The sequence below is a fragment of the Streptococcus mitis genome (genome assembly GCF_946188695.1).
Taxonomy (GTDB): Bacteria; Bacillota; Bacilli; order Lactobacillales; family Streptococcaceae; genus Streptococcus; species Streptococcus mitis_DF.
This window is the reverse complement of the sequence record NZ_CAMHWI010000002.1, coordinates 57,672-113,315: the sequence shown is the minus strand read 5'-3', so window position 1 is coordinate 113,315 and position 55,644 is coordinate 57,672. Positions and strand designations below refer to the sequence as shown.

General features: G+C 41.6%; 67 protein-coding genes (2 of these 67 running past the window's edge). 10 read left to right on the top strand and 57 right to left on the bottom strand.

The window, feature by feature from the left end; translation table 11 throughout:
• From N8L33_RS02085 to N8L33_RS02055, 7 genes are all read right to left on the bottom strand, one after another.
• Nucleotides 1-1,232 carry the 5' portion of a DEAD/DEAH box helicase gene (locus N8L33_RS02085; protein ID WP_261058235.1) on the bottom strand. 1,267 nt of this gene lie to the left of the window's left edge, so only the first 1,232 of its 2,499 coding nucleotides appear in the window; its start codon is at nt 1,230-1,232; the stop codon falls past the left edge of the window.
• Entirely contained in the window at nt 1,225-2,001 is a 777-nt protein-coding gene (locus tag N8L33_RS02080; RefSeq protein WP_053794866.1) for a hypothetical protein, read from the bottom strand. The genes N8L33_RS02085 and N8L33_RS02080 overlap by 8 nt, the downstream gene beginning before the upstream one ends.
• A 71-nt stretch (nt 2,002-2,072) precedes the next feature.
• Nucleotides 2,073-4,724: a valine--tRNA ligase gene (locus N8L33_RS02075; protein WP_261058234.1), complete on the bottom strand. Its 2,652-nt coding sequence runs from the start codon at nt 4,722-4,724 to the stop codon at nt 2,073-2,075.
• Nucleotides 4,717-5,295 (bottom strand): AAA family ATPase, encoded by a 579-nt coding sequence (locus N8L33_RS02070; RefSeq protein ID WP_261053418.1) that lies wholly within the window; start codon nt 5,293-5,295, stop codon nt 4,717-4,719. Before N8L33_RS02070 ends, N8L33_RS02075 begins: the two co-directional genes overlap by 8 nt.
• The gene (locus N8L33_RS02065) at nt 5,295-5,855 is read right to left on the bottom strand and encodes a GNAT family N-acetyltransferase (protein WP_261058233.1); all 561 of its coding nucleotides are present in this window, start codon (nt 5,853-5,855) and stop codon (nt 5,295-5,297) included. Before N8L33_RS02065 ends, N8L33_RS02070 begins: the two co-directional genes overlap by 1 nt.
• A complete protein-coding gene (locus N8L33_RS02060; protein WP_261058232.1) occupies nt 5,842-6,420 on the bottom strand; it encodes a flavin reductase family protein in 579 nt (192 codons plus the stop codon). Before N8L33_RS02060 ends, N8L33_RS02065 begins: the two co-directional genes overlap by 14 nt.
• Nucleotides 6,421-6,703: 283 nt before the next feature.
• On the bottom strand, nt 6,704-7,099 hold the full coding sequence (locus N8L33_RS02055) for a helix-hairpin-helix domain-containing protein (protein ID WP_000038631.1): 396 nt from the start codon (nt 7,097-7,099) through the stop codon (nt 6,704-6,706).
• 216 nt (nt 7,100-7,315) lie between these two features.
• Between N8L33_RS02055 and N8L33_RS02050 the strand changes: the two genes are divergently transcribed.
• A complete protein-coding gene (locus tag N8L33_RS02050) occupies nt 7,316-7,621 on the top strand; it encodes a DUF898 family protein (RefSeq protein WP_261058231.1) in 306 nt (101 codons plus the stop codon).
• Between the two features lie 45 nt (nt 7,622-7,666).
• Here N8L33_RS02050 and N8L33_RS02045 read toward each other — a convergent pair whose 3' ends face one another.
• The 22 genes from N8L33_RS02045 to N8L33_RS01940 all read right to left on the bottom strand — a co-directional run bounded on the left by N8L33_RS02045 (nt 7,667) and on the right by N8L33_RS01940 (nt 23,721).
• Nucleotides 7,667-7,921, bottom strand: a complete 255-nt coding sequence (locus N8L33_RS02045; RefSeq protein ID WP_261058230.1) for a DUF1912 family protein — start codon at nt 7,919-7,921, stop codon at nt 7,667-7,669.
• A 9-nt stretch (nt 7,922-7,930) separates the two neighbouring features.
• Entirely contained in the window at nt 7,931-9,265 is a 1,335-nt protein-coding gene (locus N8L33_RS02040; RefSeq protein WP_261058229.1) for a DUF438 domain-containing protein, read from the bottom strand.
• Nucleotides 9,265-9,498 (bottom strand): DUF1858 domain-containing protein, encoded by a 234-nt coding sequence (locus tag N8L33_RS02035; protein ID WP_261058227.1) that lies wholly within the window; start codon nt 9,496-9,498, stop codon nt 9,265-9,267. Before N8L33_RS02035 ends, N8L33_RS02040 begins: the two co-directional genes overlap by 1 nt.
• Nucleotides 9,499-9,614: 116 nt before the next feature.
• Nucleotides 9,615-9,767 carry a hypothetical protein gene (locus N8L33_RS02030; protein WP_261058225.1) on the bottom strand — a complete coding sequence of 51 codons (153 nt, stop codon included), beginning with the start codon at nt 9,765-9,767 and terminating at the stop codon, nt 9,615-9,617.
• Nucleotides 9,764-9,946, bottom strand: a complete 183-nt coding sequence (locus tag N8L33_RS02025; protein WP_261058224.1) for a hypothetical protein — start codon at nt 9,944-9,946, stop codon at nt 9,764-9,766. Before N8L33_RS02025 ends, N8L33_RS02030 begins: the two co-directional genes overlap by 4 nt.
• A gap of 1 nt (nt 9,947) precedes the next feature.
• On the bottom strand, nt 9,948-10,727 hold the full coding sequence (locus tag N8L33_RS02020; RefSeq protein ID WP_261058222.1) for a hypothetical protein: 780 nt from the start codon (nt 10,725-10,727) through the stop codon (nt 9,948-9,950).
• A 150-nt stretch (nt 10,728-10,877) separates the two neighbouring features.
• A complete protein-coding gene (rbfA, locus tag N8L33_RS02015; protein WP_001273601.1) occupies nt 10,878-11,228 on the bottom strand; it encodes a 30S ribosome-binding factor RbfA in 351 nt (116 codons plus the stop codon).
• Between the two features lie 250 nt (nt 11,229-11,478).
• A complete protein-coding gene (gene infB / locus N8L33_RS02010; RefSeq protein WP_261058221.1) occupies nt 11,479-14,280 on the bottom strand; it encodes a translation initiation factor IF-2 in 2,802 nt (933 codons plus the stop codon).
• A gap of 16 nt (nt 14,281-14,296) precedes the next feature.
• Nucleotides 14,297-14,596: a YlxQ-related RNA-binding protein gene (locus N8L33_RS02005; RefSeq protein ID WP_001041390.1), complete on the bottom strand. Its 300-nt coding sequence runs from the start codon at nt 14,594-14,596 to the stop codon at nt 14,297-14,299.
• Nucleotides 14,589-14,882, bottom strand: coding sequence for an RNase P modulator RnpM (gene rnpM, locus N8L33_RS02000; RefSeq protein ID WP_261058220.1), 294 nt, complete (start codon nt 14,880-14,882; stop codon nt 14,589-14,591). The genes N8L33_RS02005 and rnpM overlap by 8 nt, the downstream gene beginning before the upstream one ends.
• Before the next feature lie 21 nt (nt 14,883-14,903).
• Nucleotides 14,904-16,040: a transcription termination factor NusA gene (nusA, locus tag N8L33_RS01995; RefSeq protein WP_261033988.1), complete on the bottom strand. Its 1,137-nt coding sequence runs from the start codon at nt 16,038-16,040 to the stop codon at nt 14,904-14,906.
• 43 nt (nt 16,041-16,083) lie between these two features.
• Nucleotides 16,084-16,563: a ribosome maturation factor RimP gene (gene rimP / locus N8L33_RS01990; RefSeq protein ID WP_000338691.1), complete on the bottom strand. Its 480-nt coding sequence runs from the start codon at nt 16,561-16,563 to the stop codon at nt 16,084-16,086.
• Between the two features lie 125 nt (nt 16,564-16,688).
• Nucleotides 16,689-17,324, bottom strand: a complete 636-nt coding sequence (gene trmB / locus N8L33_RS01985) for a tRNA (guanosine(46)-N7)-methyltransferase TrmB (RefSeq protein ID WP_261058218.1) — start codon at nt 17,322-17,324, stop codon at nt 16,689-16,691.
• Nucleotides 17,321-18,115, bottom strand: a complete 795-nt coding sequence (gene ccrZ / locus N8L33_RS01980) for a cell cycle regulator CcrZ (protein WP_000363005.1) — start codon at nt 18,113-18,115, stop codon at nt 17,321-17,323. Before ccrZ ends, trmB begins: the two co-directional genes overlap by 4 nt.
• 161 nt (nt 18,116-18,276) lie before the next feature.
• The gene (locus tag N8L33_RS01975) at nt 18,277-18,888 is read right to left on the bottom strand and encodes a CPBP family intramembrane glutamic endopeptidase (protein ID WP_261058216.1); all 612 of its coding nucleotides are present in this window, start codon (nt 18,886-18,888) and stop codon (nt 18,277-18,279) included.
• 30 nt (nt 18,889-18,918) lie between these two features.
• Nucleotides 18,919-19,167 carry an immunity protein BlpZ gene (gene blpZ / locus N8L33_RS01970; RefSeq protein ID WP_261058209.1) on the bottom strand — a complete coding sequence of 83 codons (249 nt, stop codon included), beginning with the start codon at nt 19,165-19,167 and terminating at the stop codon, nt 18,919-18,921.
• Nucleotides 19,168-19,207: 40 nt separating this feature from the next.
• Nucleotides 19,208-19,897, bottom strand: coding sequence for a CPBP family intramembrane glutamic endopeptidase (locus N8L33_RS01965; RefSeq protein ID WP_261058208.1), 690 nt, complete (start codon nt 19,895-19,897; stop codon nt 19,208-19,210).
• A gap of 65 nt (nt 19,898-19,962) precedes the next feature.
• Nucleotides 19,963-20,346, bottom strand: coding sequence for an immunity protein (locus N8L33_RS01960; protein ID WP_261058206.1), 384 nt, complete (start codon nt 20,344-20,346; stop codon nt 19,963-19,965).
• 82 nt (nt 20,347-20,428) lie between these two features.
• Entirely contained in the window at nt 20,429-20,833 is a 405-nt protein-coding gene (locus N8L33_RS01955) for an immunity protein (RefSeq protein WP_261058203.1), read from the bottom strand.
• A 362-nt stretch (nt 20,834-21,195) separates the two neighbouring features.
• A complete protein-coding gene (locus N8L33_RS01950) occupies nt 21,196-21,552 on the bottom strand; it encodes a hypothetical protein (RefSeq protein WP_261058201.1) in 357 nt (118 codons plus the stop codon).
• A 68-nt stretch (nt 21,553-21,620) separates the two neighbouring features.
• Nucleotides 21,621-22,970 carry a sensor histidine kinase gene (locus N8L33_RS01945; protein WP_261058200.1) on the bottom strand — a complete coding sequence of 450 codons (1,350 nt, stop codon included), beginning with the start codon at nt 22,968-22,970 and terminating at the stop codon, nt 21,621-21,623.
• Between the two features lie 13 nt (nt 22,971-22,983).
• Complete coding sequence (locus N8L33_RS01940; protein WP_261058199.1) at nt 22,984-23,721, bottom strand: response regulator transcription factor; 738 nt, start codon at nt 23,719-23,721, stop codon at nt 22,984-22,986.
• Between the two features lie 295 nt (nt 23,722-24,016).
• Here N8L33_RS01940 and N8L33_RS01935 point away from each other — a divergent pair, with 295 nt between their 5' ends.
• Nucleotides 24,017-24,346, top strand: a complete 330-nt coding sequence (locus tag N8L33_RS01935) for a helicase BlpT (protein WP_261058198.1) — start codon at nt 24,017-24,019, stop codon at nt 24,344-24,346.
• 60 nt (nt 24,347-24,406) lie between these two features.
• Here N8L33_RS01935 and N8L33_RS01930 read toward each other — a convergent pair whose 3' ends face one another.
• Both N8L33_RS01930 and N8L33_RS01925 read right to left on the bottom strand, forming a co-directional pair.
• Nucleotides 24,407-25,456 carry an ABC transporter permease gene (locus N8L33_RS01930; protein ID WP_261058196.1) on the bottom strand — a complete coding sequence of 350 codons (1,050 nt, stop codon included), beginning with the start codon at nt 25,454-25,456 and terminating at the stop codon, nt 24,407-24,409.
• Entirely contained in the window at nt 25,453-26,184 is a 732-nt protein-coding gene (locus tag N8L33_RS01925) for an ABC transporter ATP-binding protein (RefSeq protein ID WP_125430812.1), read from the bottom strand. Before N8L33_RS01925 ends, N8L33_RS01930 begins: the two co-directional genes overlap by 4 nt.
• Before the next feature lie 67 nt (nt 26,185-26,251).
• Between N8L33_RS01925 and N8L33_RS01920 the strand changes: the two genes are divergently transcribed.
• A complete protein-coding gene (locus N8L33_RS01920) occupies nt 26,252-26,662 on the top strand; it encodes an HIT family protein (protein ID WP_125430815.1) in 411 nt (136 codons plus the stop codon).
• Between the two features lie 9 nt (nt 26,663-26,671).
• Nucleotides 26,672-26,959, top strand: coding sequence for a hypothetical protein (locus N8L33_RS01915; RefSeq protein ID WP_049495002.1), 288 nt, complete (start codon nt 26,672-26,674; stop codon nt 26,957-26,959).
• Between the two features lie 280 nt (nt 26,960-27,239).
• Here the strand turns inward: N8L33_RS01915 and dnaJ are convergent, their stop codons facing one another.
• From dnaJ to N8L33_RS01860, 11 genes are all read right to left on the bottom strand, one after another.
• Entirely contained in the window at nt 27,240-28,376 is a 1,137-nt protein-coding gene (gene dnaJ / locus N8L33_RS01910; protein WP_261058195.1) for a molecular chaperone DnaJ, read from the bottom strand.
• Between the two features lie 601 nt (nt 28,377-28,977).
• Nucleotides 28,978-30,801, bottom strand: a complete 1,824-nt coding sequence (dnaK, locus tag N8L33_RS01905) for a molecular chaperone DnaK (RefSeq protein WP_000034661.1) — start codon at nt 30,799-30,801, stop codon at nt 28,978-28,980.
• A gap of 367 nt (nt 30,802-31,168) precedes the next feature.
• On the bottom strand, nt 31,169-31,693 hold the full coding sequence (gene grpE, locus N8L33_RS01900) for a nucleotide exchange factor GrpE (protein ID WP_000046038.1): 525 nt from the start codon (nt 31,691-31,693) through the stop codon (nt 31,169-31,171).
• Between the two features lie 26 nt (nt 31,694-31,719).
• On the bottom strand, nt 31,720-32,754 hold the full coding sequence (gene hrcA / locus N8L33_RS01895; RefSeq protein ID WP_000255754.1) for a heat-inducible transcriptional repressor HrcA: 1,035 nt from the start codon (nt 32,752-32,754) through the stop codon (nt 31,720-31,722).
• Nucleotides 32,755-32,914: 160 nt separating this feature from the next.
• Nucleotides 32,915-33,427 (bottom strand): DUF2812 domain-containing protein, encoded by a 513-nt coding sequence (locus N8L33_RS01890; protein WP_261048241.1) that lies wholly within the window; start codon nt 33,425-33,427, stop codon nt 32,915-32,917.
• Nucleotides 33,428-33,461: 34 nt separating this feature from the next.
• Nucleotides 33,462-34,037, bottom strand: coding sequence for a DUF2812 domain-containing protein (locus N8L33_RS01885; RefSeq protein WP_203175818.1), 576 nt, complete (start codon nt 34,035-34,037; stop codon nt 33,462-33,464).
• Nucleotides 34,037-34,357, bottom strand: coding sequence for a PadR family transcriptional regulator (locus N8L33_RS01880; protein ID WP_203175810.1), 321 nt, complete (start codon nt 34,355-34,357; stop codon nt 34,037-34,039). Before N8L33_RS01880 ends, N8L33_RS01885 begins: the two co-directional genes overlap by 1 nt.
• Before the next feature lie 124 nt (nt 34,358-34,481).
• On the bottom strand, nt 34,482-35,828 hold the full coding sequence (gene glnA, locus N8L33_RS01875; RefSeq protein WP_020902186.1) for a type I glutamate--ammonia ligase: 1,347 nt from the start codon (nt 35,826-35,828) through the stop codon (nt 34,482-34,484).
• A 36-nt stretch (nt 35,829-35,864) separates the two neighbouring features.
• Nucleotides 35,865-36,221: a transcriptional repressor GlnR gene (glnR, locus tag N8L33_RS01870; protein ID WP_000659548.1), complete on the bottom strand. Its 357-nt coding sequence runs from the start codon at nt 36,219-36,221 to the stop codon at nt 35,865-35,867.
• Between the two features lie 76 nt (nt 36,222-36,297).
• Complete coding sequence (locus tag N8L33_RS01865) at nt 36,298-36,825, bottom strand: FUSC family protein (RefSeq protein ID WP_000119915.1); 528 nt, start codon at nt 36,823-36,825, stop codon at nt 36,298-36,300.
• A 428-nt stretch (nt 36,826-37,253) separates the two neighbouring features.
• Nucleotides 37,254-38,450 (bottom strand): phosphoglycerate kinase, encoded by a 1,197-nt coding sequence (locus tag N8L33_RS01860; protein WP_001096743.1) that lies wholly within the window; start codon nt 38,448-38,450, stop codon nt 37,254-37,256.
• Nucleotides 38,451-38,689: 239 nt separating this feature from the next.
• On the opposite strand from N8L33_RS01860, the gene N8L33_RS01855 reads away from it, so the two are divergent.
• Nucleotides 38,690-40,321, top strand: coding sequence for a Na/Pi cotransporter family protein (locus N8L33_RS01855; protein ID WP_033676213.1), 1,632 nt, complete (start codon nt 38,690-38,692; stop codon nt 40,319-40,321).
• A 96-nt stretch (nt 40,322-40,417) separates the two neighbouring features.
• On the opposite strand, the gene N8L33_RS01850 is transcribed toward N8L33_RS01855, so the two are convergent.
• Complete coding sequence (locus tag N8L33_RS01850) at nt 40,418-40,714, bottom strand: bacteriocin immunity family protein (protein WP_261058193.1); 297 nt, start codon at nt 40,712-40,714, stop codon at nt 40,418-40,420.
• Between the two features lie 21 nt (nt 40,715-40,735).
• Nucleotides 40,736-41,800, bottom strand: coding sequence for a glutamyl aminopeptidase (gene pepA, locus N8L33_RS01845; protein ID WP_261058192.1), 1,065 nt, complete (start codon nt 41,798-41,800; stop codon nt 40,736-40,738).
• 295 nt (nt 41,801-42,095) lie between these two features.
• Here pepA and galE point away from each other — a divergent pair, with 295 nt between their 5' ends.
• The 5 genes from galE (at nt 42,096) to N8L33_RS01820 (ending at nt 46,961) form a co-directional block, all read left to right on the top strand.
• A complete protein-coding gene (gene galE, locus N8L33_RS01840) occupies nt 42,096-43,094 on the top strand; it encodes a UDP-glucose 4-epimerase GalE (RefSeq protein ID WP_261058191.1) in 999 nt (332 codons plus the stop codon).
• A 143-nt stretch (nt 43,095-43,237) separates the two neighbouring features.
• Nucleotides 43,238-44,197 carry an ABC transporter permease gene (locus tag N8L33_RS01835; protein ID WP_261058189.1) on the top strand — a complete coding sequence of 320 codons (960 nt, stop codon included), beginning with the start codon at nt 43,238-43,240 and terminating at the stop codon, nt 44,195-44,197.
• The gene (locus tag N8L33_RS01830; protein WP_261058188.1) at nt 44,187-45,143 is read left to right on the top strand and encodes an iron chelate uptake ABC transporter family permease subunit; all 957 of its coding nucleotides are present in this window, start codon (nt 44,187-44,189) and stop codon (nt 45,141-45,143) included. Before N8L33_RS01835 ends, N8L33_RS01830 begins: the two co-directional genes overlap by 11 nt.
• Complete coding sequence (locus N8L33_RS01825; RefSeq protein ID WP_261058187.1) at nt 45,140-45,892, top strand: iron ABC transporter ATP-binding protein; 753 nt, start codon at nt 45,140-45,142, stop codon at nt 45,890-45,892. The genes N8L33_RS01830 and N8L33_RS01825 overlap by 4 nt, the downstream gene beginning before the upstream one ends.
• A gap of 97 nt (nt 45,893-45,989) precedes the next feature.
• Nucleotides 45,990-46,961 (top strand): siderophore ABC transporter substrate-binding protein, encoded by a 972-nt coding sequence (locus tag N8L33_RS01820; protein WP_261058186.1) that lies wholly within the window; start codon nt 45,990-45,992, stop codon nt 46,959-46,961.
• Between the two features lie 215 nt (nt 46,962-47,176).
• On the opposite strand, the gene yidD is transcribed toward N8L33_RS01820, so the two are convergent.
• The 13 genes from yidD to N8L33_RS01755 all read right to left on the bottom strand — a co-directional run.
• Nucleotides 47,177-47,419, bottom strand: coding sequence for a membrane protein insertion efficiency factor YidD (yidD, locus tag N8L33_RS01815; protein ID WP_000821624.1), 243 nt, complete (start codon nt 47,417-47,419; stop codon nt 47,177-47,179).
• A complete protein-coding gene (locus N8L33_RS01810) occupies nt 47,419-48,141 on the bottom strand; it encodes a pseudouridine synthase (protein WP_001222228.1) in 723 nt (240 codons plus the stop codon). Before N8L33_RS01810 ends, yidD begins: the two co-directional genes overlap by 1 nt.
• Entirely contained in the window at nt 48,128-48,697 is a 570-nt protein-coding gene (scpB, locus tag N8L33_RS01805; RefSeq protein WP_261058184.1) for an SMC-Scp complex subunit ScpB, read from the bottom strand. Before scpB ends, N8L33_RS01810 begins: the two co-directional genes overlap by 14 nt.
• 18 nt (nt 48,698-48,715) lie before the next feature.
• Nucleotides 48,716-49,444: a segregation/condensation protein A gene (locus tag N8L33_RS01800; protein ID WP_261058182.1), complete on the bottom strand. Its 729-nt coding sequence runs from the start codon at nt 49,442-49,444 to the stop codon at nt 48,716-48,718.
• Nucleotides 49,444-50,178, bottom strand: a complete 735-nt coding sequence (gene xerD, locus N8L33_RS01795; RefSeq protein WP_314725882.1) for a site-specific tyrosine recombinase XerD — start codon at nt 50,176-50,178, stop codon at nt 49,444-49,446. Before xerD ends, N8L33_RS01800 begins: the two co-directional genes overlap by 1 nt.
• Nucleotides 50,175-50,636 (bottom strand): cyclic-di-AMP-binding protein CbpB, encoded by a 462-nt coding sequence (gene cbpB / locus N8L33_RS01790; protein ID WP_261058179.1) that lies wholly within the window; start codon nt 50,634-50,636, stop codon nt 50,175-50,177. Before cbpB ends, xerD begins: the two co-directional genes overlap by 4 nt.
• Nucleotides 50,633-51,154, bottom strand: a complete 522-nt coding sequence (locus N8L33_RS01785; RefSeq protein ID WP_261058176.1) for a metallophosphoesterase — start codon at nt 51,152-51,154, stop codon at nt 50,633-50,635. Before N8L33_RS01785 ends, cbpB begins: the two co-directional genes overlap by 4 nt.
• Entirely contained in the window at nt 51,130-52,101 is a 972-nt protein-coding gene (locus N8L33_RS01780) for a nucleoside-triphosphate diphosphatase (protein WP_064275921.1), read from the bottom strand. The genes N8L33_RS01785 and N8L33_RS01780 overlap by 25 nt, the downstream gene beginning before the upstream one ends.
• Nucleotides 52,098-52,892, bottom strand: coding sequence for a glutamate racemase (gene racE, locus N8L33_RS01775; RefSeq protein ID WP_261058174.1), 795 nt, complete (start codon nt 52,890-52,892; stop codon nt 52,098-52,100). Before racE ends, N8L33_RS01780 begins: the two co-directional genes overlap by 4 nt.
• A 199-nt stretch (nt 52,893-53,091) precedes the next feature.
• Nucleotides 53,092-53,340, bottom strand: a complete 249-nt coding sequence (locus N8L33_RS01770; protein WP_000364990.1) for a YneF family protein — start codon at nt 53,338-53,340, stop codon at nt 53,092-53,094.
• Between the two features lie 206 nt (nt 53,341-53,546).
• Complete coding sequence (locus N8L33_RS01765) at nt 53,547-54,350, bottom strand: ABC transporter ATP-binding protein (RefSeq protein ID WP_000157668.1); 804 nt, start codon at nt 54,348-54,350, stop codon at nt 53,547-53,549.
• Between the two features lie 12 nt (nt 54,351-54,362).
• Nucleotides 54,363-55,256, bottom strand: a complete 894-nt coding sequence (locus tag N8L33_RS01760) for an ABC transporter permease (protein ID WP_261058169.1) — start codon at nt 55,254-55,256, stop codon at nt 54,363-54,365.
• Between the two features lie 11 nt (nt 55,257-55,267).
• On the bottom strand, nt 55,268-55,644 hold the 3' end of the coding sequence (locus N8L33_RS01755; protein WP_261058168.1) for an ABC transporter substrate-binding protein. It continues 601 nt past the right edge of the window; the window shows 377 of its 978 coding nt (coding positions 602-978); its start codon lies off the right edge, out of view; the stop codon is at nt 55,268-55,270.

The following is a 55,644-nucleotide window of genomic DNA, read 5'->3' as shown; positions in this document are numbered from 1 at the left end:
AGAATTCCTTTTGATAGAAATTCAATTAGCTTAAATTTAGGATGAACTATATCCTTCAATTCTTCAATTAAATTAGCGAGTGATTGTGGTAATTCATCATACTCAGGTAATTGGTCACATAATTCCTCAGCATAATGTTCTATATAAATAGGCCTGTATAAATAATGTAAATTTTTTTTATAATTTTTACTACAGTTAACAATATATTTTAAATTATTTTCCGTATTAGATAATTTAAAAAAGGAACCCAAATATTGCTCGAAGACAAACTGTTCATTGGCATTACTAACATATCTTATATCTAAAACCTTTAAATTATTGTTAATTTTATATTGCTCTACATGCCCTTCTTCATTTTTTAACAATAAATTATTAACATTTTGAATTAGAGGTGAAAAATAGTATATATTTAGTTCGGGATTTAGTTTCTTGTTGAGTTTAAGCAATCTTGCTAACAACAGGCTTCTATTTGCATGTTTCAAACCGAAATCAAAGTTAAACAGTTCATGCGCTTCGTCGATATAGAGAGAATCGAATATTAAGTGTTGTTCAATTAATCGCAACGCTCTCTCCTGTGTAACAATCGCAAGTACTCGTCGATCCGAATCATTATAATTCTGTTCATGAGTTATAATTTTTCTATTTAATTCTCCTAACTTTTTTGCTTCTCGGAATACTTGGTCAATCAACGCTTTAGTAGGTACTATAATTCCAATATTGTCCAACTCATTGTTTTCTAAAATATGTTGATAAATTATTTCGCTTTTTCCATATGATGTTGGAGCAACAAAAGCAAATTTTTTATTTTCTGAAGCAATGATTTCCTTAGATACTTTGTCCTGTTCAAGCGTGTTTATTTTATCACCGTTTGAGAATTGAGCAAGTTTTAAATCCGAAAGAAAATAATTCAATATTCCTTCATCTACCAAACCACTTCTTAAAAGTTTTCGTGCAATTGGATAATAACCAAAATTAACTGAAAAATCATATAGAGCTCTGTAGTCATTGATTTTAAAACATGTTCTAACAATAATTGAATACGCAAATTCTATATAATAACTTCTGGATCTATTTTTTTCAAATTCTTCAATAAATAACAATGATATTGCGAATAAATATTCTGCGTCTCGATTAGTTAATTTTTCTTTTATAAACAATAATTCTAAGATAATATTTACAATCTCTTCTCTTTTAGAGAGTGTTGTCAATGTACTTTTCCCATCGCTACTCATCAATGATTTCCTCTAAGTATTCCAAAAAAATTTCAATAGTTTGTAAATTAATTGCGATAATTATCTCATCTTTTGATTTATGATTTTTTATAAAATTATTTAAGGTGGAAACTTCAAAATTAATTTCATTAATATGATGATTCCCTCTCTTATCTGGTATAATCGTCGATCCTATAATAACGTTATTATCCTCAATTTTAAAATAATCTCCGTTAGTATAATTCGTTGATAATTCCGCAACTCTTTTAACTAAACTATTCGGTGATTGAGCGATTTTTGTATGATTATATGCATTCCGCCACGGATTATTGATTTTTTCATTTTCACCAGATAATTGTTTCTCCAATCCTTTGTATGCTCTATATACTGTATTTCTATGACTATTATTATGTCCTATCTGACTAGATTTACTCTCTAACAACCAGAATTTTTCACCCTCAAGTACAAGACCGTCAAACCCTTTTTTAGCAGAATTTTCCTCTAAATTTCTAAAACAATATTCTTGAGAAAAACCTTTTGTTCTCAATAAACATATGACAACTAATTCCGCTATTGCTCCATTTCTTTTGTTAATGTCAATTCTTCCAAGATAATTTAGCAATTCTCTTGCTTCTTCCTTCAAAGATAATGAACTTTCACGACCCGAAATAATCGTTAACAAATTCTCTTTAATAAAAGTTTTATCCGTTTCAGATAACTGTTCAATAGCTAGTCTTAAGTAACGGTAATGCTTCTCACTACGTTCAAACTCAATATCTGATATAGACAATTTAATAACCTACTTTAACACTTTATTTTCCATTATACCAAAAAACACGGCTCATCACCGTGTTTCTATGTTTATTTAACCAACTTCTTCATCTCATCAATACGCGCTACGGTCGCGTCGTACTTAGCTTGATAGTCGGCTTGTTTGTCGCGTTCTTTTTGGACGACTTCTGGTTTGGCGTTGGCTACGAAGCGTTCGTTAGAGAGTTTCTTGCCGACCATATCCAGTTCTTTTTGCCATTTAGCCAGTTCCTTGTCGAGACGAGCGAGTTCTTCTTCGACATTGAGGAGGTCTGCCAGTGGCAGGTAGATTTCTGCTCCTGTGATGACGCTTGACATAGCGAGTTCAGGTGCAGTGATGGTTGATGCGATTTCCAAGTGTTCTGGATTTGTGAAGCGTTTAATGTAGTTGACATTGCTGTTAAAGAAGGCTTCCAAGTCGCTATCGCTTGTCTTAACAAGGATGGTGATAGGTTTGCTTGGAGCTACGTTTACTTCCGCACGCGCATTACGAACGGCACGGATCAAGTCTTTGAGGCTTTCCACACCAGTGTGAGACGCAAAGTCTTCAAAGGCTGGGTTGACAGTTGGGTATTCTGCTGTCACGATAGAGCCTTCTGAGATTTGTCCAAAGATTTCCTCTGTCACGAATGGCATGATTGGGTGGAGGAGACGAAGGATCTTGTCCAGAGTGTAAAGGAGAACAGAACGTGTGATAACTTTCTCTTCTTCGTTGTCGCTATAAAGGACTTCCTTAGTCAACTCAACGTACCAGTCCGCAAACTCGTCCCAGATGAAGTTGTAGAGGATGTGTCCAGCAACACCAAATTCAAACTTGTCAAAGTTTTCAGTGACTTTGCCGATCGTTTCATTGAGGTTGTGGAGAATCCAGCGGTCGGTGACATTTCCAGCTTCCTTGTTGACAACTTTTTCCACATTGGCAGTTGCTTGCTCAAGGGTCAAGCCTTCATTGTTCATGAGGATGTAGCGAGAGATGTTCCAGATTTTGTTAATGAAGTTCCAAGAAGCATCCATTTTCTCGTAAGAGAAGCGCACGTCTTGCCCTGGTGCAGAACCGTTTGAAAGGAACCAACGAAGGCTATCTGTTCCGTACTTATCAATAACATCCATTGGATCAATCCCGTTACCGAGAGATTTCGACATCTTACGACCTTGCTCGTCACGAATGAGACCGTGAATCAAGGCATTTTTGAATGGCGACTTGCCAGTAAATTCCAAACCTTGAAAAATCATCCGAGATACCCAGAACGGAATAATATCGTAACCTGTTACCAAGGTTGAAGTTGGGAAGTAACGCTTGAAGTCTGCAGAGTTCACATCCGGCCAACCCATAGTTGAGAATGGCCATAGAGCAGAGCTGAACCAAGTATCCAAGACATCTTCGTCTTGAGTCCATCCGTCACCTTCCGGTGCTTCTTCGCCCACATAGATTTCACCCTCGGCATTGTACCAAGCAGGGATTTGGTGACCCCACCAAAGCTGACGAGAGATGACCCAGTCGTGGACATTTTCCATCCATTGGAGGAAGGTATCGTTGAAACGAGGTGGGTAGAATTCTACCTTGTCCTCTGTGTCTTGGTTGGCAATAGCATTCTTGGCTAATTGGTCCATCTTGACGAACCATTGCGTAGACAAGCGTGGCTCAACCACAACACCTGTACGCTCTGAGTGGCCAACACTGTGAACAAGTTTTTCGATTTTGACAAGAGCACCGATTTCTTCCAGCTTAGCAACGACTGCCTTACGAGCTTCAAAACGGTCCATACCTGCAAATTCGAAGGCAAGCTCGTTCATAGTTCCGTCGTCGTTCATGACGTTAACTTGTGGCAAGTTATGGCGTTGACCAACCAAGAAGTCATTTGGATCGTGAGCAGGTGTGATTTTTACGACACCAGTACCAAACTCAGGATCTGCGTGCTCATCTCCAACGATTGGAATCAATTTATTAGCGATTGGAAGGATAACATTTTTACCAATCAAGTCCTTGTAGCGTGGGTCTTCTGGATTGACCGCAACCGCAACGTCCCCAAACATGGTCTCAGGACGAGTTGTCGCAACTTCAAGGGCGCGTGAACCGTCTTCCAGCATGTAGTTCATGTGGTAGAAGGCACCTTCGACATCCTTGTGGATCACCTCGATATCAGAAAGGGCTGTGCGAGCTGCTGGGTCCCAGTTGATGATGAATTCACCACGATAGATCCAGCCTTTCTTGTAAAGGTCCACAAAGACCTTACGAACAGCTTTTGACAAACCTTCGTCGAGAGTGAAACGCTCACGAGAGTAGTCTACAGAGAGCCCCATCTTGCCCCATTGTTCCTTGATGGTAGTGGCATATTCGTCTTTCCATTCCCAAACCTTGTCGAGGAATTTTTCACGACCGAGGTCATAACGTGTAATGCCCTCTCCACGCAAGCGCTCCTCAACCTTAGCCTGAGTGGCAATCCCCGCGTGGTCCATCCCTGGAAGCCAAAGCGTATCAAAACCTTGCATGCGTTTTTGACGGATGATGATATCTTGCAAAGTCGTATCCCAAGCGTGACCAAGGTGAAGTTTACCAGTTACGTTTGGTGGTGGAATCACGATTGAATAAGGCTTAGCCTTTTGATCGCCTGAAGGCTTGAAAACATCCGCATCAAGCCATTTTTGGTAACGACCAGCCTCAACCTCGGCTGGATTGTATTTAGGTGAAAGTTCTTTAGACATGTGTTTGTCCTTTCTCTATTGTATTCATTTTATCTTGAATCTGCTTAGCAACCTCTTCTGCAGACAGATTCGTATTATTTATTTTAAAGTAGTGGTGCAACTCATTGGGTTGATGTTGGGAATTTAATTGAAGGATTTCAGTGGTCTCTAAAATTTCTCTTTCAGATATCTCAATATGCCGTTTCAAGGGCTTGTGCTTCAACCGGTTCTCCGTTCGATTTCGACGTAAACGCTCTTCAAGACTTGTTTCCAACTCCACAAAAAGAATCTCTTGATGAAAGTTATCCAATAAATCCTGAATTTGCTGCAAATACAGCAGCTGGTACTGATTTGAAAAATCAATTACGTCAGTTAAAATTACTGATCGCTGATTTCTTGCACTTGCTCCAAGGAAAGAAAAGGTAATTCCACGAACAAATTCCCACATTTCCTCTGTAAAGTCCTGATAGATTCCTAATGCAAAATCGATGGCTTGATGGTTATAAAAGAGGGTAGCATCTGTCAGTCGAGATAACTCTTGACCAATCGTCATTTTTCCAGAAGCCGGAGCCCCAATTATGAAAAGATGCATCAAATCACCTCCCACTCACTCCTCAACAAGCCATATCTCAAATCATCACAGCGGTTTCCTTGAACATCTTTACGGTCTCGGATGCGAGCTTCGAGGGTAAAGCCAAGCTTTTCCGCGACTCGTTGACTTTGAAGGTTATATCCAAAGCAAGACAATTCAATTTTATGTAGATTCAATTCTTTAAAAGCCAGATCAATCAAGGCACGCGCAGCTTCTGGTACATAGCCTCTGCCCCAATAGTCTGGGTGCAAGGTATAGCTGATCTCAAGAACATCATCTTCATGGCGATGGTTGAAATCGACAGAGCCAACGATCTTATCAGTTCCTTTGACGACAATCCCGTAGCCTGCTGGGAGATTTTCCTTTTGATTACGCTCAGGAAGGATATGCTCCAGATAATAAATCTCATCTTCCAAGGTCTTGACAGGTGGAAAACCTGCTGGGTAAGAAACTTCTGGACGACTAGCATAATCAAAGATATCCTCAGCATCCGCCACAGTCCGGACTCGTAAAATGAGACGTTCTGTTTCCAAGCGTTCTGGAAGTTCAGTTCTTGCCATCCTTTTGCCTCGCTTTCTTAATGAAGCTCCCCATAGGGTCTACTCGGTCATCTAAATAGCGATAAACGCGCTGGTGGCCATCCCCCATAAAGTAAGTCGGCGCAAAACGGTCATTCTTAAAATGCCCCTTGTCATCCAAGAGCTCTGGATCAACTAGTCGTTCGATAATCTTGGCAAAGATGTGACAAATACCGTCTTCCTCAATAATTCTATCAACTTGACATTCTAACACTACTGGACAGTCCTTTAAAATCGGTGCCTGAGTCTGTTCAGAAATCTCGTAGTCTACCCCCAGGTGTTTCAATTTCTCTCGATGACTGATAAAACCAGCCTGCTCCATTTCTAGCATGAGATTTTCCTCAGGGATATTCACAGTAAACTGCTGGAAATGCTTGATTTGCTCAGCCGCATTTTCCTCAGCACCAACACCGATGACTAGCCAATCTCCCAAACTATAGGATGAGCTACAGGTCGTGATATTGTTCCCAAAATTCTGATCCTGATACCCAAAAATAAAGATAGGAAAGCCATAGTAGAGTTTACTTGTTTTAAAAGATTGCTTCATAACAACCTCCTTTGACTAAGACGCAAAAGAAAATCCCTGCCATCTACATGACAGGGACGAATGTATTTATCCGCGGTACCACCCAATTTCGGGCAGTTGCCCGCAACTCTCGTCTTTAAAACAAAAAGACACTTTTATTTCAATTTTTCATCCATTAGCAACTAGTTTTGACACATTTGTGGACTTCTCAGCACCGCCACTTTCTGTAAAATGTGGGAATCAAAACACCTCTAATGGCTCTATTGTAGCAAGATTTTTTCGGAAATGCAAGGCACAAGAAAAATTACTTGAACTTGATGCCGTTTTCTTTCAATTTCTTGATGGTAGCTGGGCCGATTCCTTTCAAGGCAAGGAGTTCTTTTTCAGTCCAGTTTTTGAAATCTGATGCAGACTTGATGCCTTCATCGTAGAAAGTTTTGGCACGGTCAAGTGGAAGTCCACCCAAGTTTGCTGCAAAATCTTCTACAGAATTGGCTACTTTTTGAGCTTGCTCTTTGGTAGCTTCTACTGCTTGTTCAACTTTTTTAGAAACAGCCTTACCAGCTTCGCTCGCTGACTGCTCAGCACGTTTTACGACTTTCTTTGTCTCTTCTACAACCTTAGTCACAGTACTTGAAAAGGCACCTGCGCGACGGAGGCTATTTCGTAATTGTTTTTTACGATTGAGTTTCTTTGACATGATAAAATCCTTTCAATAAAAAACCCCTGTTCTGACAAGGATTTAATATAAATATTCTATCAAGATTTTAGTAAAAAATCAAGAAATGAAATATAATTAGAATAAAAATCAGTTCTTTTCTACTCCTAGAAAAAATTGACAATGGTTTAACAAGTTGATAAAATATACCTCAATGTGCAAAACTGATTCACACTAAAAGCTGACGGAGATAAATTTATGAATACTGAAAGTTACTTTGATGGTGGACTCTTGAGTTATATTGGTTACTACATTTTATCATTCATCATTATTGTCCTTACTTTAGGAATAGCAACCCCATGGGCTGTTTGTCTCATGCAAAATTGGAAAATAAAACATACCGTCATTGACGGACGTCGCCTCTATTTTGATGGTACAGGTGCCCAGTTATTTGGAAACTGGATTAAATGGTTCTTACTCTGTATCATTACACTTGGAATTTATTCATTCTGGTTGAACATCAAAATGGAACAATGGATTACCAAACATACACACCACGTATAAAATAAAAAGTGCGGTTCTTACAACTGCACTTTTTTATCTAAGCAATTAATAATTTCGCTCACCAAACAAGCCTTCTGGCAAATCATGGAATCCCTTACCTGCCTTGAAATTTTCAAATTTGCCAAGCAAGAACCGATAAGCATCCAAGCGACTTTCGTAGCGAATCATGGCATCTTTAGCACGCTCGTCTTGGTCTTCTTCGTAGACTTTTTGGCTTTCCTTGTGCGCCATGTCATTGATCATAATCTGGGTATTGACCCAGGCTTCAAATTCCTTCATAAATTCTTGTTCGTAACTCATTTTTTCTCCTTATTCTAATCCACGGAAATAGTCCGTGTCAATCTCACGGTAGGGCTGAATATCCTGAACATACTCCAGCACACCTTGGAATTCTCCCTCTTCATCGTGCACTGCTGCGTAGGTGATGTGGACAAACTTGCCTCGTGACTCAGATTTGAACCACATTTCATACTTATCTTTGCTTCCCTCACGAAGCCCCTTCATGATGGTTTTGACCTTGTTCAAGTACTTAGGCGGATGGCAAAGTTCAACATTACGCCCGACTTGGGACGGTGTCCGTTTGAAAATCATCTCATCAGCCGGCGCATTGTCATTGTAATACTGGAAAATATCGTCTTTATTGACAAAGGTAATCTCCATGGGAAGGTGATTGAGGATGAGGTTGGCCTGCTCGACCGATAGATAGCCATTCCCAAAAGCCTGTTGACTATGGCGGTCCAGCACTGCTTCCTTTTCCTTAGGGGTAAAGGTAATGGTAAACTGGCCTTCTGGCGTATCAATAACCTGCTGAACTTGACCCTCTGTCGTATCTAACTGTACAGGCTCCTCTGCACTCTTTTCTTCAACAAAACTCTGGCGTTCTGGCACCCATTTCTCAGACGGACGAATAATAGCATAGCCATAGGCATCGCTCTCCTCCGCAATCTGAAGCCAGTCATCCTGAGTAAAGGACTCAAGGAGAATCATGAGAAGGATGGACTCTTCCTTGAAAATCATGCTTTCAAATTCTGTCGCAAAGGCTTCAAAATCTTCTTTTACAGTGCTAATCGACACTTCTGGTAGTGACTTAGCTGTCATTAGAGCTGTTTGAAATAGCTCCCTGATCTGATCATCCACTCCCCACATAACTTTTGGAGGCGAATCGTGACCATAGCGCTCCATGATGGGAAAGAAGAGTTCTTCTTTACGTTGGTAGTGGATGTCAAATTGCCCCAAAAGTCCCATCTGACGCACCAAGCCCTTACGCATCTCCACCAGCATTTCTTCATCTTCCATAGACTCATAGGTATCCAACAATCTCCGAATGCGAATCAAGGCCGCACGGAGGGCTAGATTTTCTTCTTTGAAAATCCGAACTGGGTGACCTGGGTGCTCGGTATCTGCAACTTCGACATCCTTAACAGCATTTTTAAAAAGATTGGCATGGACATCACAGAGTTCCATGACATCTTCAAAGGTAACACCTGAGTCTGAGTTCATCAGCTCGTGCTCCATAAGGGAAATCTCGATTGCTGAAACGCCTGTAAAGGTCGCATCAAAACGCTCCTGAACCGACTCAGGGGAGGCACCATTGTGCAATTCTAACAAAATATCCCGTAGGACATGAATCCGTTCATCTGCCATTAGTCTAATCCAATCACTTCGTAGCCGTTTGCTTCCAGCGTGCGGACAATCTTGTCCATAGGAGTTCCTTCAAGCTTAGAACCCTGTTTGAGTGATACTTTTCGACCAACTATATTGCGCATTAAGGGATTAGCAAGGGGTTTAAAACCCAACTCTACTAGGATTTCCAAGACTTCTGGATGCTTGTCCACCACTTCTGCAACAGGAATTGAAACATCGATGATATTATCCATGATGACCTCCATTGTATGTTCTAAAATGATTTTACTGTTTTTATTATACCACAAGGAAAGTGATTAAAAAACTAGCAGTGGAGTTCCTGCTAGTTCTCTGCGACTTGGATGACCATCTAGATAAGTTTAAAGAGCCAATCCAATATTTTAAATAATAGCTTGTAAAACAGCAATTGGATTGCAAAATAGATGATCATCCACAGGAATTTCATAATTCCAATAATCGGTTTGATAAAAATAATGGCAAGAAGGCCCCAGAAAAATTTCATTCTCTCTCCTCTGGCTTGATGAGCCACCGAGCCGTATCCATTAACTTGTCTGCAATAAAGAGTTTCCCAAAACCGACAACGGAATGGTCATCTTTCTTTATCGTTTTCATCACTTTTACACCTTGCATGGTCAAAAAGTAATTTCCGTAAGTTTTAGCTAGAATTTTTATGAGTCCCATATTACTCACCTTCGATGATTTCAGCTTCTTTTCGGATAGTATCAATATCTATTTGATACTGCCCTTCATTATAGTTAACTAATTTGGATAATTCCTTTTGCAGTCTTTCCCCCATCGGCTTCATGGTCGCAAAGGTTAAGCCACCAGAAAGGACACCCCCTAAAATAGGAATCACTTTTCCCATTCCCTTAGCCAAGCCTCCCTTTGTCAAGCTGACTCCAAAAATTTTCAAAACTTTTTCCAGAATAGGATACCAAAGTGTCTTTGTCAAAGCTTTCTGCGGAATCGTCTTCATCACATGCTTGGCAACTGTTACACCTCCAGAGCGAAGCAAAGCTCCTGCTCCATTTACCCCTAGCATGACACCGAGATAAAGCAAGAGTGTATTTTGAGCATCCTCGCTCAATTCATCACGGGATTCCCAAAGATTATCAAATCCATAAATATAGCCTAGTTCTTGGGCCAACTTTAATGAAAAAGCATAAAACTGAACTACATCTGTTGGAATAGTGATTGCCATGGCAATACCACCAGGTAAACCTGCCAAAATCGAAGTCCCGCTTGCTCGTAGAACATTATCCTTAATACAGTTCTTAGCAACTCGATCCAAATTTTCCTTTGTTAACAAAGAGGTCGGACCTTTTTCCAATAATGTAGCAATATCCTTTCGATCTAACTCTTTAGAAAACTTGTCAACTAAAAATTTTTCTCGATTAACTTTGACCATAGGTAATTTCACCACTTGTCGCAACACTTGCATCGCTAACTCTTGTTTGCCCATCTCTATCTCCATTTATCATTCGTATTAAACTTTATCATATCATACTATAAGGTATTTACAAATTTTTTAAACTGTTTTTTGCAATTACAAATACAGCTATTAATATCTAGAAGAATCCAAGCACCAAAAAAAGAGGGTTACCCCTCTTCTTTAGTTTTTATCCAGATTGCGTAGCATCTCGTCAATCTTGTTTCCATACTCGATGGACTCGTCTTTGACGAAGGTCAAATCTGGGATTTTGTACAATTTCAAATTGCGACCAAGTTCACGTTTGATGGTACCAGTTGCTTTTTCAAGCCCGATTTGAGCTTTCTGGTTGTCCGAAGCAAGGTTACTCAAAATGGTGTAGTAAACCTTGGCAACAGACAAGTCACCCAGCATCTGAACATCTGTGATGGTCACACCTTGGACACGCGGATCACGGACTTTCTTTTGCAAAATCTCATTGACTTCGCGCTTGATTTCCATGCCCACACGATCCGTACGGAAATGATTTGCCATGATATTCCTTTCTCTACTTTGAACCAAAAGCTAGGCCAGCAGACCTAGCTATTTTTAAACTTCTTGATTTTCATTTCAAATTGGAACGAAGTTCAATTTGAAATTATCTGCTTCTTTCGCCGTGGTGAAAGTGATGGAACTGATTTATCAGTCTCATCACAGGGGATTTTTGAGATCCTAGGCTCAAAAATAAGCAATGAAACCATCGGTTTGCTTGCGTCCCCCACCACCTAAGAAAGGAGCAAAAATCTTATCTCTTGATTTCTTCCATGACATAGGCCTCAATCACATCATCCATCTTGATATCATTGTAGCCATCGATCATCAATCCACCTTCACGACCGTTTGTAACTTCTTTCACGTCGTCTTTGTAGTGTTTCAAGCTTGCAAGTTCACCGTCATAGATAACGACACCGTCACGGATAACACGGACTTTAGAGTCACGGGTAACCTTACCGTTGATAACCATAAATCCACCGATAGTTCCCACTTTAGATACCTTGAAGGTCTCACGGATAAGAGCTTCACCGATGATTTTTTCTTCGAATTCCGGATCAAGCATCCCTTTCATAGCTTCTTCCATCTCTTCGATAACTTTGTAGATAATGCTGTGGAGACGGATTTCTACATCGTCAGCTTCTGCTTGTTGACGAGCTTGTGGTGTAGGGCGTACGTTGAAACCAACGATAAAGGCATTTGAAGCTTCAGCAAGGGTCACGTCTGATTCGTTGATGGCACCGACCGCTGAGTGAACGATGGTAACTTTGACACCTTCCACGTCAATCTTTTGAAGTGAGGCAGAAAGGGCTTCAACAGAACCTTGTACATCGGCCTTGATAATAACGTTAACTGATTTGAGTTCACCAGCTTTAAGGGTATCGAAGAGGTTTTCAAGGCTGACACGTTGGGTAGCTTGACGTTGTTTCATAAGGGCACGTTTGGCACGCTCTTCACCTGCTGCACGTGCAGATTTTTCATCCTCGTAAACAGCAAAGTGGTCACCTGCCATTGGCGCTTCGTTCAAACCTGTGATTGACACTGGTGTTGATGGTCCAGCAACCTTAACACGCCGACCAAGGTCGTTGGTCATAGCACGGACACGACCGAAGGTATTTCCGACAACGATTGGGTCTTGAACATTCAAGGTACCTTGTTGAACAAGAAGGGTTGCGACCGCACCTTTTCCTTTATCCAAGCGCGCTTCGATAACTGTACCGATAGCACGCACTGTTGGGTCTGCTTTGAGTTCTTGGATTTCAGCCACAAGAAGGACTGTTTCCAACAATTCTTCGATATTTTGGTTGAATTTAGCTGAGATTTCAACAAATTCAGAATCTCCACCCCAAGCAGTTGACATAACACCATGCTCTGCCAATTCACCGATAACGCGTTCTGGGTTAGCACCTGGTTTATCAATCTTGTTGATGGCTACGATGATTGGAACGTTGGCCGCTTTTGAGTGGTTAATGGCTTCGATAGTCTGAGGCATAACCCCGTCATCTGCCGCTACGACCAAGATAGTAATATCGGTAACAGATGCACCACGCGCACGCATTGATGTAAAGGCCGCGTGTCCTGGTGTATCAAGGAAGGTAATCTTCTTTCCATTTTCCACGATTTGGTAGGCACCAATATGCTGAGTGATACCACCTGCTTCACCTGTCGCAACACGAGAGTTACGAAGGGTATCTAAGAGTGTTGTTTTACCGTGGTCAACGTGTCCCATGATAGTTACAACTGGTGGACGCTCAACCAATTCATCTTCATTGAGATAACCATCTTCGACAAAGAAACGTTCGATGTCGGCATTATCCACTTCAACCTTTTGTTTGGCTTCGATACCATAATCCACCATGAGGAGTTCAATTGTTTCCCCATCTAAAGATTGGTTTTGTGTGGCCATGACACCCATCATAAAGAGTTTCTTAACGATTTCAGCTGGTTCACGTTTGATACGTTTTGCGATTTCCGCAACGGTCATACCATCTGTATATTCAAATTCTGTTGGCAATTCATGGAATTTACGCTCTGTAACAGGTTTTGGAGTCTGAGTACGGTTGTTCTTGTTATTGCCTTTTTTGTTCTTTTTGTTGTTATTCCAGTTACTATTCTTTTGATTTCTCACTTGATTTTGACTACTTCGATTCTTTTGTTGTTTTCTAGGACCATCTTCTTCGTGATCATAATCGTCACGATTTTTGTCTGGTCGAGCTTGTTTTTTACGACGTGTATCCACTGCAGCTTCTTTTTTCTCAGGGACGACTTCAACCACTGCTTGAACTTGCTGTGCTTGCTGCGCTTGTTCAGCTAACTTAGCCGCTTCTTCAAAGATTTCCTCTGGTTCCTTGCGTTTGTTAGCTTGAGCCAAGGCTTCTTTAGCAGCCTGATACTGCTTGAAGCGTTCCTCACTTGAACGTGCGTACTCTGCATTTTGTTCTGCTTTTAGAGCTGCTGCACGGGCTTTAAAGTCAATACGTGGAGCCGCTTGATTTGGACGTTTGTCCTCTTGTTGACGGCGATCGTTTCCACGATTTTGCTGACCTTGCTGTTTCTTAGCTTGGTCATTAAAGCGACGATTGTCGCGGTTTCCTTGACCTTGTTTTCCACCATTACGGCCGTCGTTTTTCTGACGGTTTCCGTTTTGTTGTTGGTCACGGTTATTGCCCTTATTTTGCTTACGTCGTTCTGCCTGCTCTTTGGCACGGGCTTCACGCTCAGCCTTGAAATTACGGCTTTGCGGTTTAGCCGCTACTTTTTCTGTTTTAGGAGCGACTGGTTCAGCAGGCTTTGCCTCTTCCTTAGCCACAGCTGGTTTAGCTGGCCCAGATTTTTCGGCTTTCTTTTCTGCACTTGCTTTTGGTGCTGCAGGTTTTGCTTCTTCTTTCGGAGCAGCTACAGTCTTAAAGCTGGCAGCGATTTTTGCAGCGACAGCTTCTTCCACACTTGATGAGTGGCTTTTCACATCCAAGCCCAACTCTTTTGCACGCGCTACAACTTCTTTACTTTCTTTTCCAAGTTCTTTTGCGATTTCGTACAATCTTTTCTTAGACAAATCATGTCCTCCTCTTCTATTCCATAAGAGACCTCATTTTCTTTGTAAATCCAGCATCTGTCACAGCCAAAACCTTTCTTGATTTCCCGACTGCTATGCTTAATTCCAGTGTTGAAAACACGGTTACAATTTCTACTTGATAATAATGACTTTTATCTTGAATCTTCTTGGTCAGATTGGGTCCAGCATCATGGGCTAGAAAGACCAACTTGGCCTTGCCATCTTGAATGGCCTTGACCACCAATTCTTCACCCGATATGATCCGCCCTGCTCTCTGAGCAAGTCCCAAGAGATTGCTTATCTTTTGCTTATTCAAGTCCTAACTCTCTTCTTTTCACTTTGTGATCCACATAAGCGATCAACTCGTCATAAAAGCTTTCATCCACTTCCATGCTAAAGCTGCGGTTAAAGACCTTCTTCTTTTTCGCCTCCAGGGCTTCTGCATTGTCTAGTTTGATATAAGCGCCACGGCCATTAGCCTTGCCTGTCGGATCGATAAAGACTTGTCCTTCCTTGTTCTTGACAATTCGGAGCAAATTACGCTTATCAATCACTTCGTTAGACACAACAGACTTGCGCAAAGGGATTTTTCTTGTTTTCATCTTTCCCTCCTCTAGCAGCTTTTATTCTTCTACAGTAGCATTTTCTGCTTCCAACTCTACTGAATCAGCTTCTTCCATGGCTTCAAATTCGCTAGCAGACTTGATATCGATACGGTAACCAGTCAAGTGAGCCGCCAAGCGAACGTTTTGTCCACGACGACCGATAGCAAGAGAAAGCTTGTTATCAGGAACAACCACCAAGGCACGTTTGCTGTCGTTTTCGTCAAAGATAACTTGGTCAACCTCAGCAGGAGCAATGGCATTGTAGATAAATTCAGCTGGATCTGCTACCCACTCGATAACATCGATGTTTTCTTCGATTGGTACCATACGGTCGCTCTTGGCATCATAGCGAGCTGGGTGGAATTTGCTAGTGATTTTCTTGATGTTAGCACCACCGCGTCCAACGATTGTACCGATAGCGTCCACGTTTGGATTATGACTGCGAACGGCAACCTTCGTACGGTCACCAGCTTCACGGGCTACGCTCATAATTTCAACCGTTCCATCATAAACTTCTGGAATTTCTTGCTCCATCAAGCGTTTGATCATTTCTGGATGGCTACGGCTAACAAAGACGTTGACACCGCGAGGGTTGTCTTCAACCTTGTAGACATAAACTTCAATACGATCATGAGAAGCAAAAACTTCTCCAGGAATTTGGTCTTGTTTTGACAATTGGGCTTCGATGCTACCAAGGTTGACATAGATAAAGCGGTTGTCAAAGCGTTCTACAGTACCAGACATGATTTCCTGTTCATGCTCTTTGTAAGTATTGTAAGTGATGGCACGTGTTTGCTTGCGCATTTTTTCCATGATGGTTTGTTTAGCAGATTGGGCTGCTACACGGCCAAACTCAGCAGGTGCTTCTTCAAACTTGATTTTGTCGCCAAGCTCATAGGCTGAATTAATGGCAAGAGCATCTTTCAAGCTGATTTCCAAACGGCTATCAAATACTTCATCAACCACTTCACGGACAGTATAAACTGTAAAGTCACCTGTTTTTTCGTTGAAGTCAATAGCTACGCTGTCTGATTGACCATAGCGTCTGCGATAAGCGGAACGAAGCGACTCTACTACTGCGTCGATGATGTCTTCTTTTTTGATTCCCTTGTCTTCTTCCAAAATGCGGAAGGCCTCTAGCATTTCTTTACTCATGTTTTCTTCACTTTTGAATCCTCAAAAGCTATCCTTTCTTTTTCTATAATTTAACTGCTAAACGTGCTTTTGATACTAAACTGTATGGAATTTGGACAGTTTTCTTACGCGTCTTGTCCATATATTCCATGGTCAACTCGTCCTCTTCGAAGGCCAATAAGGTTCCTTCAAAGACCTTTTGCTTATCGATGGCTTGGTAGAGCCCGACATGAATGTATTTCCCAACCGCTCCAGCGACGGCATCCTTGGTTTTCAAAGGACGTTCCAAGCCTGGACTGGTAATTTCTAGGAAATATTGTTCTGGGAAGGGATCTGGCTTGATGGTGTCTAGGACAGGACTGATAATTTCTGTCAAGTCTGCCGTGTCGTTCAAGGTAATTCCTTCAGGTTTATCTACAAAAATACTGAGAATCATGTCACTGCCGATCTTTCCATACTCGATATCCACGAGTTCGAAAGGTGCTTGTATGACAGGTTCTACAACTTCTCTGACTAATTCTACGATTGTTGCGATTGCGTCCACCTCCTCATAAGCAAGAGGCGAAGATATTTCCCCGCCTCACTTTTCATATTCTTACTCTTAGTATAGCACGTTTGCTAACTTATGTAAAGCAAAAGCACTTATACAGCCTGATTTCAGGCTATTTCTTAAAATTCTGCCTCAACTCGGTAGATAACTTGCCCCTTGTTTGAGAATTTTTGCTCGTATTCTGTCATGACATTGCCTTCAAAATCACTGGCATGCAAATCTAGCCAGACACCATTGAGTTTCATGCCATACTGAGAAAAGCTCACGAGGCTGTACTCAAACAAGCAACGATTATCTGTCTTGAAATGAATTTCTCCATTTTCAGGCAAGATACGTTTGAAGGTATCCAAGAAGGTCTTGTAGGTCAAACGACGCTTTTCATGGCGTTTTTTCGGCCATGGATCTGAAAAATTCAGATACAAGCGATCAATCTCACCGTCTTCAAAGTAGTCAGTCAAATCAGAACCATCTACCCACAAGAGCTTGATGTTAGGCACTCCAACTTCAAGCACCTTGTCCAAAGCGTAGCTCAAAACAGACTTTTGAATATCAATCCCGATATAGTTGATGTCAGGGTTTTGCTTAGCCATACCTGAAACAAAGGCACCCTTTCCACTTCCAACCTCCACATGAATGGGATTATCATTTCCAAACAAGTCCCGCCATTTTCCCTTGGCTTCCAAGGGATTGAGGACCACATACTGGGGATTTGCCTCTAGTAATTCTGTCGCCCCTTTACGATTTCTAACTCTCATCTTCTCTTTCCATACTTGTCTCGGAAGTGACGCAAGCCATGAATCTCCCGATTGACATTTTCTAAATCTTGGTTCATATAATACTTGGAAATCTGGCTCAAATAAGACAATTGTCCGTACCAATACAATTTATTTAATACCGTTTGATTGTACTTATAGCCGTAGTAGGTCAACCATTCCTTCCACTGATGTTCTGGAATATAATGGCAGAGCATATGGGCCACATCAAACATGCGATCGGTCAAGCGAACCGAATCCCAATCCACCAAATAAATCAAGCCACTATCTGTCTCAATCCAATTACTATGTCGTACATCTCCATGGACAATGGTCGCATAGTCCTCTCTAAATCCTGGAATAGTCTGACGTAAATCAGCCATCACTTCACTGATAAAATGATTTTTACGCAAAGCATCTGGAGCCGTTTCTTGCCAAGACTGTAGTAAATCTACAGGTGTTTCCATGGCATAGCCCAAACGACTCAACTGTGTCATCAACGGACGTGAGCGATGTAGACGGGTTAAAATATTGACGATTTGTTTACGATTCATATCATAGGGGGTCAATATCTTGCCAGTCAACCATTCTTGAGCACACATATCACGCCCATCTGCCAAACGGCGACTCCATAATAATTGTGGAGCAATTTGTTCTCTAGCTAGACCAGGTAGGATTGGAGAGGTGTTCATTTTTACAAAGATGCGCTTCCCATCAGGATAGCTACCCATATAAGCCTTGCCACTCTTCCCAGGTATGGGAGTCAGTGTTAGCTCATTATCACCCAAATCCATTTCTTTCCTCCGTATAAAGTTTCCTTACTATTCTACTAGTTTTTGGCCTATTCGTCAACCGCTCCACACCCGATTCTCAAAGAAAAGCCTCTGGATTGGCTTGAGTATCATTATAGAAAGAAAAAGGCAAGCACCGTCTTCTGCTTACCTTTTCATAATTTTTATAAATAATATAGGAGTGGCCAACTGTTATAAAACATGTGGACTAGAGTAGAAACCCATAAGTTTTGGCTCTTTTTATAAGCAAAGCCCAGCAACAAGCCCCCAAGTAGATAAAAAATAAACGAAGGGACATTGGAAGGTCCATGCATGAAAGAAAAGAGAGAGGAAGTTAGCACAAGCCCTAACCAAGAGTTGTCAAAAACCGCACCTTGAAGAAGTCCTCTGAAAATGAGTTCCTCCTGGATGGGGCCAAAAACTGAGGTAGTCAAAATCAAAGACAGAGAAATTCCTCTGCTGACTTCCGCCAAGTGTTGAACTCCTGCGCCAGAAGAAATAGCGAAGAAATGAATATAAACCAGCGTCTCAAGCACACTTAGAAGAAAAATTGCAATGAAAAGTAAAAGTTGTTTCTTGCTTAACATCCCAAAAGAAATCATTTCAAACTTTCTAGCATAAGCAACACTCAGCGAGGTTACTAGAAGACTTACAATAATCAATTCAGATTCATTTTGAAAAAAATCCCCATGGTTAATCGTATAAGGAACTGTAATAACGATTATTAGTACTAAAAATCCCAAAAATAAGGCATGGCACTTATTGAAAATGGCCATAAAACGATCCTCCTCAACAAACAAACTTCCCTACAAGTCATCCTTGAGCTCTAATCTTTCCAAAACAAACCATTTTAGTAACCAAAATCCGACCACATAGCCAGCCCCTAAGAATATAGCCATAAAAGCTAGCATGGAATTTAGGGAATTAAAGACCACCGCAGATACAAAGGTTAGCACAAAAACGTTAAAGGCAATGGTGTCAGAAGCCAAGACTAGAATATAGGGTGTCAACCAGTCTAAGGTTTTGGAATCTAGGAAAAATAAGTGTTTATACATGATAACCTCCTCTATAGCTGAAAAGCAAGCCTTGGTTTTTTTACCCCAAGACCCTATGTAGAAAAGTGAGCAAAAATGGTAAGTTTGCAATGATATTATTAACAATATGAATCGAATAAGAAGGATAGATACTCTTCGTATAACGTGTTAGACAGGCAAATAGACAGCCCACTGCCGTATAGACAAAAATATCTGCGAGACTTGGCAAGCTAGAAAAGTGGGGCAAGGCAAATAAGAATGACGGAAAGAGAAGATCCAGCCCCCACCTCGAATTCTTAAAGAAGGCATGTTGAAGCAATCCCCTACATACCAATTCTTCCATCAGAGGTCCTAGTACGATTAAGGTTAGGTAAACACCAAACTCCGCAAAATTTGTCTCACTATAGGCAATAAACAAATTCCACCCTTCATTGGTTCCCTGAACGTGTCTAGCTGTCAGATAGTTAAAGCAGATAAGTACAACAGCGGCTAACACCGTCAGTACGGAATAGCTCAACCACTTTTTTCTAGGGATACGAAAGAGATAAGCATGGCCCGACCTGACCAAAATCCAAATCATAAAGCAGATAAAGAGAAGGCTGATGATGTTTCGAATCCAGATAAGATTTCCTACCCAAGACGAGAACTCCCAATAATTGCTCCAAAATTGGGTTGTCCAAAACAATCCGAAAAACAGAAATAAATAAGAAAGAATTGCACTCGTTTTGAAAAGGATAGCGTGTTTTTTCATATAACTCCTCCCCACTATCTACAAGACAGGATGACCCCCTCCTGTCAGGCTCTACTGCTGTAAGATTAAGAAGACAGCTTGTTCTTTTTAAGGCTAACCTGACTACTAGATAATAGATACATTAAGGCATTAAAGACAATGAAAATATGTCCATAGAATAAAATCAACCTCGCATCCAAACCAAGATAAAGTTTGACCATCAAAAAGATGAGCAAAAGAATTTGAAACCATAAGGTTTTTCCAAAAATAAATTTAAAGCGATTTCGAATATCTACTTCCTTGATTTTTACCGCCACCCCTTTATTAGCAAGAAGGAAAACGCCGGCTTCAAATAATCCACTGTAGAGAACAATCCACCCAATCGATACATTAGAGATTTGTAAAAATGTCCCTAAAAGAAGATTCAACATACTACTCAAGAAAATAACAAGAAATAATCTGTATTTCATATTAAATACCTCTATTCATTTATTTCACTAACAATTTAATAGAGCCTTCTACTCAAATATCCTGTCAGAAAAGGATAGAAAGCTACTTTTTATAATACTTCAAGCCCCACATGAGCAGAAGCATGATAAGCAAGCAGAGAATAGAGCCAATGTAGGCAATTAATTGTTGATAGAATTCTCCTGCTGTGATCCCTCTATACAAACAAATAATAGACATAAAACCTGTCAAGCCGATATACATGAGTTGATTGGTTCTAGGACTAACCAAATCATCATCTTCAAACTCTCTTATCCTCATTTCCCTAGTGAGGTAAACAGTAACCAAAATCGAAGCCAAGTTAATAACCACTAAGAGAAATTGGAAGACCAAGGAAAAATTTAAAAACTGACGAGATAGAAATAGATAAGTGGAGACAAGCAAGGGCAACTGCCCTAGGAACAATCTAGTAAGGAAGATGTTCCGTTTTTTAGCAAGAAAAGCTTTCATTTCTTTGCTCCTTTCTTTTTCATTAAAGCAAAATAAATCATAAATGCAATCACATAGGCTATGGTATAAAATAGCTGATACCAAGCACTCTCCCTAAGCGGATATAGAAAGATGGACATGATCAGATACAAGATGAAAATGACAAATATTTTTTTCTTCATAAGATTTCCTCCTGAATGTTTGTTGAGTAAGAACCTTTACACTGTTAGTATAGCACTCATTTTGACCTTGGATCACTCAAATCATAAATGGTCATCAAAACATCTTGAATTGTTAAAAAATTTAAAAAGCAAGCATGAAAAACATACTTGCCCTGGGGGAACTTGACAATGTGAAAATACAAAATAGAGAACTAATCCCCCTCACTTCCGTATGTTCTCATATATTCTCATGATCGCAACAAGGATAGCAGCTGTCCCACTTGCCAAAGCGATAAGGGTAATGATAATGTTGAGGATTTCAGGCGTACTCCCTATTCTGTTGATAAGACGGAGTAGGGATATAACTGTCAACTGAATCAGGAGTATTGATTCTACTCTTACCAATGAAGTCAGTTGGTTTTCAACTGCATATAAAAAGACTGGTAACATAACACAGGCTATAGCAATCACAAACAGGTTACTCCCTGTTCCTTCTCCCTTATTCACCACGGAAATCATGAGAAGATTCGATGCTATAATCAACGTAGAACAGATGATAAAAAAGGATTTCTTATTCATATAGGGTACCTCATATACTATGGCATTTTAATTGATGACTACAGGCGGTACTTCTTTCCACAGATCTTCTAATCATCAACTGACATCGAGTGAACTGTTAAAACCTGACGAAAGACTTGATTTTGACAGGTGGTATTTAGACTGGTATTAGGATGGCTTTCCACAATTTTCATAACAGTATAGAGACCAACTCCTCTCTCTTCCCCTTTAGAACTGGCTCCAAAGGAGAAGATTTCAGAAATATCGATGCTCTCTTCTTTGATGGAGTTTTCAATGATAAAGGTCTCCTGTTCTCCATTTTTTAAAAAGGCGATTGAAACATGAGGTTGACTGGCCTCTACACTAGCTTCAATAGCATTGTCACAAAGGATAGACACAATGGTTAGAAAATCAAGTAGACTCATCCCCTCTACCTGAATCTCCTCAGGAACTTCGACATTAAAGACTATGTTCTTATCTCTGGCTTTTAGAAATTTCCCTGCTAGAAGACTTTTGAGGGCACGGTCACGAATATTCACGAGTCGTCCTAGGTCATATTTATTGTCCTGCAATTTCTGACTGGAATCCTTTAAGACCGAGTCGTAGACCTCTTTTATCTGCTCCATATCCTCCTCTTCAATGCCCAGACGTAAACTGGTCAAGAGGTTGGTGTAGTCATGGCGAAAACTCCGTACTTCCTTGTAAAGTTCCTCTATATGCCGACTATAGCGTTCCATATCTCTGTAGCGCAAGGCCTGCTCTTGGTCCAGTCTCTCATGGAGTTTGTCCTTCAAATAGGTATCCAGCTTCTTGATAATCCCCATAAAAAAGAGTAGGTAAAACACTAGAATCAGATGGCGAACAGTCGTTGATTGAATACCTTGTACATTTTCAAAATAAGACAGACTTTGCATCACTAGATAGTAAGCCCCCATTATCCAGTTAATCTTAGTCAGGGACTTTTGAAAACCTTTATCGAGAATCTCCCTTCTCAAACTAGTAAAATCATAGTCTAACCATTTCAAAAAGGCTAGAGAAATAAAGCAAATGAAAATTTTTATACATAACCAAATAAAAGAGCGGTCATCATACACATGCCCTTGCCCCAAAAATGGAAGCACAAAATAGGAGACTACCCTGAAAAAAAGATTCACCAACATCATTGGAAAGAGACCATAAAAGAAGAGTAGTTTTTTAGGAAGCCCTCTTAACAATAAGAAAGATAAACCAATGCCGTACAAGGGTTCCATAAAATAAGATAGGTAAGTATTTCCTACTATATAGCTAATCGTTACAAAAACAACTGCTAAAAGTAGCTTAAAAAGAAAGGACTTAAAAACTCTCTCCAGAGTTAGAACAATTCCATCCACCTTAAAAAATATAAACAATTCCAATCCAGATATCAAAAACACATATACTATCTTCCAAACTAATTCCATTCCAGCACCTCACTCAATGTAAGTTATTGATGGCCTCAGACACTTCTCTGACCTTATAACGCGCAATCATACAGCTTCCTCCATTGGGAAAGAAAAGGAGTTTTTCTTTCTTATCCAAACGAACTACATTGGCAGGATTGATGAGAAAAGAGCGGTGGCACTGCAAGAGACGGGGTTCCTGCTTGAAAACCTCCTCTAAACTCGCTGTAAATTCCAGCCTATCTGTCTTGGTATAGAGAATAACACGATGGGCTCTGGGCGACGTTTCAAGATAATAAACCTCTTTAAAAGGATACTGGAATTGAGCAAATTTTGATTTAAAGTAAAAGCAATCTTCCGCCAGACTTTTACTATCCTGACTATTGGCATAGAGGAGGGCTGTCTCGATCCGAGATTCAAACTCCTCTGCTGACAAGGCCTTATCAATGTAGTCCAAAGCAGACACTTGGTAGCGAAAGGACAGGGGCATAAACTCCGAGTGAGTCGTCACAAAGACAATCAGGGCATAGGGGTCTCGATCCCGAATCTTTCTAGCCACTTCCAGACCCTTCATCTCCTCATTTCGAATCTCAATATCCAAAAAGAATAGCTGATGGGCGCCCTTCTCATGCACCTCTGCCAGCAGTTGGTCTGCCTTCCCAAAGACCTCAAAAGAGCTGGGAATAATCTGATGTCCTTTCAAAAGTTTCTTAATCGTCGTTTCAATCCTAGTCTGTTGGGAAAAATCATCTTCTAAAACAAATATTCTCATCTTCTTACTCTCCTTGTTTCAATTTCTTCCTAAAAAGAGAATAGCAAAAATACTTTGATACAAGCCCACCAAATCCTAAACAGGCCTTCAACGCTCCTGAAAGGTATCTTGTTCCTCAAATAAGCATGATAATCTTACCACTATTTTATCATAAAATCTTAACACTACCATTCAGGAAATTTCAAGAACAATTAAAGATTTTATGGTGAAAAAGGAGATAAAAGTGATAAACTGGCAGTATCAAAACACAATTGCTAGAAGTAAGACTGGCACACAGATTAAAGGAGGAATTCTCATGACAGATACAGACCCCATCAAAAGAGCTCAGACTTTGATTACGGACTTAAACAAAGCCTATCAAGCATGCAAACAGGCAACAGCAGACGATGTCCGCTTTCAAGAACAACTAAACTCTATTCTTGGTTTTCTATCCAAGGCTGAAACAGTGGATAATCGAGTCTTGATTGAACTGGAAAAATTTTACCAGACTTCCAGTCTGCTCATGGGACTCAGCGCTCTCGATCCAGATGCTCCTACTCGCGCCGCTTGGCGGGCCTATGACCGCTTCCATTTTGACCAAGTCAAGACCAAGTTAAGTCTCTATGGATCAACCATTCTCTTGTAGAAAATAAAAGAAGCTGAGCTAAATTGAACTCAACTTCTTTTTTGTTTCATATAAGCAATGTTAGTCCTGCATCTGGCGTTTCACCTGATAAGGCAGATACAAGACTTGTAACACCAAACCAGCTCCCAGCAAGGCTAAAAGGGCCAGTTTTTCTTGGAAGGTCACAAGTCCGACAACTAATTCCACCACTAAGACCAAACTGGTCAATCCTCGGACTACCGCCTGTAAGCCTTTTTCCTTTTGCCCCTTATCCAGTGGAAAGAGTTGGGTCAAATACTGGTAGTCAAAGGCATGATAGAGGGCCAGCAACTGGAAGAGCAGGAGGTAGTTAAAGAGAACTACCACTGCTGTCGCAATCCAAGCTTGCTCGATAAAGACCTGTGCCAGTATGGAAAGCAAGAGCAGACGAAGACTGAGCGCAAAGAGGTCTCCATTTCGCAGATAAGAACGCAGATAGAGATTTTGCCAAATCTTTCCAGGCACCTTCTGAACAGCCTTTAGGATAAAGTCCAGATAGGCACGACGCTTGACGCTGTTTGAAATTCCCTTGACCTGCGTAAAGAGGGCAAAGAACCGAAGCAAGACTTGCTTACGCTTGCTTTCTTGGGAAATGACATAGTCCCAATCCAGTCCAGTTTCAGTGAAAAATTTGCTGGCCTTTTGACGAAAGAGGAAATATTTACCTACTCCCAATAAAAGCACATAGACCAGAAAAACAGGCAAGCCATAGCCCATTGCTAAAAATAAGGGCGCAAATAACAGCAAGAAAAGGGTCTGGACAAAGAGCCAAAAGGCTAGAGAAATGCCAGTTTGACGCTTGAGATGGAATTTGATTTCCTCTTCTCCAACCAAGAGAAAGAGCTTGTCTGGAGCCTCCATATAGGTGGCAATTCCTCCCCAAAGCAAAAATAAAACAGAGGTAATTCCTACAAACAAAAGAATAGGCCAATGATTTTCAGGAAAATGTTGCAAGAGTTGACTGTACTGGTAGGCTAGAAATCCCAGCAGAACAAGCAGGAACAAGACAAAGTGGTCATTGAGAACATAACGCAGATAACCAAGACACTCCTTACGAAAAGCCTGCTTTCTCTTTAAAAACAAGTCTTTCATAGCTCCTCCTCTTTGGTCAGAGCCAAGTAGATATCATTCAAACTAGCCTCAGGCATATCAAATGCTTCGCGCAGTTGCAGGAGATTTCCCTTAGCACGCACTTCCCCTTTGTGAAGAATGACAAAAGCATCACACATCTTCTCAGCCGAATCCAGCACGTGGGTACTCATGAGAATAGACTTACCCTTTTGCTTTTCCACTTCCAAAAGCTGAATCAAGTCTGCAATAGCCAGAGGATCAAGACCAAGGAAAGGCTCATCCACGATAAAGAGACTCGGATCCACCACAAAAGCACAGATAATCATGACCTTTTGCTTCATCCCTTTTGAAAAATGAACAGGGAACCAGTCCAATTTCTGGTCCAGACGGAACATTTTTAACAAAGGTTCTACTCGATCAAAAGCCACTTTCTGCTCGATAGCATAAGCCATAGCAACCGTTTCGATATGCTCTCTGAGGGTCAATTCCTCATACAAGCTAGGTGTCTCAGGAATGTAGCCAATTTGCTTGCGGTAGCTCGTTGCATCTTCTTGCAAGGTCAGGCCATTGATATTGATGGAGCCACTATAAGGTGTCAACAGACCGATAATCTCATTGATTGTCGTTGATTTCCCAGCACCATTGAGACCAATCAAACCAACCAACTGCCCACTTTCAACAGTAAAAGACACATCTTTCAAGACAGGGACATGGACATAACCACCTGTCAGGTTTTTAATTTCTAACATATTTTCTCCAAATCTGGTATAATGTAGCTATATTATATCAAAATTCAATACAGTAGAGGTAGATTTTATGTCAGATTGCATTTTTTGTAAAATCATTGCAGGGGAAATTCCTGCTTCAAAAGTATATGAAGATGAGCAGGTTCTTGCCTTTCTTGATATCTCTCAAGTGACACCAGGACACACCTTGGTCGTACCCAAAGAACACTATCGCAATCTTTTGGAAATGGACGCTTCTAGCGCCAGCCAACTCTTTGCCCAGGTGCCAACAGTGGCTCAAAAAGTCATGAAAGCTACCAAGGCTGCTGGTATGAATATCATTGCCAACTGTGAAGAAGTCGCTGGTCAAACAGTCTTTCATACTCACGTTCACCTCGTGCCTCGCTACAGTGCGGACGATGACCTCAAGATTGATTTTATCGCCCACGAACCAGACTTTGACAAACTTGCTCAAGTCGCTGAAACCATCAAAAATACCTAAGGAGTTGCCATGAAATTATCCAACCTACTGCTATTTGCAGGAGCTGCAGCCGGAAGTTATCTGCTCACAAAAAATCGCCAAACCATCACAGATGAAGTCTTGAACACTACTGACCGCGTTCAAGCTATCAAGGACGATGTGGATATTATCCAAAACAGCCTGCAAATCATTGACCAGCAAAAAGAACTCATCAAAGAATACCAAGAAGACCTGACTTACAAGTTTAAGGTCTTGGAAAAAGATATCCAGACTAGACTAGCTGTGATTAAAGAAACACAGGAAACTGAAGATAAGTAAAAAGAGCTCGACAGCTCTTTTTTAAAAGGTAAACAAGTTATATCCCATTAACTATACATCATAATTTAGGCAACTCATTCACCATTTCATAACTAAATCGAAGACTTTCCGCCGTAATGAAAACACCTGAAACAGTTTGGTTTCAGATGTTCTGAAACTTTGAGACCTAGGCTCAAAGTTTAGGTATGGAACTTCGAAGAAGATCGCTACCATCCGTCATCACTTAAGAAAAGTCTTAAAAAATCTATAAACAAAAAGAGCCCAACGGCTCTTTTTACTTTTATTCTCCTTCAAAAGCATCTTTAATATGGTCAAAGAAGCCTTTTTTCTTTGGATTGACTTTTAAATCACCAGCAGCTGCGAATTCTTTAAGCGCTGCTTTTTGGCGTTCGTTCAAGCCTGTCGGTGTTACGACATTAACGGTAACGTATTGGTCACCAACTGCACCACCACGAAGGCTCGGAGCTCCCTTGCCACGTAGACGGAATTTCTTACCAGTCTGAGTTCCCTCTGGGATAACCAATTCAACATCGCCGTGAACAGTTGGGATATCCACTGTGTCACCAAGAGCCGCTTGGACAAAGTTGAGGTTGAGATTGTAGAAGATAGTGGTTCCTTCACGTTCAAACTTGTCGCTTGCTTCCACAGAAACCACTACATACAAGTCACCATAAGGTCCACCGTTAAATCCAGCTTCACCTTGACCAGCTAGGCGAATTTGTTGACCAGTTTCTACACCAGCAGGAATTTTGACATGTACGCTATGCGCTTGTTTTTCATGCCCTGTTCCATGACAGGTTATACATGGATCTTTGATTTCTTTTCCGCGACCATGACAGACATCACAGGTTACTTGGCGACGCATCATACCAAGCGGAGTCTGTGTATCGACGTTAATGACACCAGCACCATGACAGCGTCCACAAGTGACTGGACTTGTTCCTGGCTTAGCCCCTGAGCCATTACACGTACGACAGCTAGCTTCACGGGTGTACTTGACTTCTTTTTCAGCTCCAAAGATAGCTTCTTCAAAGGTCAAGTTCACACGGTATTGGAGGTCATCCCCCTGACGAGGAGCATTTGGATTACGTGAAGCACCGCCTCCGCCGAAGAAACTTGAGAAGATGTCCTCAAAACCACCGAAGCCTCCTGCCCCATCGAAACCGCCGAAACCACCAGCTCCACCAAAACCACCATTGGCTCCAGCAGCACCGTATTGGTCATAGGCAGCCCGTTTTTGGTCGTCACTCAAAGTCTCATAGGCTTCCTGAACTTCCTTGTACTTTTCCTCAGCACCAGGCTCCTTGTTGATATCTGGGTGATATTTTTTGGAAAGTTTACGATAAGCCTTTTTGATTTCGTCTGCCGAAGCGTTTTTTGACACCCCCAGACGATCATAAAATTCAGTATTGTTCATAATTCAAGATACAAAGGGCGTCAAACGGACACAGCCAAAATAGGAGTTTTGACGACGGAGGCTTGCGTCCTAGAAAAAACTATCTTTTTGGCACAGTCCGTAGCCCGTGTTCAATTTTCTGAACACCCTTGTTCCTTTCTGTTATTGTTGCGGAACGAAACCACCATTTAGGTCGGGTTCAATTCCTTTCTTTTATATTGAGTAAGAAATTTGGGAACCCGTGTTCAATTCCCTGAACACCTTTGTTCCTTTCTGTTATTGTTGCGGAACGAAACCACCATTTAGGTCGGGTTCAATTCCTGTATTTCATATTGATGAGACAAACCCCAAATAAATCAGGTTTAGACTCTTTTTATCGAAAAACAGAGGCTGGGTTGCAACCTCTGGATTTCTTCTTATCATTACGACGTTCGAGTTTTAAAAATCAAACTAGTAATGCTAAATCGAGCACTCCCTAACCTCTTGGTGAAAAAGAGACGTAACTGTTTTCGCTTTAGCGAATTACAGATGTGGCTACCTTTAGGTGCAAATCTTCCTAGAAACTAAAGTTTCTGCATCAGATTTCCTATTTTCACTGTGGGGTTTTAACGGGCTTTGCATCTTATTTTTCCGTAAACTCTCCGTCTACGACGTCATCACCTGCGTTTCCTGTTGCTTGTGCGCCTTCTGCTCCTGCTTGAGCTTGTTGCGCTGCTGCGGCTTGTTCGTAGAGTTTAACAGCAAGTCCTTGAGCTTTTTCGTTCAATGCTTCAAGTTTTGCTTTCATGTCGTCCAAGTTGTTGTCTTCTTGAGCTTTCTTAAGGTCATCAAGGGCAGCTTGGGCAGCGTCACGTTCTGCGTCGAATCCTTTGCCTTCAGTTTCCTTGATAGTCTTTTCAGTCGCAAAGATTGCTTGGTCTACTTCGTTACGAAGGTCTACTTCTTCTTTACGTTTTTTATCTGCTTCAGCGTTTGCTTCTGCATCTTTCATCATGCGGTCAATTTCTTCATCAGTCAAACCTGAGTTAGATTGGATCACAATTGTTTGTTCTTTTTGAGTTCCAAGATCTTTAGCCTTAACAGACACAATACCGTTCTTGTCGATATCAAATGTAACTTCGATTTGAGGAATTCCACGAGGTGCAGCTGGGATGTCTGTCAATTGGAAGCGTCCAAGAGTCTTGTTATCTGCTGCCATTGGGCGTTCACCTTGAAGAACGTGGATATCAACAGCTGGTTGGTTGTCTGCCGCAGTTGAGAAGACTTGTGATTTAGATGTTGGAATTGTTGTGTTACGGTCGATGAGTTTTGTGAAGACACCACCCATTGTTTCGATACCAAGTGACAATGGTGTTACATCAAGAAGGACAACGTCTTTGACATCACCAGTGATCACACCACCTTGGATAGCAGCACCCATAGCAACTACTTCGTCAGGGTTTACTGATTTGTTTGGTTCTTTACCAGTTTCAGCCTTAACAGCTTCTACAACGGCAGGGATACGAGTTGAACCACCAACAAGGATAACTTCGTCGATTTCTGACAAGCTCAAACCTGCATCTGAAAGGGCTTGACGAACTGGAACTTTTGTACGTTCTACAAGGTCACGAGTCAAATCATCAAATTTCGCACGAGTCAAAGTCATTTCCAAGTGAAGAGGTCCAGCCTCACCAGCAGTGATAAATGGCAAGCTGATTTGAGTTGAAGTTACACCAGAAAGGTCTTTCTTCGCTTTTTCAGCTGCATCTTTCAAACGTTGCATTGCCATCTTGTCAGTAGACAAGTCAATACCGTTTTCTTTTTTGAATTCTGCTACCAAGTGGTCGATGATTTTTTGGTCAAAGTCGTCACCACCAAGTTTGTTGTCCCCTGCAGTTGACAATACGTCGAAGACACCGTCACCCAATTCAAGGATAGAGACGTCAAATGTACCACCACCAAGGTCAAATACCAAGATTTTTTCTTCTTTGTCAGTCTTGTCCAAACCATAAGCAAGAGCGGCTGCAGTTGGTTCGTTGACGATACGTTCTACTTCAAGACCAGCGATTTTACCAGCATCTTTTGTTGCTTGACGTTGAGCATCGTTGAAGTAAGCTGGAACTGTGATAACTGCTTTCGTTACTTTTTCACCAAGGTAGTCTTCAGCATAACCTTTCAAGTATTGAAGAATCATAGCTGAGATTTCTTGTGGAGTGTATTCTTTTCCGTTTGCAGAAACTTTTTCAGAAGTTCCCATCTTAGATTTGATAGAGATAACTGTATCTGGGTTTGTGACTGCTTGACGTTTTGCAGCATCACCAACGATGATTTCGCCGTTTTTGAATGATACTACAGATGGAGTTGTACGGTTTCCTTCTGGATTTGCGATGATTTTGCTTTCAGTTCCTTCAAGAACTGCTACTGCTGAGTTTGTTGTACCTAAGTCAATACCGATAATTTTAGACATGTGTTTTTCTCCTTGTTAGTTAATTTTCTATTTTTGATATTTCCCTTAAGTGGTGGGGACGTGAGCAACTCCCTCCGGGATTTCATCACTTATTTTTGAGCCTATTGTCTCAAAAATCCCCTGTTTCAGTAGCAAAAGCTACTGAAACTTTCACCACGGCGGGAAATATCTTCCTTGCAAGCCTCCGGCTTGCCTCTTATCTTTCTTCATAGTTTAGTGTCGTTTCGGACAAGTTTTCTATTATGTAAATTGCGACACGAGAAGTCGAAATCGATTTTATTTCGACGACGAGTTAGTAAGGAGGCTAGGCAAACGCCATAGCGATTGCCGTTTTCTGACGAGTTGCTTCAGCAACCGTCAGAATCGCCTAGTTGTAGACAACTACCATTGCTGGGCGTAGGATGCGGTCATGGAGTTTGTAGCCTTTTTGGAAGACTTGGGCGATGGTATCTGCTGGGTGTTCATCGTCTGCTGGGAGAGTTTGGATAGCCATATGATAGTTATGGTCAAATTCACCGTCAGCTGCGATTTCTTCGATTCCTTCTTCTTTCAAAGCATGAATCAAGCTTTCTTGCACCATTTCCAAGCCCTTCTTCACATCATCTGTCAAACCTTCAACTGCGAGTGCACGCTCAAGGTTGTCCAAAGAAGGGAGAATTGCTTTTGCCAAATCCTGGCTACGATAACGTTGCAAGTTTTGACGCTCTTCATTGGCACGGCGTTGGATATTTTGCATTTCTGCATGAGCGCGAAGGTATTTGTTTTCAAATTCATCTGCACGTTCATTTGCCAAGTCCAACTCAGACTTCTCAGGAGTCGTTTCTTCTACCGTTTCCACAACTTCCTCTTCTTGAACTTCTTCTACTTCTTCATTTTTTATATCTTGGGCCATCTTCGCCTCCTTTAATGATTTCAATCTTAATGTACTTCGTAATGATTACTGCTGAGGTAGCGGTAAAAATCTGTCAACTTCATGGTCAAAACACGGTTGACCACATTGACTTGGTTGATTAGCTGTTGGTAATCCAGATTGACCGGACCGATAATTGCTAGAATTCCAACTCCCCGATAAGGAATGAGGAACTTGCTACTAATCACCGCTAGGTCTGCTAGACAGGATTCTTGGCTGTCCGCAACACGGACATTTTGCATCTGATCTTCATGCAGCCCTTCACGAATCTCCAAGGCCACCTTTTGCGGTTGGTCAAAGAACTGATAAGCTGCTAGATTGGCAAAATTCAAGAGATTGACCTTGCCTGCCACCACGATATTTTCGTTGAACATTTCCTTAAAGATGTGTTCAAAGAGATCGATAACATTATCCGTCGTTGTGAAATAACGCTGGATAATCTGCGGAATCTCCGTCCGAATCTTGTAGTGGATATCTAGAACAGTGTGACCTAGGAAACGTTCCTGAATGATTGCCTTCAGTTTCAGCAAATCTTCCTGCAAGAAGTTTCTTGGAATCAGAAACTGACTGGTAACCGTTCGAGACTCGTCTAAGGTAAATACTGCCAAGGCTGTATGTTGCCCCAAAACAACGATATCAAAGGCTGTCAACCGTTGCCTACTCGGCTCAACATCCAGTGCTACTACCGTACAGCCGCTCAGGTCTGTCAGTAGATTAGCAGCCTCTTGCAGAATATCCTCCAGTTTGAAGAACTCCTGATCAAAGGCTTTGACAATCTCATAAACCTCATTTTCAGCCAGTCGGTCAAAATCCAGTGAGTGTTTTACATAGTACTGAAAGCCAGCAACACTTGGCATCCGACCACTTGAAGTATGAGCCTTCTCAAGCAAACCTTGCTTTTCTAGAGCCGCCATGTCATTACGAATGGTTGCACTGCTAGAGTTAATAGACTCTTGCAAGGCTTTGGATCCGACAGGTTCGTGCGTTTTGGTAAAGATGTCAATAATCAGATTTAAAATATCCTGCTGACGCTCTGTAACCATCTCATCACTCCTCTCTGTCTGACCGATTAGCACTCGACACGTTCAAGTGCTAACTTATGATTCTATTATACACCCTTAAAAGAGAATGTCAAGACAAAAACTCAAAAAATTAGCACTCTTTTACCAAGAGTGCTAAAAATCAGTCTGAAGACCTAGAAACTCACTGTTCATCTACTCGGTATTTCCTTTTAAGTCTGAAAAAACCATGGATTAGATAAGAAATCATTAAAGCATATAAAAGAAAAATAATAAAGAAAGATATAGAAAGCTCTTCTTTAAATAAACTCATACAAACAACAAGACCACCCGAGAAAGTAGCTGTACAGGAACGAAGTCTAAACCGCATAACTTCCCACCTAAGATTATTACTCATATAGACTTGATCCTCTGGAAGCATATCAGAAGCTGGTTTACGAAGAACTGAACAAAAACCTCTTTCTATCAATTCCCAACCTCTATTTCTAAAATCTTGCAGTTCATGCTTATACTTTTTAAGAAATCTAGAATCATAGATACGGTAGATGACATCATCTGGTTGACATTGATCAAAATAGAAAAAACCAAAACGACTCGTTCTATACCTCCAACCTTTTAAGTGCATCTCATGCAAATACTCTTCTTCCTTGTCCAAATCAAGAATAGTGAAAATCCGAAATTGCTTTTTATTTATCATGACTTCCCCTCCAATTTTGAGCATACCTATCCTATCATAAATCTGATAATTCCTTCTTTTTATGCCATAACTTCCAGCTAATATAGGCAACTATTAACAAAAGGATTAAAGACAAGAAAACATCTAGCCCGACCGCAAGAAAACTCCATAGACCATACGCATTACTTCTATTGAGCAATTTAAGTAAGAATGGTATATGTATGGCTAGCAAAAGTAAAACAGGTACTAGTCGCAGTCTTAAAATGCGATTAACCATAGCTAACTTCCCAGCAGCGTCATTATAGATTTCAAATTCTGCATCCGATTCAATTTCAGAATGCGCTTTTCTAAAATAGGAAAAACTATTAAAGTCTGTAATATGCTCCCAACCACAGTCTTTAAACAGCTGTAAATAGGAGGTTCTCTCTGATTTTTCCATTGGGTAAAAATCCAACTGATAAGACACTTGCTCAGGCTGACACTTTTCAAAGGTATACTTAACTGCAAACAATAAGATAGAGTAGCTTACTTTTCTAAGTTTCCAGCCCTTAGCATGCATTTCTCTAAAGTACAAAGCCTCCCTCTCATAATCCGCAATTGTAAAAATTCGATAAACAATTTTCTTTTCCATCATCCTTCCTCCCGACTATTTCTGTAGAGCCGTTCAATACGCTTCAATTCAATATCTAAGACTTTTCGTCCCAAGTCTGTTATCTGATAGATTTTCCGTTTTTCCTCTTCGCGGACAAAGGAAATCAAACCATCCTTTTCCATTTTTGACAAGGTCCCATACATAGTTCCTGGACTAATCAAGACTTGCGAATCTGTCATCCCCTTGACCTTTTGCGTAATACTGTACCCATGACCTTCCTTTTGCAGACAGAACAAGATATAAAAACCCGTTTCCGTCATCGGAAGATAAACTCGACGAATCTTATCCGTTAATTTCATTTGCATTCACCTCCTATTCGATTCGATATATCGCACTTCGTTATATAAAATATATCACACCTCGATATAAAATACAAGAAAAAAGACCACCCTCAGGCAATCTTTCTTCTATATTAGATTAGTATTAGTAAAGATCTAAATAATTATCAATTTCCCATTGTGAAACGAAGGTTGCATAGCTAGCCCATTCGATTCGCTTGGCTTCAAGGAAACTAGTATAGATATGTTCTCCAAGAGCCGCTCTGACAACTTCATCTTCTGTCAAAGCTTTCAAAGCGTTGTGAAGGGTTGATGGAAGGTCTGTAATGCCAGCTTCCTTGCGCTCTTCTGCTGTCATGATGTAGATATTTTCTTCGATAGGAGCTGGTGCTTCGATTTTATTTTCAATACCATGCAAACCAACTTCCAAAAGAACTGCCATAGCGATGTATGGGTTTGCCATTGGATCCACTGAACGCAACTCAAGACGAGTTCCCATACCACGTGAAGCAGGCACGCGCACAAGTGGCGAACGGTTACGACCAGCCCAAGCAATGTAAACAGGGGCTTCATAACCTGGAACCAAACGTTTGTATGAGTTAACCGTTGGATTCATGATGGCAGTATAGTTGTAAGCATGTTTGATCAAACCACCAAGGAAATGGTAGGCAGTTTCTGACAACTGCATTCCTTTTGGATCATTTGGATCAAAGAAGGCATTGTTTCCTTCTGAATCAAACAAGGACATATTACAGTGCATACCTGATCCAGCAATACCAAATTTTGGTTTGGCCATAAAGGTTGCGTAAAGTCCGTGTTTGCGAGCAATGGTTTTAACAACAAGTTTAAAGATTTGAATCTTATCACAAGCACGGAGAACTTCATCGTACTTGAAGTCAATTTCATGCTGTCCAACCGCAACCTCATGGTGACTTGCTTCTACTTCAAATCCCATTTTGGTCAAGACATTCACAATCTCACGACGTGTATTGTCCGCAAGGTCAGTAGGCGCCAAATCAAAGTAACCACCCTTGTCATTCACTTCAAGTGTTGGGTCTCCATTTTCATCCAACTTAAATAGGAAAAATTCTGGCTCTGGACCAAGGTTGAAGGACTTGAATCCCACTTCTTCCATGTGACGAAGAGCACGTTTCAAATTGCCACGAGGGTCACCTGCAAATGGTTCACCTTCTGTTGTATAGACATCACAGATCAAACCTGCAACACTTCCATTTTCATCTCCCCACGGGAAGACTGTCCATGTATCCAAGTCTGGGTACAAGTACATATCTGACTCATTGATACGTACAAAACCTTCAATAGAAGATCCATCAAACATAGCCTTATTTGACAAGACCTTATCTAATTGTTCATCTGTAGCAGGAATTTCGACGTTTTTCATGGTTCCCAAAATATCTGAGAACATGAGACGGATAAAGGTAACATTTTTTTCCTTGACTTCACGACGAATATCTGCAGCTGTGATTGGCATGAGTTTTCTCCTTAATGTATGACTACTTGCGGTTGCCTAACCGCGACCAAAAGGTGACCGTACTGAAGCAAAGCGACCCTGTTGGAGGAGTTCATTGTGAAGTGCACGACGCACCTCAGTCTGACTCACCGCTTTCTTGGATTTCGCTTCACGTTCAGCATACTTTTTCTTAATGGCAGCGATATTATAACCTTCAGAGATGTAATCTTTGATTTCAAGCAGACGATCCATGTCATTCAAAGAATACATGCGACGGTTCCCTTCATTTCGATCAGGCTTAATCAACTCTTGATCTTCATAATAACGAATCTGACGCGCCGATAGATCGGTCAACTTCATAACACTGCCGATAGGAAAAACAGCCATATTTCGGCGAAATTCTTTTTCCTTCATTTACAATTTCCTTCTTTCTGTCTATTATAGTCTAAAAAAAGACAAACGTCAATTAATAATGTTATAAAATGTAACATTATTTTTCTTTTTTCTCTAAAAAGAGCCGAATACGATCAATATCGTAATTTACGAGAATTGCGACAAAAACTCCCATGAAAGTTTCTGATACACGCGCAAATACGTACAAAATTGTTTCCCCACTCGGAATCGATAGGGTAATGATTAACATAGCTGCTACACCGCCAATAACCCCTGCTTTGTTATTCATGGCTACATTTGTCATAATGGTTAACATGGTGCAAATGGGAACAACAACCAAGGTCACCCAAAAGGCTTCATGGAAAAAGGTATTTAATAGGAAGAAGACCAGGGCATAGAGGCCACCGATACTATTTCCTAGAATACGCGAAGTCCCAAAATGAACACTCTTATCAAAACTCTCCCTCAGGCTAAAAACAGCTGTCAAAGCACCAATTTGAAGACCTTTCCAGCCAAAAAAGCCAAAAATCAAGAGAACTAGAAAAACAGCAATACCTGTTTTAAAGGTTCGCATACCAAGTTTGAACTGGGATTTATCGAATTTATATTTTTTAAAATAACTCATAATCTCAACTTTCTATTTCCATTTTATCATAAATTGGATGATTTTATGAGCAATAGTTGAGAGGAAGCGTTTTTATTTTAAGCAAAAGAAAAGAGGAACTTTCATCCCTCTCTTCTTTGATTCATTATAAAATCTTATTTTTCTGTCAAGGCTGCAAGTCCTGGAAGAACTTTATACTCAATGAAAATCAAAGAGCAAACTAGGAAACTAGCCGCAGGCTGTACTTGAGTACAGCAAGGCGACGTTGACGTGGTTTGAATTTGATTTTCGAAGAGTATTACCTTCAAGAAGCTCCATTGATGCCCCACCACCACGTCACAAATACCTCCACTAGCACAAAAAGGTGACATAGCCACCTTTTTGTTAACGTTTCAGTTTTGTTCCTTTTTCTACAAAATCAGGATTTTGTAGAGACTAACGGGCTGAAATTATTTTTCTGTAAGTGCAGCCAAACCTGGCAATACTTTACCTTCAAGAAGTTCCATTGATGCTCCACCACCAGTAGAGATCCATGAGAATTTATCTGCACGTCCAAGGTTGATCGCTGCGGCAGCTGAGTCACCACCACCAATGATTGATTTAACTCCTGGTTGTTTCACGATAGCGTCCATCACACCGATTGTACCAGCTTGGAAATCTGGGTTTTCAAATACACCCATAGGTCCGTTCCATACAACTGTTTTCGCACCAGTCAAAGCTTCGTCAAATTTAGCGATAGATTTTGGACCGATGTCAAGACCAAGGAAGCCTTCAGAAACTGCTTCACCTTCAGTGTCACGCACTTCAGTGTAACCAGCAAATGCGTTAGCTTCTTTTGAGTCAACTGGCAAGATCAATTTGCCGTTTGCTTTTTCAAGAAGAGCTTTGGCAACATCCAATTTGTCTTCTTCTACAAGTGAATTACCGATTTCGATACCTTGTGCTTTGTAGAATGTGTAAGTCATACCACCACCGATAAGGACTTTATCAGCTTTTTCAAGCAAGTTTTCGATAACACCAATCTTGTCTGAAACTTTTGAACCACCAAGGATAGCCACGAATGGACGTTCTGGAGTTTCAACTGCTTCTTGGATGTATGCAATTTCGTTTTCAAGAAGGAAACCAGCAACTGCTTTTTCAACGTTTGCTGAGATACCAACGTTAGATGCGTGTGCACGGTGAGCTGTACCGAATGCATCGTTTACAAAGATACCATCTCCAAGTGATGCCCAGTATTTACCAAGTTCAGGATCGTTTTTAGATTCTTTCTTGCCGTCAACATCTTCGTAACGAGTGTTTTCAACCAAGAGAACTTGTCCATCTTCAAGAGCGTTGATAGCTGCTTCCAATTCAGCACCACGAGTGACACCTGGGAAAACAACGTCTTGGCCAAGTTTTGCTGCCAAATCTGCTGCTACAGGAGCAAGTGATTTACCAGCTTTATCAGCTTCTTCTTTCACACGTCCAAGGTGAGAGAAAAGAATTGCACGTCCACCTTGTTCGATGATGTACTTAATAGTTGGAAGAGCTGCTGTGATACGGTTGTCGTTAGTGATTACGCCATCTTTCAATGGTACGTTGAAGTCAACACGAACGAGGACTTTTTTACCTTTCAAGTCAACGTCTTTAACAGTAAGTTTTGCCATGTTACAAAAACCCCTTTATTTATTTTATTCAAAACTATTATATCACACTTTGGAAATATAAGGAAAGATTTCACAAGATTTTTCGATATTTAATCTTTATGGCATGGTAGAGTATATTATTTTTGCTTTTTCTAACGAATTTTCTTTCTAAAATCTTAGCTTAACACTTGTTAGATTTACTTTTATCCTTTAAAATAGAATAGGAGAAATTCCGTTATTATTTTTCGGAGGAAAAAGAAATGTCCATTAATTGGCAGGAAATTTTATTTCACTTTTTAGGTGGTCTGGGACTATTCTTATATAGTATCAAGACCATGGGAGACGGTTTGCAACAAGCTGCTGGAGATCGCCTTCGTTTTTACATTGACAAGTACACTAGCAATCCCTTTTTAGGTGTTCTAGTCGGAATTGTCGTGACTGCCCTGATTCAGTCAAGTACAGGGGTCACAGTTATCACGGTTGGACTGGTCAGCGCTAGTCTTCTAACTCTTAGACAGGCTATCGGAATTATCATGGGAGCCAACATCGGAACCACCGTTACTTCCTTTATCATCGGTTTCAAGCTTGGTGAGTATGCTTTACCCCTGATTTTCCTTGGAACCATGTTCCTATTTTTTACAAAAAACAGAACAGCAAACAATATCGGACGCATCCTGTTTGGTGTAGGGGGAATCTTCTATGCTCTCAACCTCATCAGTGCCGGTATGAGCCCTCTTAAAGATTTACCACAATTCAAGGAATACATGGTGACCTTGGGACAAAATCCTGTGTTGGGAGTTTTTGCCGGTGCAGTGATTACCGTTCTTATCCAAGCTTCTTCTGCGACAATCGGGATTTTGCAAGGTCTCTATGCAGGTGGATTCCTTGACCTTAAAGGTTCGCTACCTGTTCTCTTCGGGGATAATATCGGGACAACCCTAACAGTTATCATCGCGGCAGCTGGAGCCAATGTCTCTGCGAAACGCGTTGCTGCAACCCACGTCACCTTTAACGTATTAGGAACTATCCTTTGCTTAATCTTATTAGGTCCATTTACTTCTATGATTGAGTACTTCCAGGCACTCCTTCACCTCTCACCTGAGATGACTATCGCCTTCTCTCACGGTGCCTTTAACGTAAGTAACACCATTGTACAATTTCCATTCATCGGAGCCTTGGCCTACTTTGTAACCAAGCTCATCCCTGGTGAAGATGAAGTTGTCAAGTACGAACCACTTTATCTTGATGAGCATTTGATTAAACAAGCTCCATCAATCGCTCTTGGAAATGCAAAGAAAGAACTCCTTCACTTGGGAAATTATGCTTCTAAAGCCTTTGACCTTTCATACAACTACATCATTGACCTTAATGAAAAGGTTGCTGAAAAAGGACACAAGACAGAGGAAGCCATCAATACCATTGATGAAAAATTGACTCGTTACCTGATTACTCTTTCAAGCGAGGCTCTTAGCCAGAAAGAAAGTGAAGTGCTCACCAACATCCTGGATTCATCCCGTGATTTGGAACGGATTGGGGACCACGCAGAAGCCCTAATCAATCTGACTGACTACCTTCAACGTAAAAATGTTGAGTTCTCTGAAGCTGCTTTGCAGGAATTGGCTGATATCTATCAAAAAACTACTGGCTTTATCAAGGATGCTCTTGACAGTGTGGAAAACAATGATATCGAAAAAGCGCAAAGCCTGATTGAACGCCATAAAGAAATCAACAATATGGAACGTGTTCTCAGAAAGACCCACATCAAACGCCTCAACAAGGGCGAGTGTTCAACGCAAGCTGGGGTCAACTTTATCGATATTGTTTCCCACTACACTCGTGTATCTGACCACGCTATGAATCTAGCTGAAAAGGTCATCGCTGAACAAATCTAAGAACCACGAAGCTATCCTGAATGGGATGGCTTTTTCTTCTCCTCATCAAGAATTGCTTTTCTACCATATAGAAAAATGCTTTGATTCACAATGGAATCAAAGCATTTTAAAGAGTTCCCCATACATAAGGGCAGAAGCTGCGGTTCCTCTGTACTTGGCTTCTTCTCTTTTGATAAAGCGAGCCAAGTTGAGCAACTCAGGTGCCGGATGTCTAGGATTCTTGAGCAATTCACGATTGACCAGGCCTGAGAGACGGACTGCCAGCAATTGCTCATTTGTAGTAGGCAGTTTTTTAGCAGTCTCTAGGAGAGCAGCAACTAAATCTTCACTCAAATCATGTCGAGCATGATTGTAAAGATCTTTTACAAGGTTTTCTAGGTTTGGTTCTACCATCCCTACCACCTCCCTTATGGTTTAATAATTTTTAATCAAATCAACTGTTGAACAATCCAATTTTTTCACCAAGGCTTGCAAGAAAGCTTGCGCTTCTAAGAAGTCATCCATTGCATAGAGGGTTTGATGAGAATGGATATAACGAGCGCAAACACCGATTGTTGTAGATGGGACACCACCATTTTTCAGATGAGCTGCGCCAGCGTCTGTTCCGCCTTTACCACAGTAGTATTGATACTTGATTCCAGCTTCTTCAGCCGTTGTCAGAAGGAAATCCTTCATACCTGGGAGAAGCAAGTGACCTGGGTCGTAGAAACGAATCAAGGTTCCATCCCCAATCTTGCCTTGACCGCCATAAACATCACCAGCAGGTGAGCAGTCAACTGCTAGGAAAACTTCTGGATCAAACTTAGTTGTGGAAGTATGAGCACCACGAAGACCAACTTCTTCTTGGACGTTCGAGCCAAGATAGAGTTCATTTCCGAGTTTTTGACCTGAAAGAGCTTCCGCCAACTCGCTCACCATAAGAACTCCGTAACGGTTGTCCCAAGCTTTTGAGATGATATTTTTTTCATTAGCTGTCAAGATTGCAGAACTATCTGGGACAATGGTGTCACCAGGACGGATTCCAAAGCTTTCTGCCTCAGCCTTATCCGCAAAACCGCCATCAAAGACGATATCTGCAATGGCAGGCATGGTTGGTCCGCCCTTACCACGAGTCAAATGTGGCGGAACAGAGCCTGAAATCACAGGAATTTCACGACCGTCACGAGTCAAGAGTTTAAAGCGCTGGCTACTAACCACCATAGGATTCCAACCACCGATTTCTACGACACGAAAAGTACCATCTGGCTTGATTTCGCTGACCATAAAACCAACTTCATCCATATGAGAAGCGACCAAGACGCGCGGTGCATCCACAGCTTCTGAATGCTTGATACCAAAAATACCACCCAAGCCATCTGTCACCACTTCATCCACGTGCGGTGTCAACTTTTCACGAAGATAAGCACGAACAGGTGCTTCATGACCTGAGATCGCAGCAAGTTCTGTTACTTCTTTGATTTTTGAAAATAATGTTGTCATTTCAGTTCCTTCTTTCTTTCATCCATTTTACCACTTTTTATAGGAGAAGGATAGCGGGAAGGTGGATTTCTAAATTAGTATCTTAGTCCTGCTCTATCTTAGAAAAAGCTTGTATTTTCTTGCATGTGAGGTGAAATCTAAGAACTATTCCAAGACCAACCAAACTATTAATTCCCAAACAAAAAAACAATTCAATGCTATATTTGTTTAGTTTTTTCATGAAATTTGCAGAAAACAGTTGACTTCGCCTTCTTATTTCTTTAAAATAGTACAAAAATAGGTAAAGGAAAAAATCATGACCAAAACAATTCTTGTTACAGGTGGAGCTGGCTACATTGGCTCCCATACCGTTAAAGCTCTTTTAAATGCTAGCTACCAGGTGCATGTCCTCGATAATCTCTCTACAGGAAATCGTTCAGCTGTGGATAGTCGTGCTAGCTTTAAACAACTGGATGTTTATGATGCTAGCGCCTTAAAGGCTTACTTAGAAGAAAATCAGATTGATGCTGTCCTCCATTGTGCGGGTGAGATTGTCGTGAGCGAAAGTATTGAAAATCCAAGTAAATACTTCACTGCCAATGTTGCTGGTATGAACCAAGTTCTCAAAGTCTTGTCTGAAGTTGGTATTCAAAAAATCATGTTCTCTTCGACTGCTTCCCTCTATGGTAATAACTGTATTGACAAGCCAGCAACTGAAGATACCCTGCTCGACCCTGTCAATCCTTATGCAGAGACAAAACTGATGGGCGAACGAATGATTTACTGGATGGCTAATCGCTACGATTGGAAATATGTCATTTTCCGTTACTTTAATGTTGCTGGGGCTGAAATGGATGCTTCAAACGGTCTGCGTGTGAAAAATCCAACTCATATCATTCCAAATATCAACAAGACCGCATTGGGACAAAATGATAGCCTGAAAATATTTGGAGATGACTATGATACACGTGATGGTTCATGTATTCGGGATTACATTCATGTCTTGGACCTTGCACAGGCTCACGTTAAAGGGATGAATTACCTCTTTCAAGAAGACAGTTCTTCTCAAATCTTTAACTTAGGAACTGAAAAAGGCTATACCGTCAAAGAAATCTTTAAAACTGCTGAAGAATTACTGAATCAAAAAATACCACACGAAATTGTTGCTCGCCGTGCTGGTGACCCAGCTAGCGTCCTAGCAGATGCTTCAAAAGCTAAACAATATCTTGATTGGAAGGCTAGCTACTTCCTCGAAGATATTATTTTATCAGATTATCGTTGGCGTGTTAAAGAAGGCAAAAACATTTTGGAATAGGAAAATATAGGAGAAGGTCCTGGTACTCTCTCCTTGTTTTGTTCATTAAATTGTCAGAAAATTTATTGACAGATTAAAGAAATAGTGTTACAGTAATATCCGCAGGTATCTTTCAATACCAAATCTACATGAAAGGACGGGGTATGAAACTTTCTCATTATTTAATTGGCTTACTTCTACTCCTAGTCTTTCTCTCTATTAGCATTGGGACCAGTGATTTTTCATGGGGAAAACTCTTTGCACTGGATCATGAAACTTGGCTTCTCTTTCAAGAGTCCCGTCTTCCAAGAACTATCAGCATTCTCCTGACCGCCTCTAGTATGAGTATGGCAGGACTTCTCATGCAGACTATCACTCAAAATCAGTTTGCTGCTCCGAGTACAGTTGGAACCACTGAAGCTGCCAAACTGGGAATGGTATTGAGCCTCTTTGTCTTTCCGTCGGCTAGTCTGACTCAAAAGATGCTCTTCGCTTTTGTTTCATCCATCGTATTTACTCTCTTCTTCCTAGCCTTTATGACTATTTTTTCTATAAAGGAAAGGTGGATGTTGCCTCTGATTGGGATCATCTATAGCGGGATTATCGGTTCTGTGACAGAAGTTATCGCCTATCGTTTCAATCTGGTTCAGAGTATGACTGCCTGGACCCAGGGCTCCTTCTCCATGATTCAGACCCATCAGTATGAGTGGCTCTTCTTAGGCCTCATCATCCTGATAGCCGTTTGGAAATTATCACAAACCTTCACCATCATGAATCTAGGAAAAGAGACTAGCGAAAGTTTGGGGATTTCCTACTCCCTACTTGAAAAACTGGCCCTCTTTCTGGTGGCGCTAACGACTAGTGTCACCATGATTACCGTGGGTGGCTTGCCATTTCTCGGGGTCATCGTTCCCAATCTTGTTCGCAAGCACTATGGAGATAATCTAAGTCAGACCAAACTCATCGTCGCACTAGTCGGTGCCAATCTAGTCCTAGCCTGCGATATCCTATCCCGAGTTCTAATTCGACCCTATGAACTGTCTGTCAGTCTTCTACTAGGAATCATTGGTAGCATCATCTTTATCCTACTTCTATGGAGAGGGGGACGAAAAGATGCAGTTTAAAAGCAAACATACCAAGCTCTTCTGCCTTCTCATTATTCTGGCCATCGGAGCTTGTCTTCTCTACTTTTGGCCCATCACTCACTTATCAGCCTTTGCTTGGAAATTGCGTTCCCAAAAGATTATCGTTTATCTCTTGGTAGCCATCGCGACTGGGATTTCGACCATTAGTTTTCAAACCCTGACGGAAAATCGCTTTCTGACGCCAAGTATTTTGGGAATTGAATCCTTCTACGTCCTACTACAAACCCTACTACTGGTTTTTGAAAGTAAGTTTCTTCAACTCGGGAAGTCTCCTATCTTAGAATTCCTAGTTTTGCTTCTGCTTCAATCCCTCTTCTTTCTTGCCTTACAAGGCTACTTGAAGACACTGATGAAACAAGACCTGGTCTTCATCCTGCTAATCTGTCTAGCCCTCGGAAGTCTCTTTCGAAATATCAGTACCTTCCTCCAAGTCCTGATGGATCCAAACGAATACGATAAACTGCAAAACAGTCTCTTTGCCTCCTTTCAACATCTCAACACTTCCATCCTAGCCATCGGCTCTCTGATCATCCTTGCTTTGACAATCTTTTTCTTTCGAAAAGCAGTCATTCTGGATGTCTTGCACCTACAAAGAGAAACGGCTCAGATATTGGGACTCGATGTTGAAAAAGAACAGAGAGAACTCCTCTGGGGTATCGTGCTTTTGACCTCAACGTCCACTGCCTTGGTAGGGCCTATGGCCTTCTTCGGCTTTATGCTGACTAACCTCACCTACCTGATTGTCAAAGACTATCGGCACAAGTTACTCTTTATCGTAGCCATTCTGGTTGGATTTATTAGCTTGACCTTGGGGCAGGCCCTGATTGAACGAGTCTTTGCACTGGAAATTCGCATCAGCATGATCATCGAGAGCGTAGGTGGTCTCTTATTCTTTATCTTACTCTACAGGAGGGCGCGTCAGTGAAACTGGAAAACATTGACAAATCCATTCAAAAACAGGATATTTTGCAAGGCATTTCGCTTGAAGTCAGTCCTCAGAAATTGACAGCCTTCATTGGTCCAAATGGTGCTGGAAAATCGACTCTCCTCTCCATCATGAGCAGACTGACCAAGAAAGATCAGGGAATCCTCAGTATCAAAGGCCGTGAAATCGAGAGCTGGAATTCACAAGAACTGGCTCAAGAACTCACCATCCTAAAGCAGAAAATCAATTACCAAGCCAAATTGACGGTTGAAGAACTGGTCAGTTTTGGACGTTTTCCCTACAGCCGAGGTCGACTGAGACCAGAAGATTGGGAAAAAATCCGAGAAACTTTGGACTATCTGGAACTGACTAACCTAAAAGACCGCTACATCGATAGCCTGTCTGGAGGCCAGCTCCAACGGGTCTTTATCGCTATGGTACTGGCCCAGGATACAGACTTTATCTTGCTAGACGAACCACTCAACAATCTCGATATCAAGCAAAGCGTCAGCATGATGCAGATTCTCAAGCGACTGGTGGAAGAACTCGGAAAGACCATTATCATCGTCCTCCACGATATCAACATGGCCAGTCAGTATGCAGATGAAATTGTCGCCTTCAAGGACGGTCAAGTCTTTAGCAAGGGAAGAACAGATCAAATCATGCAGGCTGACCTACTCAGTCAACTCTATGAGATTCCCATCACGCTGGCTGATGTCAATGGCAAAAAGATCTGTATCTATAGCTAGCTATTCTGAACTCATGTTAGAAAACCCTCTGTCTCTTAGCTAACAAGCCTATCTAAGAGCCCCCTACATCGTTATCACATTTTAAAAAGGAGAAATCATGAAAACATCCCTTAAACTTTACCTCACTGCTCTAATAGCCAGTTTCTTGCTCCTACTTTGTGCATGTAGTACAAACACAAACTCAAGCACTAGTAAGTCGGAAACAAGCAACTCTGCTCCAACAGAAGTGATCATTAAAAGCTCACTGGACGAAGTCAAACTTTCAAAAGCTCCTGAAAAAATTGTTACCTTTGACCTCGGTACTGCGGATACTATTCGCGCTTTAGGCTTTGAAAAGAATATCGTGGGAATGCCTACAAAAACAGTACCAACCTATCTCAAAGACCTAGCTGGAAAAGTTAAAAATGTTGGTTCTATGGTTGAGCCAGACCTAGAAGCCATTGCTGCTCTTGAACCAGATTTGATTATCGCTTCACCACGTACCCAAAAATTCGTAGATAAATTCAAAGAAATTGCTCCGACTGTTCTCTTCCAAGCAAGCAAGGACGACTACTGGACTTCTACCAAGGCTAATATCGAATCCTTAGCAAGTGCCTTCGGCGAAACTGGTACACATAAAGCCAAGGAAGAATTGGCCAAGCTAGACAAGAGCATCCAAGAAGTCGCTACTAAAAATGAAAGCTCTGACAAAAAAGCCCTCGCCATCCTCCTTAATGAAGGAAAAATGGCTGCCTTTGGTGCCCAATCTCGTTTCTCTTTCTTGTACCAAACCTTGAAATTCAAGCCAACTGATACTCAATTTGAAGATTCTCGCCACGGACAAGAAGTCAGCTTTGAAAGTGTCAAAGAAATCAATCCTGATATCCTCTTTGTTATCAACCGTACCCTTGCCATCGGTGGGGACAACTCAAGCAACGATGGCGTCCTAGAAAATGCCCTCATCGCTGAAACTCCTGCCGCTAAAAATGACAAGATTATCCAACTAACACCAGACCTCTGGTATCTAAGTGGAGGCGGACTTGAATCAACAAAACTCATGATTGAAGACGCACAAAAAGGCTTGAAATAAGCAACTTCAAACTCATACTCTTCGAAAATCAAATTCAAACCACGTCAACGTCGCCTTGCCGTACTCAAGTACAGCCTGCGGCTAGTTTCCTAGTTTGCTCTTTGATTTTCATTGAGTATCAACTAACATCTTTACATGATAAAACGCATCCTATCAGTACACTCAAACCTGATAGGATGCGTTTTTATCATTTTATTAAAATCTTTTGCCCAACCTCATTTTTCTTCTTGATTCCGTTTAAGGGAAAAATGGTCTGGGACGGGGTCCTTACCTGTTTTCGACCAGGGATGGCAACGTAAAATCCGAGCCAAGCCCATCAAAACACCCTTGAAGCCATGTTTTTCAATAGCCTGAATCATATAGTTGGAACAAGTCGGCTCAAAGCGACAAGAGGGGGGAAAGGCTGGCGAGATAAACCGTTGGTAAAAGCGCACAGGCGCTATTAAGATTCGTTTCATTATTTCTTGGTTACAGCCATGGTGTGTAGTTGGCTGATTTCTTTTTTATTAAGACGGCGGGATTCTCCTGGACGGAGTCCTGTCAAGTCTAGATGTCCGAAACGGGTCCGTGACAACTTATCTACTTGGAGACCGACAGCTTCAAACATCTTTTTAACCTGGTGGTTACGCCCTTCATGGATAGTCAACTGCACCACAGAGCGGTTTTTGACTGGGTCCACTTTGAGAATCTCATAGACAGCCGGCTTGGTTTTCTTACCATCAATCTCAAGTCCACGGGTCAAGGGGCGGAGATTATCCTTATTGGCCACGCCTTTAACACGCGCGACATAAACCTTGTCAATCTCATTACGAGGGTGAATCATCTCATCCGTAAAATCCCCGTCATTGGTCAAAATCAAGACTCCTGATGTATCCCAGTCCAAACGACCTACAGGGTAGATGCGCTCTTTCACATTGGGTAAGAGATCGACAACCGTCTTGCGCCCCTTGTCATCTGTCACACTGGAAATGACACCGCGTGGTTTGTTAAGCAGATAATAGACCTTTTCTTCGTTGTAGATAGGTTGACCTTCCACTTCGACCTTGTCGCCTGACTTGATAGTGGTTGCTAGTTCACGTACCACTTGGCCGTTAACCGTCACCAAGCCTTGCTTGATCAGCTCTTCTGCTTTTCTCCTACTGGCCACACCTGCGTGGGCAATATACTTATTGATTCTCATCTTCTTCTATCCTTTCACCAAATAATTGGCTTTCTTGGGCTTGAATTTCAAGCTCATCAATCACTGGTAATTCTTCCAAATGGTTAATCCCCATGTAATCTAGGAAATAATCCGTAGTCACATAGAGGTTGGGGCGACCCAACACTTCTTTTTTCCCGTCTTCTCGTATCAGGTCAAAGGCCTGCAACTTTGCCAAGGCCCCACTCGAGTTGACCCCACGAATGGCATCAATCTCTATCCGTGTGATGGGCTGTTTGTAGGCAATGATGGACAAGGTCTCAAGGGCAGCCCGAGATAAACTCTGGTTGATAGGCGCCTTTGCATATTCTTTCAAAACCGCTGCAAATTGAGGCTTGGTCACCAATCTATAAGCTCCCCCTGTCTCAATCAGGGCCAAACTGGAATCTGGGGCCTTTTCATACTTCTGGGCTAATTTTTCTAAACTCTGTTGGATGCCTGTCGGTGGCAGAGAGAGGAGTTCAGCTAACTGGCGGACCCTAATCCCATCTTCACCCGCTACAAACAAGAGCGCTTCTATTTTTGCTACAGTACTCATCTTTCCTCTCTATCAAGTCTAGCTTTGGGCCACTTGACTTTCTTCCTTCTTTTCTATGAGATAAATATCTCCGAAACTTTCCTCTTGCACGAGGATCAGCTCCTGGGTTTTAATTAACTCTAGGGTTGCCAAAAAGAGGGTGATGACCTCTTGGACATTCTGGGCTTCCTTAAACAAATCCTGCAAGCGCAATTGATCTCGTCCAGTCAAGGACTCTTTCACGATAACCATCATGTCCTCAATCTTATACTCATCCCGCAAGATAGTCGTGTGATTTTGTGCAAACTCCTCTTTTTTCTTGGATAGGATATTTGAAAAAGCCAAAAAGAGGTCAATGGTCGTCTTGTCATGCACAAGCTCCGCATCTTCGTAAATCAACTCTGTCGGTGCTTTAGAATAATACCGGGCCCGATCTTGGTGCTTGGCTTCCAAATGCTCACCCAAGAGCTTGAACTTGCGGTATTCTTCGATTTGAGAGAGAAGATCCTGCTCTAGGTCATCCTCCAAGTCTGTCACTTCTGCCACCTTCGGAAGAAGCTTGCGGCTCTTGATCAGCATGAGCTGACTGGCCATGACCATGTACTCGCCCGTCACTTCCAGACGCATGGCCTGCAGGGTTGAGACATAGGCTAGATACTGCTCGATGACTTCCGTGATGGGCACATCATAGATATCCATCTGGTACTTAGAAACCAGGTGCAAAAGCAAGTCCAAGGGCCCTTCAAAATCTTTTAATTTAATATCCATTATCTATATTTTTCTAAGGTCAGGACTGTTTTTAATCCTAATTTTTTTGCAATTTCGTACAAATCGACCTTGTTTTCTATTTGTCTTAGAATGAACTGTTCCCGCAAGGCCTGGGCTGATAAGGTTGGGAACCCTTTCTCCTTGACAAAGGATTCTAGCTGACGAAAGGCCCACTGACGAGAATAGGCTTTCCCTCCCCTTTCAAAGAGATAGGTCTGGCCCATCAAGGGTTCCAATTCTGAAAGTAAGGTCGTAGGAATGGTGACAATTCTCTGTTGGGAAGCCTTCTTGATTCGCAACACCTGAAAGTCCAGATTGATGTCCGCAACCTTGAGAGCTAAAATCTCACTCGGCAAGAGCCCCATTTCCAAGATAAGTAGAGCCAGTAAACGCCCCTCTGGATAATTACTTTCCTGCCAAAAAGAGTCTAGGTTTAACAGTTCTGGTTTTGCGGTCTTCTTTTCAGCTTGTTTGGCTAATTCCAAACGATAAAAGCTATCCACTTCTCCTTTTTGATAGAGAAAGTAGAGAAATTGGTTACAGGCCGAAATCTTTCGCTTCTGAGCGCTGATTTTTAGACTGGCTAGTTGGGCTTGATAAATCTTGAGACTGGTCTCAGAAATCCGCTCGCCCACAATGTCTAAAAATTGCTCCAAATCATACTTATAGGACTGCTTGGAATTGGCAGACAGACCCTGCTTTTCCTCTAAAAAGGCTGAAATCCTGTCTCTCATTTGCATCGAATCTCAAATTCCTTACTAAAGTCATGCAAGAGGGCATTGACTGCCTTGAGGATAGACTTGCGCGTGATAATTCCTTGGAAAATACCAGACGCATCCACAACCGGCAAGAAGGACTCATCCACCAATTTGTGCAAGACCTCTGTAATGGTAAAATCTGGAGAGACGACCGCTACGTCCGTTCTCGTCATATGAACAATATCCGTATCTGCCATGATTTCTTGACTCAAATCATGCTCCATCTGATAAGCCATAATATCTCTGAGCCCAATCGTCCCAACAAACTGTTTTTCATCTGTTACAACAGGAACACGGGTATAGGTCATCTGACTGAGCAAGAGGGTTGCATGATCCGCATTGTGAGTATCAATCAACACGGCTAGATTTTCAGCAGGGGTCAAAAAAGTTTCCTCTTGCCCCAACAAGAAAGTCTCAAACTCCTTGGCAATCATCGGCTAAACTCCTTGGACAAGCCTGGATACACCTCATGGGCTCGTGTCAAAAAGTCGACTTTGAAGTAACTGTCATCAATCTCCACACGAGCATAGAGACATTCTCTGGTGGTCCCACGTGGTTGACTGATAGAACCTGGATTTAGAAAAAGAGTCTTTCCTTCCATCCAAGCGCTTGGCACATGCAAGTGACCATAGAGACAGATATCGGCCTCTTCTTCCTGAGCCCAGTAGTCCAACTTTTGAAAGTTGAAATTGATGTCAAACAAGTGACCATGGGTTTGGATAATCTTGGTCGAACCAAGCTCAGTCACCAAACGTTCTGGGTAGCCGGCGTAGAAGTCCATGTTCCCTTTAACTACACGGATGCCTTCCCAAAGTGGAGAATCAGGACGCAGTTCAGAATCGCCGTTATGAAAAACGGCGTCAACTTTGCCCACATAGCGATCACGGATTTCTTCTACAATCAAGCTATCGCCATGAGAATCACTCATTACAATGATGGTTTGCTTTGCCATGATGGAAATACCTCCAAAAGTTTCTTAACGGCTAAGGCACGGTGAGATTGACTATTTTTTTCTTCAAGGGTTAATTCAGCTGATGACTTGCCTGTTTCTCCTACAAGGAAAAGAGGGTCATAGCCAAAACCATTTTCACCCTTAGGTTCAAAGTTAATGTAGCCTGGCCAGTCTGCTTCAACAACCAAACTTTCCTTGTTTGGACTTGCTACAACTAGGGTCGTGTGGAATTGAGCAGAGCGATCCTTGAGTTCAAAGACCATGGCCAATTCGTGCAAGAGTTTGGCATTGTTTTCACGGTCAGTAGCTCCTACTCCTGCGAAACGAGCTGACCAGACACCTGGCAAGCCACCAAGGACATCGACTTTGAGACCTGAGTCATCTGCCAAAACCATCTTGCCCGTTAATTGAGAAATAGTTTCTGCCTTGAGGCGGGCATTTTCTTCGAAGGTCATGCCTGTTTCTGCTACTTCAGGTAGGTCAGGATAGTCATTAAGATTTTCCACATCGTATCCTAACTTGTCAAAGATAGCTCGAAATTCCTTGGTCTTGCCCTCGTTACGAGTCGCAATCAACAAGGTTTCTCTAACCTTGTTTGTCTCAAAGAAATCATGAACATTGACCCCTTCTTTGGGCAATTCCACATACAAGAGTTGGCCATTTTCAACCAAAAGCAAAGCTCCCTGACGTTGGATGACTTCTAGATTGCGACCTGCTTCTTGGTTTAGTATATCTACCACAAAAGACAATAAACGGTAGCGAGAACCATAGCGTAAAACAGTAACTGAAATCGGGAAACCTCGTTCCTCGTCTCGAAATATTTTGGCCAATCCAACCAGAGGGAAATCCAAGTCTTCATCAGTCAACGTCCGGACGCCACCAAAAATACTATAGGACCCGACATACCAGTCCTGGTCATCCTTGTATTCATAAATTTTATTTGTCATAATTCTACATGCTCCACATGAATCTCTTTTTCCAGCCATTCTTCACCAATTTGTGCAAAACTTTGGCTGCTGGCTGTTGTGTAAAAACGGTGATGAAGTGGTCCAGCATCGCGACCACGATTGATTTCAAAATAATTTAGTAAGACTGAGATATCCCGTACGCACTCTGCCCCACTATCGATGAGCTGAACCTTTGGCCCCATGACATTCTGGATGATAGGGCGAAGGAGTGGGTAATGGGTACAGCCTAAAATCAGGCTATCCACCTTTCCAACCAAGGGACGCAGGGTTTCATAAACCACTTTTTTGGTAACACTGGTTGACAGGGCACCCGACTCGACCAAGGGGGCAAACTTGGGACAGGCCAAACTCTCCACCTGTAATTCCGGATCCAGATCATGGATTTTCTGACGGTAGATGTCTGATTGAACCGTCATGGGCGTTCCAATAACCCCGATTTTCCCACCTTGGCTGGATTTGATGGCTGCCGAAGCTCCTGGTAAAATCACACCCAAGACAGGAATGTCTAGTTGAGCCTTGATTTCTTCCCAAACGACCGCAGTCGCAGTGTTACAAGCAATGACAATCATTTTGACATCCTTGGTCAAGAGAAAGTTGACCAGCTGCCAAGTATATTCACGAATTTGCTCAGCAGGACGGGGACCATAAGGCGCCCGCGCCGAATCTCCAATATAGACGATTTCTTCATGGGGAAGCTGGCGCATAAGCTCACGCACAACAGTCAAGCCCCCGACACCCGAATCCAAAAAACCAATTGGTCGATTATCCATACAGTCTTCTTTCTAGTCTTTTTTCTGATTGATAGTTCATTATGATTACTTGTCTTCAAGAACTGAAGGACAGCTTCAACAACCACTATCTCTCTTAATCATAATCAAATATCAATAGAATGCAAGGAAAAAGTCTCATCCCTAAACCATAGCCAACATAGTGAGAAGTCTGGAACTTTCATCCCAGACTTTTCCTTATTTATTTTTTCTTTTTATTGTTAGCAAGGGCTGCTTTTTGTTGGCGGATGATTTGGTGGTAAACTTGTTGTACCTTAGCTTCGCTTGGTTTTTGACCATTTGCACTCAAAAGAGTACGAACTGCTTCAGCATTCAAACGTGGGTTGTCAGCGAATTCTTTTTCAATTTGCTTACGAACCAAGTACATTCCTCCAAGAGCTCCTCCTAGAAAAGCTAGCACAATCAATACAATTGCTAAAAGTAAATCCATCATTTTTCTCCTGTTTCTTTTTGAGTCCCTTTCATTATACCATAAACTAGCCACCCTGACCAGTTTGTTCTACACTTTCAGGGATGGAATAGACAGCAAAAAGAACCCTGCTTTTCTGAGGAAGAGGGCTCCTTGCTAAGTTTAATTTACATAGATAGCCAGTGTAAGAAATAAAAGACTGAAACACTAGATTTCAGCCTTTTTCTTTATCCCAAAACCAATTCATCACTGACCAGACTTTGGCCACTATTTTTCTGGAAGAGATGCATGAGATCTTCAACTGTCAGATGCTTTTTCTCTTCTCCTTTGACATCAACCACTATCTTCCCTTGATAAAGCATAATGAGACGATTGCCGTACTCAATCGCATGGTTCATATCATGTGTAATCATCAGAGTAGTCAACTGATGGTGCTCCACAATCTTTTGCGTCAAATCCATCACCATTTGACTCGTTTTCGGGTCAAGTGCCGCAGTGTGTTCATCCAACAGCAAGAGCTTAGGTTTCACCAAGGCTGCCATGACTAGGGTCAAGGCCTGTCTTTGTCCTCCTGAAAGGTATTGAGTATCCACTTTCAAACGATTTTCAAGACCGATATTCAACTCTTTCAAGGCCTCTTGGAACTGGATTCTATCCTTCTCCTTCACGCCCCAGCCAAGTCCTCTTTTTTGTCCACGTCTCAAGGCAATGGCCATATTCTCCTCAATCGTCAAACGAGAAGCCGTTCCCATCTTAGGATCTTGAAAAACACGGGCAATATCCTTGGCTCTCTTTCGTACACTCAGATTTTTAATGGATTTCCCTTCCAACAAAAGGTCCCCTTCGTCCACAGATAGATTTCCAGCCAAGATATTCATCAAAGTGGATTTCCCTGCGCCATTTCCACCAATCACAGAGATAAAATCTCCCTCTTCAACCTCTAAATCTAATCCTTTGAGGACATGGTTTTCATTGACCGTCCCTGCTTCAAATGTTTTGTGAATATTTTCAAGTGTTAACAAACTTGCCATAACTTTCTCCTCCTATTCATTTCTCAGTTTTAAACCACGAATCTTTAGTCTCTTTTGTAATTCTGGTGCGAATAGAACCAAGGCTAACAAGATTGCATTAAAGAGACGAACCAGGTTCTGATCTAGATTTGGAATTTCATAGATATTTAAAATAATCAAACGATAAACAATGGCACCGATTCCGATGGATAACAAGCGACCTCCAATGGTCAAGTCGTGTATCAAGACTTCCGCAATAATGACTGCACTCAAACCAACAACGATTGTTCCTGTCCCAGAAGTTACATCTGAAAATCCATCATTTTGAGCGAACAAGGATCCACATAGGGCAATCAAACCATTTGAAATCATGTAACCAACAATCTTCATGGTGTCTACATTGACCCCATTGGCCTCACTCATCGGAATATTGTCCCCAGTCGAACGCAAGACCAAGCCAATCTCCGTTTTCATCAAAAGAGTCAAGACCAAACAAACAAGTAAGAGACAGGCCAAACTGAATGAGAAAACAGCTTCTTCATTTGTCAGCCCCAAGCTCGCCAATTGTTTAAAGACAGTTGAAGAATCTCCCAAGGAAAGATTAGGCACACTTCCCATGATTTTAATATTGATTGAATAAAGACCTGTCAAGGTCACAATCCCTGTCAAGAGAGCTGGGATTTTCATCTTGGTGTGGAGCATACCTGACACAAGACCTGCTACCATACCTGCCAGCAAAGCAAGCAAGGTCGCAATCCAAGGATTTGTCCCTGCCTGTATCTGTGATACGACGACAGCTGCACCCAGAGGAAAGGCTCCTTCAGCAGTCATATCCGCAATATCCAAAATACGGAAAGTCAAGTAGACTCCAATGGCCATAATCGACCACAACAAACCTTCTGATAAACTAGGTAATACAAAACTCATCTTAAACCTCCTTATTCCTTGCTTTCTAACTTACTAATATCAATTCCCAATGCATCTGCCATTTCTTTATTAGTATGCAATTCCAGTTTTTCAGGTAACTCAACTGCTATATTTTCTGGCTTTTCACCTTTTAAAACACGAATCAACATGCGGGCTGTCTGACGGCCCAATTCTTCATAATTGGTTCCGTAGTTATACAAGCCACCAACAGCAATCATTTCTGTTGAACCACCGAATACTGGAACCTTGTGTTTAATAGAAACCTGCTTAACTGTTTCCATGGTTGACGAAATGATATTGTCCGTTGGTACAAAAACCATATCCACTTCTGCCATCAAGCTCTCTGCTGCCGCCTTGACGTTGTTACTGTCCAAGATTGTTTTTTCAA

Bases quoted from the DNA above. Each gene is read 5' to 3' on its own strand.
- N8L33_RS01810 (WP_001222228.1), bottom strand. From the start codon at position 48,141: ATGAGAATCAATAAGTATATTGCCCACGCAGGTGTGGCCAGTAGGAGA.
- yidD (WP_000821624.1), bottom strand. From the start codon at position 47,419: ATGAAACGAATCTTAATAGCGCCTGTGCGCTTTTACCAACGGTTTATC.
- N8L33_RS02070 (WP_261053418.1), bottom strand. From the start codon at position 5,295: ATGCATCTTTTCATAATTGGGGCTCCGGCTTCTGGAAAAATGACGATT.
- N8L33_RS02030 (WP_261058225.1), bottom strand. From the start codon at position 9,767: ATGAAATTTTTCTGGGGCCTTCTTGCCATTATTTTTATCAAACCGATT.
- N8L33_RS02040 (WP_261058229.1), bottom strand. From the start codon at position 9,265: ATGGCAGATGAACGGATTCATGTCCTACGGGATATTTTGTTAGAATTG.
- dnaJ (WP_261058195.1), bottom strand. From the start codon at position 28,376: ATGAACAATACTGAATTTTATGATCGTCTGGGGGTGTCAAAAAACGCT.
- N8L33_RS01765 (WP_000157668.1), bottom strand. From the start codon at position 54,350: ATGGCAAGTTTGTTAACACTTGAAAATATTCACAAAACATTTGAAGCA.
- glnR (WP_000659548.1), bottom strand. From the start codon at position 36,221: ATGAAGGAAAAAGAATTTCGCCGAAATATGGCTGTTTTTCCTATCGGC.
- rnpM (WP_261058220.1), bottom strand. From the start codon at position 14,882: ATGAAAACAAGAAAAATCCCTTTGCGCAAGTCTGTTGTGTCTAACGAA.
- N8L33_RS01880 (WP_203175810.1), bottom strand. From the start codon at position 34,357: ATGAAATTAACGGATAAGATTCGTCGAGTTTATCTTCCGATGACGGAA.
- dnaK (WP_000034661.1), bottom strand. From the start codon at position 30,801: ATGTCTAAAATTATCGGTATTGACTTAGGTACAACAAACTCAGCAGTA.
- grpE (WP_000046038.1), bottom strand. From the start codon at position 31,693: ATGGCCCAAGATATAAAAAATGAAGAAGTAGAAGAAGTTCAAGAAGAG.
- ccrZ (WP_000363005.1), bottom strand. From the start codon at position 18,115: ATGGATTTGGGTGATAATGAGCTAACACTGACTCCCATACCTGGGAAG.
- N8L33_RS01860 (WP_001096743.1), bottom strand. From the start codon at position 38,450: ATGGCAAAACTTACTGTTAAAGACGTTGACTTGAAAGGTAAAAAAGTC.
- blpZ (WP_261058209.1), bottom strand. From the start codon at position 19,167: ATGTATAAACACTTATTTTTCCTAGATTCCAAAACCTTAGACTGGTTG.
- N8L33_RS01920 (WP_125430815.1), top strand. From the start codon at position 26,252: ATGTCAGATTGCATTTTTTGTAAAATCATTGCAGGGGAAATTCCTGCT.
- nusA (WP_261033988.1), bottom strand. From the start codon at position 16,040: ATGAGTAAAGAAATGCTAGAGGCCTTCCGCATTTTGGAAGAAGACAAG.
- N8L33_RS02055 (WP_000038631.1), bottom strand. From the start codon at position 7,099: ATGTCAAAGAAACTCAATCGTAAAAAACAATTACGAAATAGCCTCCGT.
- cbpB (WP_261058179.1), bottom strand. From the start codon at position 50,636: ATGATTGCCAAGGAGTTTGAGACTTTCTTGTTGGGGCAAGAGGAAACT.
- N8L33_RS01780 (WP_064275921.1), bottom strand. From the start codon at position 52,101: ATGACAAATAAAATTTATGAATACAAGGATGACCAGGACTGGTATGTC.
- hrcA (WP_000255754.1), bottom strand. From the start codon at position 32,754: ATGGTTACAGAGCGTCAGCAGGATATTTTAAATCTGATTATTGACATC.
- N8L33_RS01890 (WP_261048241.1), bottom strand. From the start codon at position 33,427: ATGATAAATAAAAAGCAATTTCGGATTTTCACTATTCTTGATTTGGAC.
- N8L33_RS02060 (WP_261058232.1), bottom strand. From the start codon at position 6,420: ATGAAGCAATCTTTTAAAACAAGTAAACTCTACTATGGCTTTCCTATC.
- N8L33_RS01760 (WP_261058169.1), bottom strand. From the start codon at position 55,256: ATGAGTTTTGTATTACCTAGTTTATCAGAAGGTTTGTTGTGGTCGATT.
- galE (WP_261058191.1), top strand. From the start codon at position 42,096: ATGACCAAAACAATTCTTGTTACAGGTGGAGCTGGCTACATTGGCTCC.
- N8L33_RS01955 (WP_261058203.1), bottom strand. From the start codon at position 20,833: ATGAAAGCTTTTCTTGCTAAAAAACGGAACATCTTCCTTACTAGATTG.
- pepA (WP_261058192.1), bottom strand. From the start codon at position 41,800: ATGACAACATTATTTTCAAAAATCAAAGAAGTAACAGAACTTGCTGCG.
- N8L33_RS02045 (WP_261058230.1), bottom strand. From the start codon at position 7,921: ATGAGTTACGAACAAGAATTTATGAAGGAATTTGAAGCCTGGGTCAAT.
- N8L33_RS01960 (WP_261058206.1), bottom strand. From the start codon at position 20,346: ATGAAATACAGATTATTTCTTGTTATTTTCTTGAGTAGTATGTTGAAT.
- N8L33_RS01945 (WP_261058200.1), bottom strand. From the start codon at position 22,970: ATGGAATTAGTTTGGAAGATAGTATATGTGTTTTTGATATCTGGATTG.
- N8L33_RS02065 (WP_261058233.1), bottom strand. From the start codon at position 5,855: ATGGCAAGAACTGAACTTCCAGAACGCTTGGAAACAGAACGTCTCATT.
- N8L33_RS01850 (WP_261058193.1), bottom strand. From the start codon at position 40,714: ATGGTAGAACCAAACCTAGAAAACCTTGTAAAAGATCTTTACAATCAT.
- N8L33_RS01785 (WP_261058176.1), bottom strand. From the start codon at position 51,154: ATGGCAAAGCAAACCATCATTGTAATGAGTGATTCTCATGGCGATAGC.
- N8L33_RS02050 (WP_261058231.1), top strand. From the start codon at position 7,316: ATGAATACTGAAAGTTACTTTGATGGTGGACTCTTGAGTTATATTGGT.
- N8L33_RS02035 (WP_261058227.1), bottom strand. From the start codon at position 9,498: ATGGATAATATCATCGATGTTTCAATTCCTGTTGCAGAAGTGGTGGAC.
- N8L33_RS01800 (WP_261058182.1), bottom strand. From the start codon at position 49,444: ATGGATATTAAATTAAAAGATTTTGAAGGGCCCTTGGACTTGCTTTTG.
- N8L33_RS01835 (WP_261058189.1), top strand. From the start codon at position 43,238: ATGAAACTTTCTCATTATTTAATTGGCTTACTTCTACTCCTAGTCTTT.
- N8L33_RS01940 (WP_261058199.1), bottom strand. From the start codon at position 23,721: ATGAGAATATTTGTTTTAGAAGATGATTTTTCCCAACAGACTAGGATT.
- N8L33_RS02075 (WP_261058234.1), bottom strand. From the start codon at position 4,724: ATGTCTAAAGAACTTTCACCTAAATACAATCCAGCCGAGGTTGAGGCT.
- N8L33_RS01965 (WP_261058208.1), bottom strand. From the start codon at position 19,897: ATGAAAAAACACGCTATCCTTTTCAAAACGAGTGCAATTCTTTCTTAT.
- N8L33_RS01950 (WP_261058201.1), bottom strand. From the start codon at position 21,552: ATGAATAAGAAATCCTTTTTTATCATCTGTTCTACGTTGATTATAGCA.
- trmB (WP_261058218.1), bottom strand. From the start codon at position 17,324: ATGAGAGTTAGAAATCGTAAAGGGGCGACAGAATTACTAGAGGCAAAT.
- N8L33_RS01855 (WP_033676213.1), top strand. From the start codon at position 38,690: ATGTCCATTAATTGGCAGGAAATTTTATTTCACTTTTTAGGTGGTCTG.
- N8L33_RS01770 (WP_000364990.1), bottom strand. From the start codon at position 53,340: ATGGATTTACTTTTAGCAATTGTATTGATTGTGCTAGCTTTTCTAGGA.
- glnA (WP_020902186.1), bottom strand. From the start codon at position 35,828: ATGCCAATCACAGCTGCAGATATTCGTCGTGAAGTCAAGGAAAAAAAT.
- N8L33_RS01830 (WP_261058188.1), top strand. From the start codon at position 44,187: ATGCAGTTTAAAAGCAAACATACCAAGCTCTTCTGCCTTCTCATTATT.
- N8L33_RS01885 (WP_203175818.1), bottom strand. From the start codon at position 34,037: ATGGAAAAGAAAATTGTTTATCGAATTTTTACAATTGCGGATTATGAG.
- N8L33_RS01925 (WP_125430812.1), bottom strand. From the start codon at position 26,184: ATGTTAGAAATTAAAAACCTGACAGGTGGTTATGTCCATGTCCCTGTC.
- N8L33_RS02020 (WP_261058222.1), bottom strand. From the start codon at position 10,727: ATGGGCAAACAAGAGTTAGCGATGCAAGTGTTGCGACAAGTGGTGAAA.
- N8L33_RS01975 (WP_261058216.1), bottom strand. From the start codon at position 18,888: ATGGCCATTTTCAATAAGTGCCATGCCTTATTTTTGGGATTTTTAGTA.
- N8L33_RS01935 (WP_261058198.1), top strand. From the start codon at position 24,017: ATGACAGATACAGACCCCATCAAAAGAGCTCAGACTTTGATTACGGAC.
- N8L33_RS01820 (WP_261058186.1), top strand. From the start codon at position 45,990: ATGAAAACATCCCTTAAACTTTACCTCACTGCTCTAATAGCCAGTTTC.
- N8L33_RS01865 (WP_000119915.1), bottom strand. From the start codon at position 36,825: ATGAGTTATTTTAAAAAATATAAATTCGATAAATCCCAGTTCAAACTT.
- rbfA (WP_001273601.1), bottom strand. From the start codon at position 11,228: ATGGCAAATCATTTCCGTACGGATCGTGTGGGCATGGAAATCAAGCGC.
- xerD (WP_314725882.1), bottom strand. From the start codon at position 50,178: ATGAGAGACAGGATTTCAGCCTTTTTAGAGGAAAAGCAGGGTCTGTCT.
- N8L33_RS01915 (WP_049495002.1), top strand. From the start codon at position 26,672: ATGAAATTATCCAACCTACTGCTATTTGCAGGAGCTGCAGCCGGAAGT.
- N8L33_RS02025 (WP_261058224.1), bottom strand. From the start codon at position 9,946: ATGGGACTCATAAAAATTCTAGCTAAAACTTACGGAAATTACTTTTTG.
- racE (WP_261058174.1), bottom strand. From the start codon at position 52,892: ATGGATAATCGACCAATTGGTTTTTTGGATTCGGGTGTCGGGGGCTTG.
- scpB (WP_261058184.1), bottom strand. From the start codon at position 48,697: ATGAGTACTGTAGCAAAAATAGAAGCGCTCTTGTTTGTAGCGGGTGAA.
- N8L33_RS01930 (WP_261058196.1), bottom strand. From the start codon at position 25,456: ATGAAAGACTTGTTTTTAAAGAGAAAGCAGGCTTTTCGTAAGGAGTGT.